The 57,671-nt window shown below is 44.3% G+C and carries 63 protein-coding genes (2 of these 63 cut by a window edge); 27 read left to right on the top strand and 36 right to left on the bottom strand.

The window, feature by feature from the left end; genetic code table 11:
• Positions 1 to 736 carry the 3' portion of a hypothetical protein gene (locus H6550_07515; GenBank protein ID MCB9045972.1) on the top strand. It extends 98 nt beyond the left edge of the window, so only the last 736 of its 834 coding nucleotides appear in the window; the start codon falls outside the window, past its left edge; it ends in the stop codon at positions 734 to 736.
• Between the two features lie 158 nt (positions 737 to 894).
• Here the strand turns inward: H6550_07515 and H6550_07510 are convergent, their stop codons facing one another.
• The 3 genes from H6550_07510 to H6550_07500 all read right to left on the bottom strand — a co-directional run bounded on the left by H6550_07510 (position 895) and on the right by H6550_07500 (position 2,959).
• Positions 895 to 1,395 (bottom strand): DinB family protein, encoded by a 501-nt coding sequence (locus tag H6550_07510; protein ID MCB9045971.1) that lies wholly within the window; start codon positions 1,393 to 1,395, stop codon positions 895 to 897.
• Between the two features lie 84 nt (positions 1,396 to 1,479).
• Complete coding sequence (locus H6550_07505; GenBank protein ID MCB9045970.1) at positions 1,480 to 2,169, bottom strand: YafY family transcriptional regulator; 690 nt, start codon at positions 2,167 to 2,169, stop codon at positions 1,480 to 1,482.
• Between the two features lie 334 nt (positions 2,170 to 2,503).
• A complete protein-coding gene (locus H6550_07500; GenBank protein MCB9045969.1) occupies positions 2,504 to 2,959 on the bottom strand; it encodes a hypothetical protein in 456 nt (151 codons plus the stop codon).
• Positions 2,960 to 3,150: 191 nt separating this feature from the next.
• Between H6550_07500 and H6550_07495 the strand changes: the two genes are divergently transcribed.
• Positions 3,151 to 3,363: a hypothetical protein gene (locus tag H6550_07495; GenBank protein ID MCB9045968.1), complete on the top strand. Its 213-nt coding sequence runs from the start codon at positions 3,151 to 3,153 to the stop codon at positions 3,361 to 3,363.
• An 11-nt stretch (positions 3,364 to 3,374) separates the two neighbouring features.
• On the opposite strand, the gene H6550_07490 is transcribed toward H6550_07495, so the two are convergent.
• Positions 3,375 to 4,451: a DNA replication/repair protein RecF gene (locus H6550_07490; protein ID MCB9045967.1), complete on the bottom strand. Its 1,077-nt coding sequence runs from the start codon at positions 4,449 to 4,451 to the stop codon at positions 3,375 to 3,377.
• 101 nt (positions 4,452 to 4,552) lie between these two features.
• On the opposite strand from H6550_07490, the gene pdhA reads away from it, so the two are divergent.
• The 4 genes from pdhA (at position 4,553) to H6550_07470 (ending at position 7,499) form a co-directional block, all read left to right on the top strand.
• Positions 4,553 to 5,497: a pyruvate dehydrogenase (acetyl-transferring) E1 component subunit alpha gene (pdhA, locus tag H6550_07485; protein MCB9045966.1), complete on the top strand. Its 945-nt coding sequence runs from the start codon at positions 4,553 to 4,555 to the stop codon at positions 5,495 to 5,497.
• 48 nt (positions 5,498 to 5,545) lie between these two features.
• Positions 5,546 to 6,202 (top strand): tetratricopeptide repeat protein, encoded by a 657-nt coding sequence (locus tag H6550_07480; GenBank protein ID MCB9045965.1) that lies wholly within the window; start codon positions 5,546 to 5,548, stop codon positions 6,200 to 6,202.
• A 69-nt stretch (positions 6,203 to 6,271) separates the two neighbouring features.
• Positions 6,272 to 6,760 (top strand): 6,7-dimethyl-8-ribityllumazine synthase, encoded by a 489-nt coding sequence (locus tag H6550_07475; GenBank protein MCB9045964.1) that lies wholly within the window; start codon positions 6,272 to 6,274, stop codon positions 6,758 to 6,760.
• Positions 6,761 to 6,767: 7 nt separating this feature from the next.
• Positions 6,768 to 7,499: a (Fe-S)-binding protein gene (locus H6550_07470; GenBank protein MCB9045963.1), complete on the top strand. Its 732-nt coding sequence runs from the start codon at positions 6,768 to 6,770 to the stop codon at positions 7,497 to 7,499.
• A gap of 3 nt (positions 7,500 to 7,502) precedes the next feature.
• On the opposite strand, the gene H6550_07465 is transcribed toward H6550_07470, so the two are convergent.
• Both H6550_07465 and H6550_07460 read right to left on the bottom strand, forming a co-directional pair.
• Positions 7,503 to 8,795, bottom strand: a complete 1,293-nt coding sequence (locus H6550_07465) for a hypothetical protein (protein ID MCB9045962.1) — start codon at positions 8,793 to 8,795, stop codon at positions 7,503 to 7,505.
• 10 nt (positions 8,796 to 8,805) lie between these two features.
• Complete coding sequence (locus tag H6550_07460) at positions 8,806 to 10,068, bottom strand: hypothetical protein (GenBank protein ID MCB9045961.1); 1,263 nt, start codon at positions 10,066 to 10,068, stop codon at positions 8,806 to 8,808.
• Positions 10,069 to 10,243: 175 nt separating this feature from the next.
• Here H6550_07460 and H6550_07455 point away from each other — a divergent pair, with 175 nt between their 5' ends.
• The 4 genes from H6550_07455 to phbB all read left to right on the top strand — a co-directional run bounded on the left by H6550_07455 (position 10,244) and on the right by phbB (position 13,350).
• Positions 10,244 to 11,191 carry a ribose-phosphate pyrophosphokinase gene (locus H6550_07455; protein ID MCB9045960.1) on the top strand — a complete coding sequence of 316 codons (948 nt, stop codon included), beginning with the start codon at positions 10,244 to 10,246 and terminating at the stop codon, positions 11,189 to 11,191.
• A gap of 163 nt (positions 11,192 to 11,354) precedes the next feature.
• Positions 11,355 to 11,951: a 50S ribosomal protein L25 gene (locus tag H6550_07450; protein ID MCB9045959.1), complete on the top strand. Its 597-nt coding sequence runs from the start codon at positions 11,355 to 11,357 to the stop codon at positions 11,949 to 11,951.
• An 83-nt stretch (positions 11,952 to 12,034) separates the two neighbouring features.
• A complete protein-coding gene (locus tag H6550_07445; protein MCB9045958.1) occupies positions 12,035 to 12,514 on the top strand; it encodes a 2-C-methyl-D-erythritol 2,4-cyclodiphosphate synthase in 480 nt (159 codons plus the stop codon).
• Between the two features lie 89 nt (positions 12,515 to 12,603).
• The gene (gene phbB, locus H6550_07440) at positions 12,604 to 13,350 is read left to right on the top strand and encodes an acetoacetyl-CoA reductase (protein ID MCB9045957.1); all 747 of its coding nucleotides are present in this window, start codon (positions 12,604 to 12,606) and stop codon (positions 13,348 to 13,350) included.
• 53 nt (positions 13,351 to 13,403) lie between these two features.
• On the opposite strand, the gene H6550_07435 is transcribed toward phbB, so the two are convergent.
• Positions 13,404 to 14,069, bottom strand: coding sequence for a hypothetical protein (locus H6550_07435; protein MCB9045956.1), 666 nt, complete (start codon positions 14,067 to 14,069; stop codon positions 13,404 to 13,406).
• A gap of 116 nt (positions 14,070 to 14,185) precedes the next feature.
• Between H6550_07435 and lepA the strand changes: the two genes are divergently transcribed.
• Together lepA and H6550_07425 are read left to right on the top strand one after the other, a co-directional pair.
• Positions 14,186 to 15,982: an elongation factor 4 gene (lepA, locus tag H6550_07430; GenBank protein ID MCB9045955.1), complete on the top strand. Its 1,797-nt coding sequence runs from the start codon at positions 14,186 to 14,188 to the stop codon at positions 15,980 to 15,982.
• Positions 15,983 to 15,990: 8 nt separating this feature from the next.
• Positions 15,991 to 16,179 (top strand): hypothetical protein, encoded by a 189-nt coding sequence (locus H6550_07425; GenBank protein ID MCB9045954.1) that lies wholly within the window; start codon positions 15,991 to 15,993, stop codon positions 16,177 to 16,179.
• 82 nt (positions 16,180 to 16,261) lie between these two features.
• Here the strand turns inward: H6550_07425 and H6550_07420 are convergent, their stop codons facing one another.
• From H6550_07420 to H6550_07405, 4 genes are all read right to left on the bottom strand, one after another.
• On the bottom strand, positions 16,262 to 17,380 hold the full coding sequence (locus tag H6550_07420) for a hypothetical protein (protein ID MCB9045953.1): 1,119 nt from the start codon (positions 17,378 to 17,380) through the stop codon (positions 16,262 to 16,264).
• Positions 17,381 to 17,472: 92 nt separating this feature from the next.
• Positions 17,473 to 17,709 (bottom strand): helix-turn-helix transcriptional regulator, encoded by a 237-nt coding sequence (locus tag H6550_07415; GenBank protein MCB9045952.1) that lies wholly within the window; start codon positions 17,707 to 17,709, stop codon positions 17,473 to 17,475.
• 629 nt (positions 17,710 to 18,338) lie between these two features.
• Entirely contained in the window at positions 18,339 to 19,082 is a 744-nt protein-coding gene (locus H6550_07410; protein ID MCB9045951.1) for a Bax inhibitor-1/YccA family protein, read from the bottom strand.
• A gap of 58 nt (positions 19,083 to 19,140) precedes the next feature.
• The gene (locus H6550_07405) at positions 19,141 to 19,770 is read right to left on the bottom strand and encodes an outer membrane beta-barrel protein (protein MCB9045950.1); all 630 of its coding nucleotides are present in this window, start codon (positions 19,768 to 19,770) and stop codon (positions 19,141 to 19,143) included.
• A 123-nt stretch (positions 19,771 to 19,893) separates the two neighbouring features.
• Here H6550_07405 and H6550_07400 point away from each other — a divergent pair, with 123 nt between their 5' ends.
• Positions 19,894 to 20,868 carry a hypothetical protein gene (locus H6550_07400; protein MCB9045949.1) on the top strand — a complete coding sequence of 325 codons (975 nt, stop codon included), beginning with the start codon at positions 19,894 to 19,896 and terminating at the stop codon, positions 20,866 to 20,868.
• 40 nt (positions 20,869 to 20,908) lie between these two features.
• Here the strand turns inward: H6550_07400 and H6550_07395 are convergent, their stop codons facing one another.
• From H6550_07395 to H6550_07370, 6 genes are all read right to left on the bottom strand, one after another.
• Positions 20,909 to 21,556, bottom strand: a complete 648-nt coding sequence (locus H6550_07395) for an SCO family protein (protein ID MCB9045948.1) — start codon at positions 21,554 to 21,556, stop codon at positions 20,909 to 20,911.
• On the bottom strand, positions 21,474 to 21,986 hold the full coding sequence (locus H6550_07390; GenBank protein ID MCB9045947.1) for a hypothetical protein: 513 nt from the start codon (positions 21,984 to 21,986) through the stop codon (positions 21,474 to 21,476). The genes H6550_07395 and H6550_07390 overlap by 83 nt, the downstream gene beginning before the upstream one ends.
• 4 nt (positions 21,987 to 21,990) lie before the next feature.
• Positions 21,991 to 22,800, bottom strand: coding sequence for a YHYH protein (locus H6550_07385; GenBank protein ID MCB9045946.1), 810 nt, complete (start codon positions 22,798 to 22,800; stop codon positions 21,991 to 21,993).
• A gap of 121 nt (positions 22,801 to 22,921) precedes the next feature.
• Positions 22,922 to 23,413, bottom strand: a complete 492-nt coding sequence (locus H6550_07380) for a periplasmic heavy metal sensor (protein ID MCB9045945.1) — start codon at positions 23,411 to 23,413, stop codon at positions 22,922 to 22,924.
• A 3-nt stretch (positions 23,414 to 23,416) separates the two neighbouring features.
• Positions 23,417 to 23,722, bottom strand: coding sequence for a hypothetical protein (locus H6550_07375; protein MCB9045944.1), 306 nt, complete (start codon positions 23,720 to 23,722; stop codon positions 23,417 to 23,419).
• Between the two features lie 27 nt (positions 23,723 to 23,749).
• On the bottom strand, positions 23,750 to 24,331 hold the full coding sequence (locus H6550_07370) for an RNA polymerase sigma factor (protein ID MCB9045943.1): 582 nt from the start codon (positions 24,329 to 24,331) through the stop codon (positions 23,750 to 23,752).
• Positions 24,332 to 24,479: 148 nt separating this feature from the next.
• Here H6550_07370 and H6550_07365 point away from each other — a divergent pair, with 148 nt between their 5' ends.
• Positions 24,480 to 25,478, top strand: coding sequence for a hypothetical protein (locus tag H6550_07365; GenBank protein ID MCB9045942.1), 999 nt, complete (start codon positions 24,480 to 24,482; stop codon positions 25,476 to 25,478).
• 92 nt (positions 25,479 to 25,570) lie between these two features.
• A complete protein-coding gene (locus H6550_07360; GenBank protein MCB9045941.1) occupies positions 25,571 to 26,236 on the top strand; it encodes a DUF2461 domain-containing protein in 666 nt (221 codons plus the stop codon).
• Here the strand turns inward: H6550_07360 and H6550_07355 are convergent.
• Positions 26,233 to 27,858, bottom strand: coding sequence for a M28 family peptidase (locus tag H6550_07355; protein MCB9045940.1), 1,626 nt, complete (start codon positions 27,856 to 27,858; stop codon positions 26,233 to 26,235). The two genes, H6550_07360 and H6550_07355, sit on opposite strands and share 4 nt — an antisense overlap.
• A gap of 91 nt (positions 27,859 to 27,949) precedes the next feature.
• Here H6550_07355 and H6550_07350 point away from each other — a divergent pair, with 91 nt between their 5' ends.
• Positions 27,950 to 28,435, top strand: coding sequence for a DUF4255 domain-containing protein (locus H6550_07350; GenBank protein ID MCB9045939.1), 486 nt, complete (start codon positions 27,950 to 27,952; stop codon positions 28,433 to 28,435).
• Positions 28,436 to 28,535: 100 nt separating this feature from the next.
• On the opposite strand, the gene lpdA is transcribed toward H6550_07350, so the two are convergent.
• Both lpdA and H6550_07340 read right to left on the bottom strand, forming a co-directional pair.
• Positions 28,536 to 29,942 carry a dihydrolipoyl dehydrogenase gene (lpdA, locus tag H6550_07345; protein MCB9045938.1) on the bottom strand — a complete coding sequence of 469 codons (1,407 nt, stop codon included), beginning with the start codon at positions 29,940 to 29,942 and terminating at the stop codon, positions 28,536 to 28,538.
• Positions 29,943 to 30,119: 177 nt separating this feature from the next.
• The gene (locus H6550_07340) at positions 30,120 to 31,784 is read right to left on the bottom strand and encodes an amino acid permease (protein ID MCB9045937.1); all 1,665 of its coding nucleotides are present in this window, start codon (positions 31,782 to 31,784) and stop codon (positions 30,120 to 30,122) included.
• 143 nt (positions 31,785 to 31,927) lie between these two features.
• Between H6550_07340 and H6550_07335 the strand changes: the two genes are divergently transcribed.
• Positions 31,928 to 32,836 (top strand): hypothetical protein, encoded by a 909-nt coding sequence (locus tag H6550_07335; GenBank protein MCB9045936.1) that lies wholly within the window; start codon positions 31,928 to 31,930, stop codon positions 32,834 to 32,836.
• Here H6550_07335 and H6550_07330 read toward each other — a convergent pair.
• A complete protein-coding gene (locus H6550_07330) occupies positions 32,833 to 33,462 on the bottom strand; it encodes a hypothetical protein (protein MCB9045935.1) in 630 nt (209 codons plus the stop codon). The two genes, H6550_07335 and H6550_07330, sit on opposite strands and share 4 nt — an antisense overlap.
• A gap of 36 nt (positions 33,463 to 33,498) precedes the next feature.
• Positions 33,499 to 34,224 (bottom strand): lipoyl(octanoyl) transferase LipB, encoded by a 726-nt coding sequence (gene lipB, locus H6550_07325; protein ID MCB9045934.1) that lies wholly within the window; start codon positions 34,222 to 34,224, stop codon positions 33,499 to 33,501.
• A 139-nt stretch (positions 34,225 to 34,363) separates the two neighbouring features.
• Between lipB and H6550_07320 the strand changes: the two genes are divergently transcribed.
• From H6550_07320 to H6550_07310, 3 genes are all read left to right on the top strand, one after another.
• Complete coding sequence (locus H6550_07320) at positions 34,364 to 36,520, top strand: carboxy terminal-processing peptidase (GenBank protein MCB9045933.1); 2,157 nt, start codon at positions 34,364 to 34,366, stop codon at positions 36,518 to 36,520.
• A 105-nt stretch (positions 36,521 to 36,625) separates the two neighbouring features.
• Complete coding sequence (locus H6550_07315; protein MCB9045932.1) at positions 36,626 to 37,267, top strand: hypothetical protein; 642 nt, start codon at positions 36,626 to 36,628, stop codon at positions 37,265 to 37,267.
• 58 nt (positions 37,268 to 37,325) lie between these two features.
• Positions 37,326 to 38,003 carry a protein-L-isoaspartate(D-aspartate) O-methyltransferase gene (locus H6550_07310; GenBank protein ID MCB9045931.1) on the top strand — a complete coding sequence of 226 codons (678 nt, stop codon included), beginning with the start codon at positions 37,326 to 37,328 and terminating at the stop codon, positions 38,001 to 38,003.
• 2 nt (positions 38,004 to 38,005) lie between these two features.
• On the opposite strand, the gene H6550_07305 is transcribed toward H6550_07310, so the two are convergent.
• On the bottom strand, positions 38,006 to 38,509 hold the full coding sequence (locus tag H6550_07305; protein ID MCB9045930.1) for a metallophosphoesterase family protein: 504 nt from the start codon (positions 38,507 to 38,509) through the stop codon (positions 38,006 to 38,008).
• Between the two features lie 128 nt (positions 38,510 to 38,637).
• Between H6550_07305 and H6550_07300 the strand changes: the two genes are divergently transcribed.
• The gene (locus H6550_07300) at positions 38,638 to 39,225 is read left to right on the top strand and encodes a hypothetical protein (protein ID MCB9045929.1); all 588 of its coding nucleotides are present in this window, start codon (positions 38,638 to 38,640) and stop codon (positions 39,223 to 39,225) included.
• Here the strand turns inward: H6550_07300 and H6550_07295 are convergent.
• Entirely contained in the window at positions 39,222 to 40,358 is a 1,137-nt protein-coding gene (locus H6550_07295) for a hypothetical protein (protein MCB9045928.1), read from the bottom strand. The two genes, H6550_07300 and H6550_07295, sit on opposite strands and share 4 nt — an antisense overlap.
• Before the next feature lie 170 nt (positions 40,359 to 40,528).
• On the opposite strand from H6550_07295, the gene H6550_07290 reads away from it, so the two are divergent.
• Both H6550_07290 and H6550_07285 read left to right on the top strand, forming a co-directional pair.
• Positions 40,529 to 41,392 carry an SPFH domain-containing protein gene (locus H6550_07290; GenBank protein MCB9045927.1) on the top strand — a complete coding sequence of 288 codons (864 nt, stop codon included), beginning with the start codon at positions 40,529 to 40,531 and terminating at the stop codon, positions 41,390 to 41,392.
• A 21-nt stretch (positions 41,393 to 41,413) separates the two neighbouring features.
• Positions 41,414 to 41,596, top strand: a complete 183-nt coding sequence (locus H6550_07285; GenBank protein ID MCB9045926.1) for an Arc family DNA binding domain-containing protein — start codon at positions 41,414 to 41,416, stop codon at positions 41,594 to 41,596.
• A gap of 1 nt (position 41,597) precedes the next feature.
• Here the strand turns inward: H6550_07285 and H6550_07280 are convergent, their stop codons facing one another.
• From H6550_07280 to H6550_07265, 4 genes are read right to left on the bottom strand one after another with little or no spacing between them, the layout of a single operon-like run.
• The gene (locus H6550_07280; GenBank protein ID MCB9045925.1) at positions 41,598 to 42,716 is read right to left on the bottom strand and encodes a DNA alkylation repair protein; all 1,119 of its coding nucleotides are present in this window, start codon (positions 42,714 to 42,716) and stop codon (positions 41,598 to 41,600) included.
• 3 nt (positions 42,717 to 42,719) lie between these two features.
• On the bottom strand, positions 42,720 to 43,217 hold the full coding sequence (locus H6550_07275) for an acyl-CoA thioesterase (GenBank protein MCB9045924.1): 498 nt from the start codon (positions 43,215 to 43,217) through the stop codon (positions 42,720 to 42,722).
• A 38-nt stretch (positions 43,218 to 43,255) separates the two neighbouring features.
• On the bottom strand, positions 43,256 to 44,701 hold the full coding sequence (locus H6550_07270) for an adenosine deaminase (GenBank protein MCB9045923.1): 1,446 nt from the start codon (positions 44,699 to 44,701) through the stop codon (positions 43,256 to 43,258).
• Between the two features lie 9 nt (positions 44,702 to 44,710).
• Positions 44,711 to 45,214, bottom strand: a complete 504-nt coding sequence (locus H6550_07265) for a YbhB/YbcL family Raf kinase inhibitor-like protein (protein ID MCB9045922.1) — start codon at positions 45,212 to 45,214, stop codon at positions 44,711 to 44,713.
• A 100-nt stretch (positions 45,215 to 45,314) separates the two neighbouring features.
• Between H6550_07265 and H6550_07260 the strand changes: the two genes are divergently transcribed.
• Entirely contained in the window at positions 45,315 to 46,163 is an 849-nt protein-coding gene (locus H6550_07260; protein ID MCB9045921.1) for an alpha/beta fold hydrolase, read from the top strand.
• Here the strand turns inward: H6550_07260 and H6550_07255 are convergent.
• From H6550_07255 to H6550_07245, 3 genes are all read right to left on the bottom strand, one after another.
• On the bottom strand, positions 46,156 to 46,713 hold the full coding sequence (locus H6550_07255; GenBank protein MCB9045920.1) for a hypothetical protein: 558 nt from the start codon (positions 46,711 to 46,713) through the stop codon (positions 46,156 to 46,158). The genes H6550_07260 and H6550_07255 overlap by 8 nt on opposite strands.
• 118 nt (positions 46,714 to 46,831) lie before the next feature.
• Positions 46,832 to 48,799 (bottom strand): T9SS type A sorting domain-containing protein, encoded by a 1,968-nt coding sequence (locus H6550_07250; GenBank protein MCB9045919.1) that lies wholly within the window; start codon positions 48,797 to 48,799, stop codon positions 46,832 to 46,834.
• A gap of 140 nt (positions 48,800 to 48,939) precedes the next feature.
• Positions 48,940 to 50,904: a T9SS type A sorting domain-containing protein gene (locus tag H6550_07245; protein MCB9045918.1), complete on the bottom strand. Its 1,965-nt coding sequence runs from the start codon at positions 50,902 to 50,904 to the stop codon at positions 48,940 to 48,942.
• Between the two features lie 550 nt (positions 50,905 to 51,454).
• Here H6550_07245 and icd point away from each other — a divergent pair.
• Genes icd through H6550_07230 form a run of 3 tightly spaced genes read left to right on the top strand, consistent with a single transcriptional unit; the run spans position 51,455 to position 54,434 of the window.
• On the top strand, positions 51,455 to 52,726 hold the full coding sequence (icd, locus tag H6550_07240) for an NADP-dependent isocitrate dehydrogenase (protein MCB9045917.1): 1,272 nt from the start codon (positions 51,455 to 51,457) through the stop codon (positions 52,724 to 52,726).
• A 60-nt stretch (positions 52,727 to 52,786) separates the two neighbouring features.
• Positions 52,787 to 53,257, top strand: a complete 471-nt coding sequence (locus H6550_07235) for an SPOR domain-containing protein (protein ID MCB9045916.1) — start codon at positions 52,787 to 52,789, stop codon at positions 53,255 to 53,257.
• On the top strand, positions 53,250 to 54,434 hold the full coding sequence (locus H6550_07230) for an amidohydrolase (protein ID MCB9045915.1): 1,185 nt from the start codon (positions 53,250 to 53,252) through the stop codon (positions 54,432 to 54,434). Before H6550_07235 ends, H6550_07230 begins: the two co-directional genes overlap by 8 nt.
• Here the strand turns inward: H6550_07230 and H6550_07225 are convergent.
• The 5 genes in view from H6550_07225 to H6550_07205 are tightly spaced (at most 47 nt apart) and all read right to left on the bottom strand, a layout consistent with a single transcriptional unit that may run on beyond the window.
• Positions 54,431 to 55,570 (bottom strand): beta-ketoacyl synthase, encoded by a 1,140-nt coding sequence (locus H6550_07225; GenBank protein ID MCB9045914.1) that lies wholly within the window; start codon positions 55,568 to 55,570, stop codon positions 54,431 to 54,433. The two genes, H6550_07230 and H6550_07225, sit on opposite strands and share 4 nt — an antisense overlap.
• Positions 55,555 to 55,977: an acyl-CoA thioesterase gene (locus H6550_07220; GenBank protein ID MCB9045913.1), complete on the bottom strand. Its 423-nt coding sequence runs from the start codon at positions 55,975 to 55,977 to the stop codon at positions 55,555 to 55,557. Before H6550_07220 ends, H6550_07225 begins: the two co-directional genes overlap by 16 nt.
• 14 nt (positions 55,978 to 55,991) lie before the next feature.
• Positions 55,992 to 56,630, bottom strand: coding sequence for a hypothetical protein (locus H6550_07215; protein MCB9045912.1), 639 nt, complete (start codon positions 56,628 to 56,630; stop codon positions 55,992 to 55,994).
• Positions 56,631 to 56,639: 9 nt separating this feature from the next.
• A complete protein-coding gene (locus H6550_07210) occupies positions 56,640 to 57,005 on the bottom strand; it encodes a 3-hydroxyacyl-ACP dehydratase (protein MCB9045911.1) in 366 nt (121 codons plus the stop codon).
• Between the two features lie 47 nt (positions 57,006 to 57,052).
• Positions 57,053 to 57,671: the 3' portion of a lipid A biosynthesis acyltransferase gene (locus H6550_07205; GenBank protein MCB9045910.1), read on the bottom strand. The gene runs 269 nt beyond the window's last position; the window shows 619 of its 888 coding nt (coding positions 270-888); its start codon lies beyond the right edge, outside the window; it ends in the stop codon at positions 57,053 to 57,055.

Below are 57,671 nucleotides of genomic sequence, written 5' to 3'. Positions count from 1 at the left end.
CAACACACCTAATGGATATGGCTTTGAACTATCGAATGACACAGCTTATACACTTACAACACCGGATAGCATTTTTATTCCGATTGATATACAACAAACACTTAACGAACCGTTGCAGATCAATATGTCGGTTTCAGGTGTACCGGCTGGCGTATCCAGCAAAATCACAAAAACCTACAGCACAGCCCCATTCAAAACAACCTTAATACTTTTTTCCAGAGCAGCTATACCTGGTAATTACAAGATAACGGTACAGGCTAAAACACAGTGGGGTACACAAAAGACGTCATTTATTAATTTAACAGTGATAAGCCCTTTCAATTGCAATTGTAAATTTGCCTCAAGTGTTGACTATAAACCATATCCTGTATTTTTATGTTCTTCACCCGGAACATTATATCCAGTCTTATGGTCTACCAGCAACCTGAACTCGACATTTTATAACGACCTTTTTTTAGAGAGCATACTATTAAAAACAGATAGCATAGATCAATATGCAAACATGAGTAATGCAGGAAATAGTCCAATCTCACTTAATGCCAATTGCGATAACAATACGTTATCCATACCGGTACAGACAGTTACAGGCTGGAGTATTAACACAAAAGACAGTGCATCGTTTGTTGTATATGGAGATGGCGACTTCAACTATACAACCAAGAAAATACACATTAATTATACTTCTATCCTCAATAACGACACCAGCAACTTCACATTGCGTGCAAATATGAAATAACTTCAGTGATGAGGCGTCCTCGTTACAAACAAGGACCAGTTTGAGAAACGAAGCAATCTCAAGAAACACAAAGCATGCATTACGTGAGATTGCCACGTTCATAACGCCACAAGCGTTATTCCCTCGCAATGACGGGAGAAAAATGAGTAATGTGCATACTAACCAAAATTACTCTCATCGGCGCTGGGACCATAGCTGCCGGGGATGGGTATATCCAGCAGGCGCAGGTACACGCCCAGTTGCGCACGGTGGTGTATGGTCTGGCTGATGGACATGCATATCACATCGGCCTTGGAGCGGGTGCTGTACACCTGGTCGCCATCGCGCAGGGTCCACATCTCTTCCATTTGTGCGTCTATGGCTTTGCTTAGTTGTGCCTCTGCTTCTGCCTGGTTCTTTTCAAAATAGCTCAGCAATTCTGCATTGTTGGCAATCGGTTCGGGGGTGTAAGGGTTGGCAGCAAAGTCCAGCTCGCTGGTGTTCAGCGTCATAGTAACCCACGACGGCAGTTCGGCCACGTGCGTAGCCAGCCTTATCATGGTCATGCTTTTGGGATGAGGCTGCCAGTCGTACTTATCGTCGGGTACGCGTTGCAGCATTTTGCGTGTTGTTTCTGCTTCTTCTCTTAGTTTTTGCAGGAAAAATTCGATCATTGACATAGTTAATTTGTTTTAGTACTACAAAGAGAACTATGCCGGGTGACAACCCTATGTCAGTCTGAAAAGCGTGGTGAAAAATATTTTTTACCAGTCTACGGGCAACTGTTTCATATAGTCGGCAAGGGGTATATGCTCCTGTATGGTAAAGGGTTGTTGTGCATCATTGATACTTACAATACGCGACACTTTAAAGTCACGGTAATCCTGCCTTATGTGGCACCAGCCTATCAGGTGCCAGTCGAAGGCGTAGAATATCAGGCCGATGGGCTCTACCCTTCTGCGACTGTCTTCTTCTTTGGCATTGCGATAGCTTATGTCCAGTATGTGCCTGGCAGATATGGCCGTTTGTATCTGCGACAGGTAGTTGTAGTCTTTAACAAAACGGGCGGGCATCTGCACATGCGTCTGCTGCTTTAGTTGCTCCAGTTGCTCTTTCTGCTGGCTGCGCAATACGTTCTTTATCTTATCAAGGGCTGATGAGTAATGTTGTTGTATCGACCTGTCGGCCATGGTAGACACCAGCCCTTCCATCAGCAATATAGCATTGGCCTCGTCGGGATTAAAAGAAACCGGTGGCAGAAAGTATCCCTGCACAATGAAATAACCACGGTTCTGCTCGAAGCTAACGGGTACGCCCTGCTCGTTGAGTGCTTTAATATCGCGGTACACGGTGCGTGCGCCTATGTCGAACTTTTGGCAGATGTATTCGGCCGTTACATACTTTTTTGATTGTAACAATACCAATATACCAAAAAGCCTGTCTATGCGGTTCATGGGGTAAATTTAGTGTTATAGTACAACCCCTGCAACTACCCGGAAGGGGAGATATAATAAACCCGTAGCCAACACTTCCGCTATTATTAACAGAATGCACACTATTACAAATTTTCAAAAACGCTACATTCCCAATGGGTTTCAACATAAAATACTTAACAGAGGCATAGCATTGGTCACGGGCTATACCAGGATGTAGGTGTATTGTATAAATTGCGCTGTGGGAAATACGTTTCCGATAAGGGATATAGTTATCCCTCATCTCAATTTCTTTGATAGATAAACTACCTGCAAAACTGCTTTTTTATTTATAGCACCATACATTAACGTGAATCTAAATCCATTCTTCTAAACTCCAATCCTTTTCTAGGTTCTCAATAAGCAATGGGATACTCCATATACCCCATGGAGATAATTTTCTTTGTTTAGAAGATAATTTTGGTACCAACTTACGCATCCAGGTATCTGTGTTAATTATATGCCAACCCAGAAACTCATTTCGTACCAGATGCTTAGACCGCATGTATTCAGGCTTTGAGTACCCAGAAACAGGATGGCTCCCTACAAGACTAACAATTTTTTTTTTGTACGCAAGATTGAGTGGAAAATACAACACATACCTTTCCGGCATTTGCACAATCTCTTGTATATTTTCAGGCATATCCGAATATAATCCCGGCAGTATCCGAATCAACTCACCTAAGTTTTCATCCATATATATATAATGCAAATACGCTCGCCCCCTAGCAGTATTTATTTCAAAAACATCTCCTGGTTTTATCTTATTCATTTTGTATAATTAATACAAAACTTACATTTTTTTGATATTGTTCAGTATATATCTGAATCTCCAGTGATATACGCCCAAGCCTGTCTATGCGATTGATGGAGTAAAATTAGTGTTATAGTACAACCCCTGCAAACTCTACCAGTAAGGATAGAATCGTTATATTTAGGTAGTAAACAACTTAAATCAACATTATGAAACACCCCACCCTTCCTGTAACGGCTGTCATTCTGCTGTTGGTCACACAGTCCTCATGCATAAAAGAATATACCTGTGAATGTTACACGACACCCGGCAAAACCAACTACAATGAATACAAAATAAGATCAAGTTCAAAAAGCCGGGCAGCAGATAATTGTCACCCCGGAGATCTGCCACCGCCTGACAGGTATTGCGGGTTAAAATAACAGCAAGAAATCTACACCTCTATATACGTCACGCCCTCCCCTTCTCCAAAGGCTTCTGCTACACGAGCTTTGTCTGTATCGGTAAGGAATACCTGCCCGAAACCTTCGGACCTGATGATGTTGAGCAGTGAGCGTATGCGGTTGGCGTCCAGTTTTTCGAATATATCATCCAGCAGCAGCATGGGCATGTTGCCCTGCTCGGCCTCCAGGTAGGAGTACTGCGCCAGCTTGAGGGCAAACAGGAAACTCTTTTTCTGCCCCTGCGAGGCGAATTGCTTTAACGGCAGGCTATCTAACGTAAAATCCCAGTCGTCGCGATGAATGCCTTTCAGGGTGCGCTGCATCTGCAGGTCGTTGGGCAGGCTTTTCTTCAGCAGTTGTGTCATGGGTGCCGAGTGCAGGTGCGTTTTATACTCCGCCCCAAGCTCTTCCTTTCCGTGCGAGAGCTCGTGGTAATATTTATTGAGCAGCGGCAACAGTTTTTGCAGGAACTCCTCACGCCGCTTATATATATAATCGCCATCGGCAGCCAGTTTAGCATCGTAAAACTCCAGTTCGGTAAAGTTATTACGGGGTTTGGCGTTCTCCTGTTTCAGCCAGGCATTGCGCTGCATCAGCACCCGCTGATACTGCACCAAAGCCTCCATATAGTCTTTATCTGTCTGAAAAAGGATGCTGTCCACCCACTTGCGGCGTTGTTCGCTACTGCCATTCAGCAGTTCCAGGTCGTCGGGGGCTATCATCACGGCGGCATATTTGCCAATATGGTCGGTCACTTTCTCGTATTCCACGTTGTTGGCCGATACCTCTTTTTTGCCCTGTTGCCACTTGCAGGCTATGGTCTCCGGCGCGTCAGCATGCTCAAACTCTCCCCTGACGCTGAAACCATCTGTACCGCTCTGTGCCGTATTTTGCTGATAAGCAGAGAAATAGCTTTTCGTATAACATAAATAATATATAGCATCCAACAGATTGGTCTTACCACTACCATTAGGACCTGTAATGCAGGTAATACGGGCAGAAAATGCGTAACTTGCAGCAGAATAGTTGCGGAATTGAGCTAATGTTATTTTCTTTAGGCTTTTCAAACAGAAACGAGCGAATTATTTTATAATTTCGCACAAATTTAAACATTCAAGTGCAGAAGAATCCATTCGGTAAAGAGACATATTTATACTGGTATGAGATCATGCTACTGATGCGCCGCTTTGAAGAGAAGACGGGACAGTTGTACGGCATGCAGAAGATACGTGGTTTCTGCCACCTGTATATAGGACAAGAGGCGGTAGCCGCCGGTACTATGACGGCTATACGCGACGACGATAATATCATCACCGCCTACCGCGACCACGGCCTGGCCATTGCCAAAGGCATACCGGCCAAGGAGTGTATGGCTGAGCTATATGGTAAAGCTACAGGCTGTACCAAGGGTAAGGGAGGCAGTATGCACTTCTTCAGCAAAGAAAAAAGATTCTTTGGCGGTCATGGTATCGTAGGCGGACAGATAGGTTTGGGCGCAGGTATCGCCATGGCAGACCAGTACCTGGGCAACGACCGCGTTACGATCTGCTTCTTCGGCGATGGTGCTGCAAGGCAAGGTATATTGCACGAGGCTTTTAATATGGCGATGTTATGGTCGCTGCCGGTGGTGTTTATTTGCGAGAACAACAAATACGCGATGGGTACATCGGTAGAGCGCACCAGCAAGACACTGGAGATAGCCCGACTGGCTGACGGATATGACATGCCCGGTGATGCTGTGGACGGCATGAGCTGTGAAGAAGTGCACAAAGCAATAGAGCGTGCCGTGAAGCGTGCCCGCGAAAAAGGCGGCCCTACCCTGCTGGATATTCATACATACCGCTATCGTGGACACTCTATGAGCGACCCCGCTAAGTACCGTACCAAAGAAGAGGTAGAAGAATACAAGGATAAAGACCCGATAAACGTGGTACTGAAAACCATTACGGATAATGGCTGGGCAACCGAGGACGAAATAGAGCAGATCAACGAGAAGGTAAAAATGGAAGTAGAGGAATGTGTTGAATTTGCAGAAGAAAGTCCATGGCCGGATGACAGCGAAGTATTTACTGACATATACGCAGAAGACGATTACCCCTTTATTACAGATTAATAATTTATTCCACACAAAAAAACGATACAAAACCTGTAAGTAAAACTTATGGCAACAACGCAAGAACAGAACCCGTTAGATAAACTGGTAGAGAAATACGAAGCGAACAAGAAGCGTATCAATACTATAGCTACTGTAATACTGGTGGTAGTGGTAGGAGGATTTGCATACTTAAAATTATACCAGGCCCCACGTGTTGAAAAGGCTGCTACTACCGTTGCCTGGGCACAACGCATGCTGGAGGTTGATTCTTTCAACCTGGCACTTAACGGCAACGAACAGCACCCGGGTTTCCTGAAGATACAGAAGAAATTCAGCGGTACGCCTACTGCCAACCTGTGCGACCACTATATAGGTGTTTGCTACCTGCATATGGGCGACTTTGATAATGCTATTAAATACCTGAAAGATTTTGATGGCAAAGGTTCACTGCTTAGCTATTCTTCATGGGGCGCGCTGGGCGATGCCTATATGGAAAAAGGTGATGTTAGCAAAGGTATCGAGTATTATAAGAAAGCATCGGGCAACAAAGACGATGATGCTATAACGCCGATATTCCTGTTCCGCCTGGGTATGGCATATGAGCTGAACAACCAGCCCGACAAAGCAAAAGAGGCATACGAAACTATTAAGAATGAGTACCCACGTACACAGGTTGGGCAGGATATAGAACGCCACCTGGCACGCGTAGGGGTATTAGATTAAACAATTATTACTTTATATAATTCACCTCCCCTTTTTACCTTTACGGGCTGAAAGGGGATTTTTTTATTCATGGCACAGTCGCAACACAGCATATCATTATTAGACACGTCATCGCTGGCAGGGCTTACCCACGCAAAGGTGGCCATTGTATATACCGAGTGGAATGATAAGATAGTAGCCGAGCAGATGGCCGGCGCAGCACGCGTATTGCAACAGCACAATGCAACTACCGTTTATTCAGCCTCTGTGCCGGGGAGTTTTGAACTGCCCTTTGCATGCAAACAGGTGGCGGAACATACAGACGCTGAAGCGATCATTGCTTTTGGCGCTGTGATACGTGGCGGCACGCCGCATTTTGAATATGTGTGCAAAGCCGTAACAGAAGGCATTACCCAACTGAATGTCACACTGAATGTACCCGTGATCTTCGGAGTACTGACGCTGGACACAGAGGAGCAGGCATGGGAAAGACTGGGCGGGGCACATGGACATAAAGGAGAAGAGGCCGCGCTGACCGCACTGAAAATGATACAATTTAACCGCAATCTGAATAAGTAACAGACCGATGAGTGAAAAGATACAAGTACAACTGTTCATACCCTGCTTTGTAGACCAGCTATATCCTGAAACCGGGATGAATATGGTAAAGGTGCTGGAGAAACTGGGATGCGAGGTAAGCTATAACGCGAAACAAACCTGTTGTGGCCAACCCGCATTCAATGCCGGTTACTGGGACGAATCAAGGTCTGTAGCCAAAAAGTTTGTGAATGACTTTGAAGGGAATGGATATGTAGTAGGGCCCAGCGGCTCGTGCACTGGTTTTGTGCGTAATTATTACGACCGCCTGCTGGAGAACAGCAGTGCGCATGTGAACAGTCACCAGCTAAGCAACAGGATGTTTGAATTTACAGAATTCCTGACCAACATACTGAAAGTAGAAGATATAGGTGCCACACTAAACGGCAAGGCTACTTATCATGATGCCTGCGGAGCCCTGCGTGAGTGCGGTATAAAAGAAGGACCGAGGAAATTGCTGCAAAACGTGAAAGGCCTTGAAATGGTAGAAATGAAAGAATGCGAGACCTGCTGCGGTTTCGGGGGTACCTTCTCAGTAAAGTACGAACCTATCTCTATAGGCATGGCGCAAACCAAAGTACAAAGCGCGTTAGATACCGGTGCAGAGTATATGATCACTACGGACGTATCGTGCATGATGCATGTACAGGGTTACATAGATAACAACAAGCTGCCTATACGCACGATGCATATAGCCGACGTGCTGGCCAGCGGATGGTAGCTGCTACCCCGGATAGATCATTTCCAAATACCACTGGAACATAAATACCTGTACTACAAAGTTGATAGCTGCAAGCGCCATTGGCATCCATTGTATGCGTTTTGTTGCCAGGCTCATGTACATCATCATCAGTATTCCCGCACAATTAAAATACAGCAGATACTCCCTGTGGATATAAGAGGCAAAGGCCAGCCAGAACAGGTTGCTTAGTACCAGCACTGCAACATAGTGGTACCATTTATAAACGGCAGTAACAGAATACCTGTGCAACAATACCCAGAAGAAAGGCGAAACAAGGGCATAACGATGGATATCATACACATTGGTTGTAGATGTGCCCCAAATGGGGTTGAACAGGATGGTGACTAACGAGATGCCGGTAAAGTACAGGCAGGAAACCACGAACAGTTTATCCTCATTCTTGTTTTTGAATAACCAGAGCAGTCCCAGCCTGACCAATGTAAGCAACGATACCAATCCCAGGAAAAGAGCAACTGCATTCAGCCATAACAGCCTGAGGCCATACATGCTGTTAAGCGGAAAGATCGTCCATGCGAATTTATGTCCCCAGTTCTCTTCCTGTTTAAAGAAAGCGAACCATACACCTGTTGCATAATATTCGTACCATATAAAAAACGCCAATCCACCAAAAAGCGGCAAAGCATAATCGACAAAAAAGGTTTTCAATGCCGGCAGCCAATTCTTGTTGCTGCCTGTTATCAGTTCGGTAATAAGTAGTGCCGGTGCCAGTATCATTGTAGTTGGCCGTGTAAGCGAAACACAAAACAAGCCCAACCAGATAAGCCACCTCTTTTGTTTCACCCAACCCAGAAAGAACAAGGATATAAACATGACGAACATGGCCTCAGTATAGGGTATCCATACAAAATAGAAAGATGGAATTGTGAGCCAAAGAAAACGTGTGCGGGCATCCAGATCATATATTGCATTGATGCAGGCAAAACCCACAGAAAAGAACACCAGGTTGGCAAAAGAAATACCCCATACCCCGACATGCAGTACTTTCCAGACCCATGGCATAAGCGGGAAAAATGCTGAATTAGATGCGACACCTTCCGTATAATGATACCCCTCTTTCATGATCTGGTAATACCATCCGGCATCCCAGTTTAAGAGATTGTTACTATCGGGTATTTCAACAAGCATGCCTATTCTCAGGAGGAAAGGCATTAATATATATACAGCAACACCATATCCTAATGCCAGGAAAAAGGAGTTGAGTACATGCACAGGTATTTTTCCACCTATGCCGGATATTTTTTTCAGTCCGTTCATTTTTTGATGGTCAACCTGTTTTTATATTCATCATATACCTTTGGATCATATATACCTGCAAAATAAAATTGACGACCACTATTGCTGTCTGCATCCATTGTATCCGCTTATTGGTCTGCAACATATACATAATGATCAGCACTGAGGCAAAATTGAAATACAGCACATAACGAATATGCTGATAGTGTTCGAACAGCAGCCAGAAGATATTGGTCAATAGTAATACTTTAAAATAATCGGAGACCTTGTAATTACCGGTATATGTAAACCTGTACAACAACACCCAGAAGAATGGCGTAGCCAATGCCAGTTGATATGCGCCTGTCACGTTTGTCGTATTTACCTCCCATGTCGGGTTGAAGAACAGTATAAACAACATAGCACCTACCAGGTAACAACAAGAAAGGATGAATAACCTGTCTGCAGCAACAGCATGCTTTCTGAACCCGGCGACCACAATACGGACGATCCATACCAATGCAATAAAACAAAGAAACAAAGCAGCGGCATCCAACCATAGTTCGCCGGGGCCAAACCTGCTGTTGAGTGGAAAAGTTGGCCACCTGAAATAGTAGCCATACAATTTCCTTTGCCTGATAAAATCAAACCATATACCCACACTCCTGTACTGGTATACCGCAAAAAGCAATAAACCCAGGAGCGCCGGTATGAGATGATCTGCCAGGAATACCTTCAGCGCAGAAAAAATATGCTTCTTGCCGGAAGTAAGCAACTCCATGAGCAAAAGTGCCGGAAGTAATATCAACACAGCCGGTTTTGTGAGTGCAACACCCAACATTGCCAACCTGACCAGCCAATGGTTACGTTTATGAATACCCGCCAGAACAAGTGAGGTGAACATAATAAACAACGCATCAGCCCCCGGTATCCATGCTAAATAGAACAGAGGGATGGTCAACCAGAGCAAACGAGTCGGGGCATCTATCTTGTAAACAGTATTGAACGCCGCAAAACCTATAGAAAAGAATATAATATTGAGCAGAGAAATACACAATGTGCCCAATCCTGTTATGTTCCATATCAATGGGAACAAAGGCCAGAAAGCGGTATTAGTGCCCTCACCATCTGTATGTATATAACCCAGTTCAGCAACAGAATGATAAGAGAGCGCATCCCAACGCATCAGGCTGTCATACCGGGCAAAATCGTGGGTAATTTGTATCCTGTAAAAAAAATACTGTATAAAATGGAATACAATACCATAACCAAGGGCCAGTAAAAAAGAGTTCAGAACATGCTTTTGTATCCTCATGTTGCGTCAGGTACGTCAAGCCACTAAGGTAAAGTATTCAACCTTAGCGTGCAATATTGACAATTAACGTTGTCAAAGTGATGCATAGGTTGAAAAAAAGCCCAAAGAAATAACAATCTTATTTTGATTAAGGTAACGATTAAGTAACTTTGCCGTTCATTTTTCATTATCTGTCATGCAGTCTACAGTAAAAGTATTTTCAGGCACAGGGTCTACCTACCTGGCCGAAAAAATAGCCAAGGCTTTCGGCAAAAAGCTGGGTAAACTAACCGTAAACAAATTCAGTGATGGTGAATTCCAGCCCGTATTCATGGAATCCATACGTGGAGACTATGTTTTCCTGGTACAATCCACCTTTGCCCCGTCTGACAACCTGATGGAGCTGCTGATGATGATAGACGCTGCCAGGCGTGCTTCCGCCGGTTATATCACGGCGGTTATCCCCTACTATGGCTACGCCCGCCAGGACAGGAAGGACAAACCAAGGGTATCTATCGCATCGAAGCTGGTAGCCAACCTGCTGGCCAAAGCAGGCGCTAACAGGATCATGACCATGGACCTGCACGCACCCCAGATACAGGGCTTCTTCGACATCCCTGTGGACCACCTGGACGGCTCTGCTATTTTTATCCCTTATATTGAAAATCTTAACATAGAAAACCTTATCTTTGCGGCCCCAGACGTGGGTAGTACCAAAAGGGTACTTGAAGTGGCCAAATATTTCGAGGTGGATATGGTGATATGCGACAAGCAACGCAAGCGCGCCAACGAGATAGCAGCCATGACGGTGATAGGTGATGTAAGTGGGAAAAACGTAGTACTTATAGACGACCTGTGTGATACGGCTGGTACCCTGAGCAAGGCCGCTGAGATGCTGATGGAGAGAGGTGCTTTGTCGGTACGTGCATTTTGTACGCACCCCGTGTTGAGCGGAAAGGCTTACGAAAACATTGAAAAATCTGCTTTGACAGAACTGGTTGTGTGTGACACGATACCGTTAAAAAAAGAAAGTGACAAAATAAAAGTATTAACCACCAGCGACCTGTTTGCGGTAGCCATCAGGAATACTTTTGAGAATAAATCGATCAGCTCTTTATTTATTCATAGCAACCTGAAGAAATAAAGCGCCGAAAAACATTAATAAAACGACTGTTTATACAACAAAACCTGGCCAGACTACTTAGTAGCTGCCTTTAACAAGAATTAAATTTTAAAAAAACGACGTTTCAGCGTCCGGATGTTCGCCAGGTGTTACGACCGGAGTTGAAGTAAGTAAAAAAGTAGTAATGAAAACTATTAAAGTAGAAGGACAAATCAGAAGCGATTTCGGTAAAGGAGCAACGCGCCGTCTTCGTTCTGAAGGACAAGTACCTGTCGTAATTTACGGCGGTGATGAGATCATCCATTGCAGTGTAGCACCGCTTGCCGTACGCGGACTGGTGTACACTCCTGAATTCCAGGTGGTAGAAGTGAACCTGGAAGGTAAGGCTTACCGTTGTATCCTGAAAGACCTGCAGTTTGACGTGGTGACAGACGCACTGACACACATTGACCTGCTGGAACTGGTAGATGGCAAGAAAGTGATAGCTAACCTGCCGCTGAACTTTGTAGGACAGCCTAAAGGTGTAAAAGAAGGTGGTCGCCTGGTGATCAAACTGAAGAACGTAAAAGTTCGTACTTACCCAAGGTTCCTGAAAGAGCACCTGGAAGTAAACATCGAAGAACTGGAACTGAATGGCAACGTTCGTGTTGAAGATATCCCATCTGAGAATATCGAGATCATGAACTCTCCACGTATTCCGATAGCATCTGTAGTGATGACCCGTGCCCTGCGCCAGGCAGGTGCCGATGCTGCTGCAGAAGAGAAAGCCGGCAAGAAGTAATAAAGTTTCTGAATATGGAAAAGCCCCGCAGTTGCGGGGCTTTTTTGTTGGCAAACGAGCTGACTATTACCTACATTTGCGACATGTCTTACAGAATAGGCCAGGGAATAGATTTTCATCAGATGGCAGAAGGCCGCGAGCTATGGCTGGGCGGTGTATTGATACCACATAGCAAAGGCGCTGTTGGCTATAGCGATGCTGACGTACTGCTGCATGCTATTTGCGATGCCATGCTGGGCGCACTGGCGCTGGGAGACATAGGTGTCCATTTTCCTGATACAGACCCAAAGTACAAGGGCGTTGACAGCAAAATATTACTGGCAGAATGTTACAGGTTGATAACCGAAAAGGGTTACAGCGTGGTAAATGTTGACAGCACCCTGCTGCTGCAGGCACCGAAAATAAAACCCTATGTGCCGCAGATGCAGGCTACCATAGCTGAGATCCTGAAACTGACCATACACGATGTTTCAGTAAAAGCAACCACTACCGAGCACCTGAGCTTCATAGGCCGGGAAGAGGGTGTGGTGGCTACTGCCAATGTGTTGCTACAGAAATATTAATGTTAGCTTATTGCCAATACATTGTATTTGTGGGACATGTATCTTATATTGTATAAAGCAATATTTGACAACCCCTAACAAATACATTTATGGATACAAATAAAAAGTATGTAGCCTTAGTGACCGGTGGTACAGGAGGTCTTGGCACAGCCATTTGCAAGCGTCTTGCCAAAGACGGTTTTCATGTAGTAGCCAACTACAACAATAAGGAAAAGGCAGAGAAGTGGCAGGCACAAATGCAGGCCGAGGGTTTTAAAATGGATATGTACCAGGCCAATGTATGCGACTACGACGCTGTGGCCGATATGGTGCAGCATATAGAAAGTGAAATAGGCCAGATAGACGTACTTGTAAATAATGCCGGAATAACCAGGGATGGCCAATTCAGAAAAATGAGCCGTGAGCATTGGGACGAGGTGTTGCAAACCAATCTGTATAGTGTTTTCAACTGCACCCGCAATGTCATCAACCAGATGATAGACCGCAACTACGGGCGCATTATCAACATATCTTCAGTGAACGGGCAGAGGGGACAATTCGGCCAGGCAAACTATAGCGCTGCTAAAGCGGGTATGCATGGCTTTACAAAAACACTGGCTATGGAAGTGGCTAAAAAAGGCATTACAGTTAACACCATCTCGCCGGGATATATTGCCACTGACATGGTAATGGCTGTTCCGCAGGAACACAGGGACAAGATAGTGGCCGAAATTCCATTGGGCCGGTTGGGTGGAACTGAAGAGATAGCGCACCTGGTTTCATTCCTTTCATCTAAAGAAACCAGTTTTATTACCGGGGCTAATTATGCCATAAACGGCGGGCAACACGTTTATTAAAAAATGACAGTCAAGAAATAAAAAGCCCTTGCTGTATGGCAGGGGCTTTTAGTTTATTGTTTGATAGTAACATCATTCTTTTCTTTGATTCTCCTCACCCTGATCCTGAACAAAAGGTCGATGCTTAAAGTATGTTCGTATTTGAATACCCGAGAATCCGATAAAGAAATGAATTGCGGCTGGTATATTACCCCAATATTAAAACTACGTGAGCTATTAAAATAAGCAGCAAAGCAACCACCTAACGCCAAATTAGTATGCAATTTTGAAGTATCGAGGCCGGTATAGTCATTTACATCGTATGCGAAGTACCTCAGCTTACTCAGTGAAAGACCGTAGCCAAAATCAAATTTCCGGACCGAATAGTTATTACGTACATTGATGAAGAATGAAACTGCGCTGTTATCATGATACCATCCGTCTTCACCAGGAATTACAACTTCGCCGGGAGGCCGTGCGTTTGCAACACCCAGCTGAACGGATACATATTTCCTATTTGTGTAACAGTAGTCGCCGCCGATGGTCAGCCCGAGTGGCCCTACCTCCTCCTGGTTGTCGCGAATGGCAAAAGGCGTGATATGATTGACCAGTGGAAATGAAATGTTCAAATGTGCATTGCCTTCCTGCATGGTTGAAGGGTGTGACGGCTTTTCTTCCTGCGCATGTGCAGACAGACGAAGCATGGTAATGATCAGCAGAAATAACGCAGTTGTTCTCATTATAGGTATTGCTTGAACAGTAAACCAACTTCAACAATAATGCCAGTTTAAAGTATTTAACCATATTTACTGAGATTCAGGTGAAACACCGTACCTTTGCACACTTTGATTTGAGTATGCAAAACATTAGGAATTTCTGTATCATAGCCCACATTGACCACGGTAAAAGTACCCTGGCCGACCGCCTGCTGGAATTTACCAAAACCATCACCGACCGCGAAATGCAGGCACAGGTACTGGACGATATGGACCTGGAACGTGAAAAAGGTATCACCATCAAGAGTCACGCCATACAAATGGACTATGAACTGAATGGTGAGCAATATACACTGAACCTGATAGACACCCCGGGACACGTTGACTTCTCATACGAGGTATCACGCGCCCTGGCAGCCTGCGAGGGTGCGCTGCTATTGGTAGATGCATCGCAAGGTATACAGGCACAAACTATATCAAATCTTTACTTAGCTTTAGATAACGACCTGGAGATCATACCTGTTATCAATAAGATAGACATGGAAGGCGCTATGATAGAAGTAGTGACCGACCAGATAGTAGACCTGATAGGCTGCAAACCGGAAGAGATCATCCATGCAAGTGGTAAATCAGGTATAGGTATCGAGGAGATACTTGCGGCAGTGATAGACCGCATACCAGCCCCAAAAGGCGACCCGGATGCACCGCTGCAGGCTTTGATATTCGACAGCGTTTTCAACTCATTCAGGGGTGTTATCGCTTACTACAGGATCATCAACGGCAGCATACACAAAGGAGAAAAGATACGTTTCTATCATACAGACGAAGAATATTTTGCCGATGAGGTAGGTATCCTGAAGCTGGGACTTACCCCCAAACAGGAGGTTAAGACAGGCGATGTGGGCTACGTGATAACCGGCATTAAGAACGCTAAGGAAATAAAGGTGGGTGATACCATCACTACGGTTGCCAACCCGCACAAAGCGGCGGTAAAAGGTTTTGAAGAAGTGAAGCCGATGGTATTCGCGGGTATCTTCCCGGTAGTGACCGAGGATTTTGAAGAACTTCGCGACTGCATGGACAAGCTGCAGTTGAACGACGCATCACTGACCTTCGAACCAGAAACATCACAGGCGTTAGGTTTCGGTTTCCGTTGCGGATTCCTGGGCATGCTGCACATGGAGATCATCCAGGAGCGACTGGAACGCGAGTTCAACCAGACGGTCATCACTACTGTACCGAACGTAAGTTTTAAAGCCTACCTGACCAAAGACAAGGACAAAGCGATAATAGTAAACAACCCGGCAGAGATGCCTGACCCGAGCAGGCTGGACAGGATAGAAGAGCCGTTTATCAGGGCGCAGATCATTACCCTACCCGATTATATAGGCAATATTATGAGCCTGTGCTTAGGTAAGCGTGGTATACTGGTAAACCAACACTACCTGACACCTACCCGTGTTGAGCTGATATTTGAACTACCGCTTACGGAGATCGTTTTTGACTTCTACGACAAGCTGAAATCATCTACCCGTGGCTATGCTTCGTTCGACTATCAACCCATGGACTACCGCGAGAGTGACATCGTGAAAATGGACATATTGCTGAACAGTGACAAGGTGGATGCCTTGAGCGCGCTGATACACCGCAGCCGCACGCAGGACTTTGGCCGTAAGCTCTGCGCCAAGCTAAAAGAACTGTTGCCGCGTCAGCAATTCATGATAGCAATACAGGCAGCAGTAGGCGCCAAAATAGTAGCCCGCGAAACCATATCGGCTATGCGTAAAGACGTTACCGCCAAATGTTATGGTGGTGACATCAGCCGTAAGCGTAAACTACTGGAAAAACAGAAAGAAGGTAAAAAACGTATGCGCCAGATAGGTAATGTTGAGATACCACAGGAAGCATTCCTGGCCGTACTGAAACTGGACGAATAATACGCAACATGATGAAAAACCTGTTATTCATATTGACCATTGTATTGTTAGCCGCATGTGGCGGTAGTGCAACGGAACAACACTCTGAAGCTGCTACTACTGATACAGTAAGCCATACAGACAGCACGAAAAAGAGCGAAGAAGATGAAATGGCCGAGGAGGTCATCCAGGGTTCTTTTGATGCACTGAACAGGTAAAATATAACAGCATTCATAAAAAAGTTAGCGGCCATTGATATCGTATCAATGGCCGCTTGTGTATCATACAGGGGTATATGAACTATAATGGCGCCAGTGCCCATGTGGCACCTGCGTAGGCAATCTTAAGCTTGTTACAATCGCTTGTCAATTCGCTTTTGTACAGTATTGATTTAAATGTGGTGGTATACGGTCCGCTTACACCATTTCCACCCAGTACAATACTCACGTTGTAGTAATCGCCGCTGATAGTAGGTGTATTGATATAACTGCCGCTCGTGCAATCAGGCAGCGGTAACGTTGCTGAATATTGTCTCGGGTTACATTTTACACCTTCAATAGTTACACTCATCACGGTATAGCTCTGCATATCGTCATTGTTGTACCCTACTACGATCTTTTTTACAGAGTTTTCCAGTGCGCCGCAGGTATTTGTCCATGTTCCTTTCTTATACCTTCCTGCATCGTCCTCTGCCCCAACTGTGAACCATAACCTCATAACACCATCCCTTTCATAGAATTTAGCGTTAGGCAGGCCATGCACGGCATCCCAGGTAATGGTCTCGCCGCTGATATATCCTTTGTAGAGGCCTGCTGTAGGAGATCCCGGATGCTCGCACATATATACCCTATTCTCAGGCTCACCTTTTATGCCCCCGATGGCCAGGTCGGTGTTATAACCATTGGGAGAATTAAACCTCTGCCATACACCGCTCGTTCCGCCGTTATTGTTGCCACCATTATTGTTTCCGCCTGTTGTTTCAGCATCAGCACCATTTACCAGAATCTTCCAGTCAGACCCGCTGCGCGCGATCTCCAGTGTATTTACTTTTCCTTTATTAAAAGCAGACTCTTTTAAAGTACCGGTATAGCTTTTGTTACTGCTACTCAATACCCCGCCTGAAGGATTAGGTACCACTTCCTTTACTTCAAAAGAATAGGTTACATCACCACTTCCATAAAAAGTTACTTTTTCAGCATTTGCCTCCGTATGGTCAGCATCATATGGAAAATCATCCAATTCTAATGCCCTGATCCGGAGATAGTCCCAAACGCCATTATCATGAGATTCATTACAAAAAGCAATAAGTTCCGTCACCGGATCCGGAGTATCTGATGTTGAGGAGTTTTTGCTGCACCCGGCAAATACGGTTAATACGAGTGCAAACAGCGCAAACTGCAAAAGATTAAGGGGCTTCATATTAATTAAATTTTATACCCTCAAAAATAGATTGCCATGGCATGTTCAGCAATACTCACTTGTGGGTAATTCCAATACTGTAGCAACAGAAGCTAAACAAGATCGAAAGTTTGTGCGAAACGCAACAGGTCGTACTGGTTTTTTATGGCCAGCTTACGTTTGATGTTTCGCCTGTGGGTCTTTACTGTATCTTCTGCTATTGACAGTTCATCTGCTATCTGCTTACTGGTCAGATCTTTCGCCATCAGGGTCAGTATCTGTCTTTCCCTATTGCCCAATGCGGCAAAAAGGTGAGCGTTCTTTACAGAGTATTCCTTTTCCTCCACCATTCGGTCCAGCCTGGTCTGGAAATAATGTTTGGGGTCAACAGGTATAGCAACTGAAATATTGAGTAAAGGAGCTCCTTCTGCATCCTGCATAAATATCCGGGTGCTGCATGCATACCACTCCCAGGACTCATCTGCATGAGCCCTTACCTGTTGAAAGAAAGAAACGGACTCTTCATCATTATTACGGGCGAGCATAGCCATTATCTCCGGGGCGTATTCCCTTGCTTCTATTTCATTAAAATACCGGCTGAAATATTCATTTCCCATTTCGATGAGTTCCTGCAGCGTGACCCCAAGCCTGCGCAAGCCTGCAGTATTCATATACACCACGGCAGATGTACGAAGATTATGTACGATAACCACACCAGGCATAGCCTCGAGAAATGGTGCGGACACTGTAATTTTATGCTCAATACTATCGATAAGGGCTTTATCTGTATGGGTCATATTTACGAGGAAAGGAATAACAAAATAAACGATGACAGCAATGATAAAAACAAGATTAAAAGATATTTTTTTGCCATATAAAATATTATTACATAACACAGATATGTTAAGTAGTTGGCTACACCTCATAGACAAAAAAAGCCACCTCAATAAGGTGGCTTTTTCCCCATAGAAGGAATTTCCTAATCTCTCCTGCCACCAAACAGGCGCAGCAGGTAGAGGAATATCAAAATAAAATCAAGGTACAGATTGAGTGCTCCGAAAATAGCAGCCTTCTTAACGCTTACAGCTGGCAAGCCTTCCTGCTCTACTCCCATACCTATGTGTTTCAGTTTTTGTACATCGTATGCGGTAAGGCCGGTAAATACAGCCACGCCTATGATACTAATGATATAACTCATACGCTCGCTACCCATGAACCAGTTAATAACTGTTGCTATGATGATACCTATGAGGCCCATCATCATGAGGCGGCCAAAGTTTGTCAGGTCCTGGTTGGTAGTATAACCCAATACCGCCATGATACCGAACATAGCTGACGCTGCCGCAAAACAGCCTATGATAGAACTTGCCGTATATGTAAGCAGTATAAAACTGAACGAGATACCGTTAACAGCCGCATATAACAGGAATACGCCTGTCATAGCAGGTGCCGAAAGTCTGTTGTAGCCTAAAGACATCAGGAACACGAACGCCAGCGGCGCGAACATTACTATATAACCAAGACCTGTGAGCCCGGTCTCTCCTCTTAAATAACCCAACAGTATCGGGCTGGATGCGAATGCATATGCCATAAATGCAGACAACGCCAGTGCGGCAAACATCCACATAAATACATTGGCCATAAATGATTTAGCTATTGTACCCTTACGCGTATCACCACTCAGTACGGTATAATCACTGTAGGGTTTGCTATGATCTTCCATAATTGAAAATTTACTTTTTTGCTAATTTATGCAAAGTTACGATTTGCTGTGTTAACCATTATCTAATAATATACCCCAGGCCTAAACGTAGCCCTACCCTGTGATTGCCTATATCCTGAGCGACCTGGTAATACATAGATTGTTCCAGCAGCAATTTATTATTCAACCTGTAAGTAATACCCTCTGTAGCCTGCATCATTACTCCTGTAGTAACCGTATTACGTCCGTCAATTTCGGGCCAGTTGGTATAGCCTCCATATGAGGTCATAGAAGCATACCCGATACCTAACCCAACATATGGCCTTAGGTCACTACCCCTTTTCCCCATGTGGTATTGCAGATTCATAGGAATATCAAGCGAACTCATCCTGTAAGAATAAGTATGTGTGGGGTAAGGATCCGGACTGAACGACTCCACAAAGGTCTTTTCCGAAACAGCTTTACAAATATCTATTTCTATAGCAAGGTGTTCCCCGATATACTTCCTGGCAAATAATATGCCTCCACCCGCCAGCAGGTTCAAACTATTTTCACCGGTATAGGCATATGTAACAGCAATATGCACATCTGCCTGCACACCTGCAACAAAAGAGAGAGACATGGCAACATCCGATGACTTTATCATGTCCTGCGCATTAAGACATAAGGGAAAACTCAAAATACTTATCAATACAGATATACGTTTCATAGGTATGATATTTTATTAAAAATAGGCAGAATAGCATTACAATACGTTAAAAAGCCTGTCATAATTGAGTTACTAAGCTGCATTTCATTATATTAGGCTGGCCCTCACCACAATCCGATGTATATGTTGAAACGTGTATTAAGTTTATTTCCGGTACTTTTTTATACAATTACTTTACCTGCACAAGATGCCGGGGAATTACCGGTTATCAAAGCAGTAAAGGACTATGATGTAGCAGGCCCCGTAAAAAGCCTGTACGAGATAACTTATGCCGTAAGTTTTCAAAACAGGACACTGCTGGATTCAACCGTATACCTGGATACTATCCTTTCGCGGAATAAAGAGACGAATGTCGCTTTCGATACGCTGGGTCGACTGCTGAGCGACAAAGTTGATTCATTTGACGCGGACGGTAAGACCATACTCAGCCGCGAAGTAGTGTATCATTACAACGCAGATAAACTGGCAGGCATACTCCATTATACAAACGGGGATCTGCTTGACTCTACCTACATAGAATATAACAGAAAAGAAGAAGTGGAAAAGCTGATATCATACGACCATAAAGGCCGGCTGACGAAAACGATACAGTATTTCTACCGCAACGGCAATATCTTCAACATAAAAATAAGGAATGACGAAAACCTGTTGGTGAATTTCATCCGTTACAAGTATGACCTTACCGGCAAACTGACCGAGCAGGAAATAAACGGTAGTACCATGCAGTATATACATAGTTATAAATACAAGTATGACACCCTGAAAGACGGCACAACGCAAATGAACAAGTATGACTACATAGGCAGGTACAAGTACCGCAGCCTGGTACAACACCTGTATGATACCAAAGGGCAGTTGATACAAATGATAGTCACGGACTCTAACAGGAGGGTGACGGAAAACCATACTATGAAATATACACCTACGGGGCTGCTCAGGTCAGAGTTGGTATTTACCCGTTTCAAGAATGAATACACCTACCATTATGAATATGACGATGCCGGCAACTGGAAAACAAAATACCTTTCTGTAAACGATAAATACGCACGCAAAACACACCGGGTAAAAGAGCTATATAAAAAGCAGGACGAAGAATGACCTCTGCCCTGCCTGATCTTGAAACATACACTCTGACACTCTATTCTTTCAGTAATAATTTAATATCGTCTGTCAGCCGTTCCATCTCTAATGTTACGGTGCCGTTATACACACCGCGTATGTGCTTGTCTTTATCTACCAGTACAAACCTTTCAGTGTGCAGGAAATCAGTACTGTCATAGCTCAGCCCGACAGCATCCTCTACAAAATATGAGGTACGTGCAATATCATAGATAGTCGACTTGTTGCCTGTAACCAGGTGCCATTGCTTACTATCTATATGATGAGCATCTGCATATTCTTTCAATTGCTGCACTGTATCAATATCCGGTGTTACACTATGCGACAGGAACATCACCCTGTCATTGTCTTTAAAAGCATCTGCTACTAATTGCATATTCGCATTCATCTTAGGGCATATACCGGGACAAGTAGTAAAAAAGAAGTTGGCCACATATATCTTACCATCATACACATCATTGGTCACTGTCTTTCCGTCCTGGTCTGTAAAACTGAAGTCTGCGATGGTATGCTTACCGGCTCCCTGTTGCCATGCAGGGGTCAGGTCGGGCGTGTTATAATAAGGCACTTTGGTTTCTACAGCCTTATTGCACGCCTGCAGCAGCAGTACCACCAGCAGGTATATCGCCAATTGGCGAAGTGCAGTTCTTAATGCCTGTAAATCCATATTTCCTCCCGTTTTTAGCTTCATAATTTGCTCTTAATACGCCTGAGTCCCAATACATGGTCTGTAGTCCTGACTCCTGTCCATTTTTATAATTAAAACTCCTGTACAGCTTACCATTAGGGAACCACTCTTTCACACTACCGTCATACACATCATTGTTATAAGTATACAGGAATTTCTGTTGCCCATCAGCATACCATCCTCGCGAAACTCCGTTCAACCTACCTTTATCATAATGCCGAACGTATTCTGTATCCCCTGTGGAAAATAAACTATACACATATCCTGAAAAGGGTTTACCATCTTTATTTACCACTCCTTTTTCAGAGGTCATACCGCTTACCCCTGCCTGCATCCATGCATGGCGCGCATCATACCTGTTGCAGGACACCAGGCAGGCGATAAGCAATATGTATAATAAACGTCTCATCTTTCTATTGAGTAATAGTACCGGGAGTTCCGAAATAACCATCACCGTTCAGGTAAGGCGCATCGGCTGATAAGTGATAGTGATAGATACCATCAGGATAATCTGCAGTAGCACCGCTATGTCCATGATAGCTATCCAGGTCGCTGCTGGTAAGTGTCTTACCGTTTTCTTCAGGTCCGTATACAGGGAAGCCATCTGCCAGGAAACCCATCAGCGCATCCTTGCCTTTCGCCGCAGTGAGGTATAAAGGCTCTACATGATAGTGATAACCGCCCATCTGCTGCGGGTGTCCATTATACTGGTCAAAACTGTTGATCTCGCCGGTAAGCGGAGAACCACCTGCTGCATACTGATTATAAAACGGCACGCCATTCAAAGACACACCTATCGGCCCCAGGGGAGTTGCAGGTTTATTAGTTGACTCCTTCGGATTCATGGGTATGCGGAAAGTAATTTTTGCCTCGCTGATACGGTTGGGGTTCAGATTGAATTGGGGGTTTGTGCCATTGTACGCTTCATACATAGTACTTTCCCACTGTGTACTTAGGTAATACGGTGATTTATGATCGGGCAGCCCATTCACTTTTATCACTACATAATCACCATCAACATATATATCAGTAGCACCGTATATCTTTTTATAAATATCCGGTACGCCATCGCTCACTACAGGATTGTTAGTACCGGGTGTGCTGGTAGAAGTAGAACTTGTTGTTGGTTCTACAGATGCATCGCTTGCTTTTTTGCAGGCTGTAAAAGAAATACTTGCAGTCGCTATGATAGCCAATGCTAATAATGAGATGTTCCTGTTCATGACAAAATGTTTTTAAAATGATCCTTACCGCTTAAGACGCACACTTATTTCAAAATCCTTCGGGTAATAAAAAAGGAATGCAGCATCGGCATTCCTTTAACAATATTATGACAAATGTACATTAACGGCGAGGAGGTGGTGGCGGCCCCTGCCCCCGCCGGCCCGGCCCGGTTATCCTTCCGCCTATATCTTCTACAAGGTCGTTGAATAATTCTTTTTGTTCAGGACTAAGTATAGAACGTATATCATGAAAATGCTGTATAGTTATTAAATGCTTGGCTGCTTCATTCTGTTCTATCACATTCAACAGGCTATCTCTTGCTACCGTGTCCATCTGGTCTTGTTTCACCAGGGCAAACAAACTACGTTGCGCATCTTTTATATGCCTTTGTACAGAATCGGTACTGCGCCTGTGCATGTGTTTGAATTTCAGGAACTGCTGCTGTTGCTCATCGTCCAGTTTCAGCTCATGTATAATGATATTGTCCGGGCTATCAGGTGGAGGTGGAGGCAAATGCCGCTCTCCCCTGCTCTGCCACAAAAAAGCCAGGGTGCCGATATTCAGCAACAGTAAAACAATAATAACCAGTGTGTAAAAATTCTCCCTTTTCATAGGCTAAAAATTTATCCCGTTATCGTTCAATCCATAGTAATCCACTAATGTTTCTACCTGTGACACCTGATTTTTTTGTTTGCGCTTAGCAGTATTGCGCAGCATATATACATTTAGTACTACCAATAACACAATACTGGCCGCCGCAAGACTGACCGTTCGTAAAGGAACTGTACGTGCATAAGCAACAGTGCCCGACACTTTTTGTTCTATTTTACGGAACAAAGTATCAGGAGGTGTAGCCCGGTTGATGCCTGTCGCACTCTCCATAGCCTCATCTATCCAGATATCTTTCGGTGTTTTTGCCATTTTCGTAAGTTTAGACGTAATATTTTACTATAATCCTTCGTTCTTATCATAAATATCCCCCAATCTCTTCCTCAGATTGGCTTTTGCACGCTGTATCAGCGATTCTATGCCTTTTTCTGACATATCTAATATCTCTGCCACTTCTTTCTGCGACAGTCCCTCTACCTGCTTCAATATAAACGCTGATTGTTGATTTTCAGGCAGTTGCTTTATAGCACCAAACAGTTTTGCGGCTTTCTCCTTGTTCTCGAACAAAACACCGGGATGTTTGAAATCGGGCGGGTCGTGCATCAACTCTCCACTGTCTTTATTAAATATGCTGGTGACAAAAGCAAACCTTTTCTGCCTGCTGTTGTGCCTTATGCGGTCGATGCATTTGTTTACAGCAATACGGTATATCCAGGTAGACACTGCGGCTGTGCCCTTAAAATTAGCAGCATTCTTATGCACCTCTATGAATACATCCTGTGTAGCCTCTTCTGCATCAGATGAGTTCTGAAGGTGTAACAGGCAGGTATTGTACACGCGCGCCTTGAACAGTTCATACAACTGCCTGAAAGCGGCGCTATCGCCATTACTTACCATGAATAACAACTCTTCGGGCTGCATATTTATCGCAAACAAGATATAAAAATGTAACCGATTGAGATAAGTTTAACATTTAACATAAAGGGTAAACAGTCTCTAAATCGTTATATTCACTATAAGAAACGCACTAATGTTAAAATATCTTTTATCGGTTACCCTATGTTTTTTCGTGACACAGTCAGTCACGGCGCAATATGCGGCAGTTATCAGGTTGTCTGACGAACGTACGGAATACACACCCAAAAACTACTACATACAAGATGTAAAAGACTACAGGCAGTCGCAGGATGGCATCGGGCGCATAAATGAAGGCAGTATTGACCTGGAAAGTGGATTGGTAAAGGCCCTGGTTGATTTCTTACCGGCAAAGGCTAATACTAACAATGCCCTGCCTGTCATCATGCGTATCAACAGGTTCCAGGTAACAGAAAAAACGGCCGGGAGTAAAAGGCAGTTTGAACTGGCACTGGGTATTGCTTACTACTCCGGCAACTCGAAACTGGTAGAGTATAATGGCAGCAGTTTTGCACAATCAGGAGGAGAAGCTGACAGCTATATAGCAAAAATGATACGCGAGAACATGACCAATAACCTGAAACAGTTTGACGACTGGATGGCTAAAAACAAACAGACCATTGCCGCACAACCAGAAGTAAATGTGGCCGTACATTTTGCACGAACTTCAGACAATCCCGACCAGATAGCATACAGCAAGAGCAGAAAATTAGTTATACCCGACTTTGAAGGAGCACCGGATAATAACATTGTTGGGGCAGCAGCCACGTTAAGCGGCATTGGTATGAATTATCAATCATCTACCCTACGCAACAAAACCAATGTTAATGTTACACTGTCTGTTTACTTCACTAAAAGCAGATCGTGGATGAAAGACGGTGGAAAGAATACATCCACACTCATTCACGAACAAAGGCATTTTGACATTACAGCCATCAAAGCCTGCCTGCTAAAAAAATGGATAGAGGAAACAACATTCACGCCCGAACATTATAAACAACAACTAAAAGACCTGCTGGACAAAGCCCAGGACGAAGGCGCCGATATGCAGAACACCTATGATGACGAAACGGAACACGGCACAATAACCGGCCAGCAGGAAGCATGGAACAAAAAGATCGACGAACTGCTGAGCCAACAGAACTGCTACTGATATAATTACCCCAGTGATTGACATACTACGATATCTCCCCCCCCACAAACTTGCCAAAATCTCATTATCTTACATTAAAACGCAGCAATAATATGGCAGGCATCAGCAAAGACACGATGAAGTTTTTAAAAGACCTGAAAGCGAATAACAACCGCGAATGGTTTACAGAAAACAAAGGCAGGTACGAAGCTGCCAAAGCCGACTTCGAGGTTTTCATCACAGACCTGGTAAAGAACATCGCAAAATTCGATCCTTCTGTGGCAGATGTCAACCCTAAAAAAGCCATATTCAGGATATACAGGGATGTGCGTTTCGGTAAAGACAAATCGCCTTATAAGATCAACCTTGGCGCACACCTGTCCGCAAGCCCTACGCAGGTGCACGACCGGGCAGGCTATTATATACAGATACAACCGGGCAACAGCTTTCTTGCGGGTGGTGCCTACTTACCTCCCGGCCCATGGGTAAATAAAATTCGCCAGGAGATAGATTACAACACAAAAGAGTTCAAGAAGATCATCAATGGCGCCGCTTTCAAAAAACATTTCGGAGGCATATCAGGCGAGCAATTAAAAACGGCCCCCAAAGGCTATCCTAAAGACCACCCCGAGTTGGAATTATTGAAGTACAAAAGCTTCCTCGCGGTAAGTAACTGCGACGACAAACTGGTACAGTCAGATGCATTCCTGAAACACAGCACGGATGTATTTAAGGCGCTGAAACCTTTTGATGATTTCCTGAACAGGGCAGCGGATTAATTTTGCTTCTCCCGCTTCGCCTTAAACTCAGAACCGTCTTTCCATTGCGGCCATTCACGGCTGTACGCCAGTCGCTTACCAACATTGAACAGCAGGCGCAGGTCGTCCAGCCCTCCTTCAAAGGTCCATGTACTATCGTATTCATCAGATGGCTGGTGGTAATGTTTTGTTGTGTATTCATCGCGCAGGCGCTTACCTTCTTCTACTCCACCAACTACATCATCCATACCACCGCCTGCATTCAATGCTGGTACACCTTTCAGTGCAAAATTGAAATGATCGGAACGGAAATACCCACCAGCTTCCGGCCTTGATTCCGGTGCAAGATACCTGCCCTGCTCTTTGGCGGCAGCCACAAAATAATCTTCCAGGTCCGACTGGCCCTGCCCTGTTATGCTCACGTCTTTACGTTTACCATATGCATTAATGCCGTCCATGTTAATTTCAGCCACTGTCTTATCCAACGGGTATATAGGATGTTCTGAATAATATTTTGAACCCAGCAAGCCTTGTTCTTCAGCCGTTACTGACAAGAAGATAATACTCCTTTCTGGAGGAGTACCAAGGCTTTTAAACGCACGCGCCATCTCCAGCAATGCAGCACTTCCGCTGGCATTGTCTATCGCTCCGTTATATATAGTATCACCTTCGCTATCCGGCTTACCAACACCTAAATGATCCCAGTGTGCGGTGTACACGATATACTCATCAGGGTATTTAGTACCGGTAATTCTCGCTATGACATTCTTCGAAATATTATACTCTGTAGACACTTTAACTCCCGTCGACATTTTTACACCAAGCGGTACCGCCCTGAATCCGGGCTTATCAGCCTGAGCCAACAGCGTTGTGTCTTTACCCGCAGCAGCCAACAAACGTTTGGCAGCGTCACCTGTCAACCAGCCTATCAGGTCGCAATGTTCCTGTTCGCTGCCTCTCGTATCCAGGTACATGTTCGACTTACCCCATGAGTTCTGCACAACACTGTAAGGATAAGATGCCGCCTCTGTATTGTGTATAATAAAACAGGCCTTTGCTCCCTGCCGTGCTGCCTCTTCATACTTATAGGTCCACCTGCCGTAGTAGGTCATGGTGCGGCCTTTAAAGATAGTAGTATCTCCCGCATTGAAACCGGGGTCGTTCACCAGCACCAGTACTATCTTTCCTTTCACGTCTATACCTTCATAATCGTTCCAATTATGCTCGGGCGCCACTACCCCATAGCCTGCAAATACCACCTCATCATTATCCAGCGATAAGACTGAATCTGTTCGCTCAGTAGCTATCACATAATCCTCTATATTATTCAACACCACATTCCCCTTAGCGCCTGATAGTTTCATAACAGGGTCTGCATCTACGGTTATATCTACCAACGGGACTGCCTGTATATAGCTCTCACCATTCCCCGGCACCGTTCCTATCTTGTCAAACTGCGAACGCATGTACCTGACCGTCTTCTCCTCGCCTTCACTAAAAGGCCTGCGCCCCATGTATTCATCTGATGACAGCACTTCTATATGCTTCTTTAAGCTATCACTATTGAATGTATCTGTAGTTGTATTTTGCTTGCATGAGCACACCCCCAACAAAACCATACCCGGCAGAATGTATTTGAACATAGAATGTTTTTTAGCCTCAAAAGATACAGATATTATCCCTCAATCTTTAAACAGGGCATTACTGCTTCATTTATTATTGCTAAATTGTTGTATGATACACCAGGCATTAACCACGATAGCAAACGCGCTCAATGCTCACCTCAAAAGCAACTTAGGCCATAACGAAGATATTGTGGCCTTATCTGCACTAAAAAGTCCGGACGGTAGCCGTGACAATCATTCTGTCAACAAAGTAGCAATCACACTGGTTAATACAGCATTTGATGCAGCCATGCGCAACCTGGGATATAGAACACAGGGACTGGGGAATACAGTACAATCACCACCAATGGCATTAAACATTTCAATGCTGGTCACATCGTCTTTCAACGATTATCATGAATCACTCAGGTTTCATGATGAGGTAGTAGCATATTTCTATCAGCATCCTGTACACGAACAGGTCTCAGACAAGATAAGTAAATTGACTATTGAGCCTTTGATGCTGAGCTACGAAGATAACAGGAATATATGGCAGGCTTTAGGATGCAGCTATATGCCTTCATCGGTTTATATGGTGCGTATCATTGCAGCATAAATGAGTACTACCATTTGAATAAACGGCCACCCAAAGGGCGGCCGTTTATATAATAATCATTATTACCAATTCACTCCTCCCTTCAGGGAGGCCGGGAGGGTTACAGATGTATCGCCTCACCAAGTGCAACTTCAATAGCATCTTTCACCGCTTCGCTCATGGTCGGGTGCGGGAAGATAGTATCCAGTTGCTCGTGGTATGTAGTTTCCAGTTTGCGGCTGGCTACGGTCTGAGCGATGATCTCAGTTACGTTGGCACCTATCATGTGTGTACCTAACCACTCACCGTATTTAGCATCAAAGATCACTTTTACGAAACCTTCAGGAGCACCGGCAGCACTTGCCTTACCGGATGCTGAGAACGGGAACTTACCTACTTTGATCTCATAGCCTGCATCTTTGGCTTGTTTTTCTGTCATACCTACAGAGGCAATTTCAGGAGAACAATAAGTACAGCCCGGTACGTTGTTATAATCTAATACTTCAGGTACGTGGCCGAACTTACCTTCTTTCTGAGCGATAGCCTCAACGCAAATCACGGCTTCTTTCATAGCCACGTGCGCCAGTGCCTGTCCGGGAACAATATCGCCGATAGCATAGATACCCGCAACGTTTGTATTATAATAACCATCAACGGTTACTTTACCTTTTTCTGTTTTGATACCCAGGTCTTCCAGGCCAATGTTCTCAATATTGGCAGAAACACCAACTGCGCTCAGTACCACATCAGCTTCCAGCACTTCTTCACCTTTAGCGGTCTTAACGGTAGCTTTTACTTTCTTACCGCTGATGTCCACTTTCTCAACAGAAGATTCCAGCATGATCTCCATACCTTTTTTCCTGTATTGCTTGAAGAGTTCTTTAGATACATCTTCATCCTCAACCGGAACGATACGTGGCATGAACTCAACGATGGTCACCTTAGTACCAATGCTGTTGTAGTAATAAGCAAACTCAACACCAATAGCTCCTGAACCTACTACGATCATAGTTTCAGGCTGTGTAGGCAAGCTCATAGCCTCGCGGTAGCCAATTACTTTTTTACCATCTATCGGCAGGTTAGGCAGTTCGCGCGCGCGGCCACCGGTAGCCAGTATAATGTGTTTGGCCTGGTAAGCGGTCATTTTGCCGTCTGTACCGGTCACTTCTACTTCTTTCTTCTTATTCAGCTTGCCCTGTCCCATCAGCACGTCTATCTTGTTCTTCTTCATCAGGAACTGGATACCCTTGCTCATTTTATCAGCAACACCGCGGCTACGTTTGATCATAGCATTGAAATCTGCTTTAGACTCACCTACAGTGATACCATAATCTTGCGCATGGCTGATGTATTCAAATACCTGTGCCGATTTCAATAATGCTTTTGTGGGTATACAACCCCAGTTAAGACAAATTCCACCCAGGCTCTCACGTTCTACTATAGCTGTCTTAAAACCTAATTGTGATGCACGGATAGCCGCCACATATCCACCGGGGCCACTACCTACTACGATTACATCATATGCCATAAACAGGAAATAATTTTATTAAAAAATAATTGTTTGATCAGAGGTCACAAAAGTAGCCAATTTATCGGATAGATTATAGTATAGAAAACAGGCTAATATCTTATATATAAATGGCTATAAAAAAGGGGACTATAGCTATCTATAGTCCCCTTTACTTAATACTATTAAAACAATTGCTTAGTTCCTGGTTATCTTATTTTTCTGCCTGGCCCCTACACTGTATATCACCAAATGCAACAGCGCGAAAAATATTGAGAAATAATACAATGCTTTAGAACTGCCTTCACCGGTAGTACCCTCACTACGGTCGTACAGGAAAGCCACTATCAGCAGTACCACAACCATAGCCATACCTGTGTATGCCACCGTTTTAAAGCTCTTGTTCGAGAAACCTTCCTTATTCATATGGCTGTGCCTCATACCGTAGAACAGGTACAGGTCGAAACCTACCATCATCCATGCCACAAGGCGTATCCACGTATCCAATGGCAGGAATACCATCATGAACAGGCAGGTAAGCACACCCAATATAGGCACCAATGGCACCAGTGGTGTTTTAAACACCCTCGGAGCATCCGGCTGGTTGCGACGCAGTACGATCACTCCGATACATACCAGTATGAATGCGAACAATGTTCCGATACTGGTCATCTCACCCACCACATTGGCAGGTACAAATGCCGCAAAAACACTTACCAGCAACATGAACATAAAGTTGTTCCTGGCAGGCGTCCTGAACTTTTTATGTACTTCTGAGAATACTTTAGGTACCAGGCCGTCTCGGCTCATAGAGAAGAATACACGCGACTGCCCCATCAGCATCACCAGTATCACCGATGCGTAACCGCCAAGAATGGCTATAATAATGGCTTTATTCATCCATGGAAAATCCGGTACTATCGTGCCGTCAGGTCCGGGATGCCCCATATTGTCAATAGCAATAGCTACGGGTGCTATACCATCCACACCGCCGAACAGCTTATAGTTGGCTACACCGGTCATTACGTGTGCAAATAGTATATATAGTATTGTACATATCAGCAGTGACAACAATATGCCTATCGGCATGTCGCGCCCCGGGTTCTTGGCTTCCTGCGCGGCTGTAGATACAGCATCAAAACCGATATAGGCAAAGAACACAATGGCTGCCGAACGGATGATACCACTGAAACCAAATTCGCCGAAATTGCCTGTATTCTCAGGTATGTAAGGAGTCAGGTTGGCGGGGTTGATGTATTGCCAGCCTAATGCGATGAATATCAAAACGATAGACACCTTTATCATAACAATAATTCCGTTCACAAATGAGGACTCTTTAGTACCTCTCATCAGTATCAGTGACATCAGCATCACGATAAAGACCGCCGGGATATTCATGATCCCCCCTTCTGACGGGGAGGTAGTAAATGAATGATCCAGGTGAATACCAAAATCCCCCAACAGCTTCTGCAGGTAGCGCGACCAGCTGATGGATACAGTTGCCGCACCAACAGCATATTCCAACACCAGGTCCCAACCTATGATCCAGGCAATGAATTCGCCCATGGTAGCAAAAGAATAGGTGTAAGCACTACCCGCAATGGGTATCATTGACGAGAACTCCGCATAACACAAGCCCGCAAATGCGCAACCTACTGCTGCAATAACGAAAGAGATAGTGATACTCGGTCCCGCATGGTGTGCCGCGGCTAAACCTGTAATGGAAAAAAGTCCGGCACCTATAATAGCCCCTATACCCAGGGCTACTAATGAGCGTGCGGACAATGTCTTTTTAAGCCCTTTGTCCGAGTCTTCTGCTTCACTGAGCAGCAAACTAAGGGGCTTTGTTTTGAATAAACCCATATATGAGAGATGATATAAGCAACCAAGCTAAAAATAAATTGTGGTTTCTACAAATCAGCCCTTAATTCCTAATAAAATGTTATTGAATTGAAAATCTTCCGGCTGCACTTCAGGGAAAGTAAAAATTGGTGTAGGTTTGGCGAATGTCTCGTACTGTATCATTTATTTTATTATTTATCGGGTTTTCTCTGCTGGGCAATAAAGCCATAGCACAACCCCCGGTGCTGCCTGATATCATTGCTGCGTCAGACAAAGGCGTTAATGTCATCAGTTGGACATGTCAGTACGACGGCATCAAATCGATTGCTGTACAGCGCTCTTCCGATAGTGTATTCAATTATATAACCATTGGTTACGTAAAAGACCTGAAAAAAGGCCAGCAGGCATTTATAGACGGGCACCCTCAGGCAGGCGATAACTGGTACAGGCTATACATCGGTTTCAGCTCCGACTTGACATGGTACAGTAACAATATCAAGGTATTTATTGATAGCGCTACCCTGCTGAACAAAAGTGTTATTCCACCTAACGATTCATTGCAAAAGTATGCCGCTAATGTGCAGATAGCCCCCCAGGACGTTATTGCATCCAGCCTGGAGCCAATGGCTCCTCCGACACCTGTCACAAACAATACCAATAATAACACTGCTAATAATAACGGCTATAATAACACAAGGCCGATGACTGCCAGGAGTAACAACTATAGTAATAATACCAACACAGCTCCTGCACCTAAACCTACCCCGAAACTCAACCTGAACATCCCGAGTAATGATGATGTGGGACAATATACCTATATCAAATCAAGGCATGTTTTTACCAACCCCTTCACCGGGCACGTGACACTGGAACTGCCCGAAGACGACAGGAAGATATATGCAATTCAGTTCTTCAAGCAGGGAGATGAGTCTAACCCTGTGCTGGATATACCCAGGCTGCGCAAAACAAAGGTGATCATCGACAAGCGCAATTTCCAGAGCAAGGGCGTTTATAAATTCATTTTAAAAGAGGGATCGGACAAGCTGGAAGAAGGCTACATTTCCATTTTCTAAATATCCCCGGTTTCATGTTCCTGCACCATACGGGCCCACTCCGGTCCCAATTGCAGTTTTTTGCCCACGTATAGTTGCATCATATTCACTATCTCCTCGGCATTCCAGGAGTAAACCCCTTTGCCAAAACGTACAGGGAAACCTCCATAATTGAAATACATATTTCCCTCGGTATGCAATTTGTGTATCAGCTTCTCCTGTGTTTCAAACCCAAAATAATCGTAACACTTACCTATCAGCGGATGATCGGTCTTCTGCTCCTGCCCTACATAGTGCAACGGCCCCATATACTCCCACTCAAAACTGCGGGCTTTATAAGAGAAGGGTGTACGGGTGATTATCTCCAGCATATCAGGCCTCAGTAGAAGCTTCTCGGTAAAGAACAGTCTTGAAAAAAGCCGGTACGATGCCAGCAGGTACAACAACGAAGCCCCGAGTGCTTCTAAAACATTCACAAGCTCGCCGGACAAAGGGAACGCCCTTAATAAGAATATAGTCGCCCAACCGGCTGTAAGAAAAAACTCCGCCCAAAACAAAACCTGTATCCTTGTCTCTGTTCTGTTACCAAGAGAGATGAGCAGGCTGTTATCGCCCCAGTGATATGATATTTTGTTCCTTTCAGGCACGTTGAAACATATAACGGGACAATAAATTTAAGTTATTTATGCAAATGAAAGCGCTGTTTCATTGATTATTTCAGATTCAAATACCATAGCAAACTCTTTTTTCAACAACTCTTTAACTTCCTGTTCATCTATTTCCCGGCCCAGCTCTTTCTGTATAGATGTTACCCCCTTATCGTCAATACCACAGGCAACAATATTCTCAAAATAGCTCATATTGCTGTTCACATTCAAGGCAAAGCCATGTATGGTCACCCACCTGCTGGCACGTACACCCATGGCGCATATTTTACGTACTTGTGGCGTTCCCACATCTATCCACACACCCGTTGAGCCATCCAGCCGCTCTCCATTTATACCGTAATGAGCTACTGTATTGATAATTACCTGCTCCAGGCTGCGCATATACAGGCCCAGGTCTGTAAAAAACTGCTCCAGGTCCAGCACAGGATAGCCTACTATCTGCCCCGGACCATGGTATGTAATATCCCCGCCACGATTGGTCTTGTAGAATACCGCCCCCATTTCCTCCAGTTGAGCGTCGTTCACCAGCAGGTTCTCCATATGTCCGCTCTTACCCAATGTATACACATGCGGATGCTCACAAAACAGCAGGTAATTGTCTATCTGCACTTCCGGTGTGCCGGGCTCTGTAATACGCCTCGATTTTTCAGCAACCGCCACTTTCAGCATCTGCTCCTGCAAGTCCCAGGCTTTACCGTATTCTATATTGCCCAGGTCATGGAAATGTATCTTTCGCATAATATTTATTAACTCTGTGCAAAATTACGGAATATCCCCCTAAGCCTAACGCTATACGCCACAAGCGATTAGCGTTTTTTTAACAGCAAATACTTTACATTTGTTTCAATAGTAAATTAATCATTAGATTATGTTGAGATTCATGAGGAACAAGATTCTGATACCAACGTTGATCGTGGCCGTACTTGCAGCTTTTTTTTCGTTCAAGTACAGCTCGAAAGACACTGATGCCGAGAAGAAGAGTAAACTGATAGTAGAAACCGTATATAAAGCACTACAGGACGGTCACTACTCACCCAAAGAAGTAGACGATTCGTTCTCCAGTATGGCCTACCACAAGCTGCTGGAAAGAATGGATTATGATAAAAGGTTCTTTACACAAAAGGACATCGACGTACTTTCAAAATACGAATTCAAAATAGACGACGAAATAAAGTCAGGCTCCATAGAATTCTTTAATAAGTTCACAGACCTCTACGATAAGAGTATCCGCGAAACTGAAAAATACTATCCTGAGTTGCTGGAAAAGCCTTTTGATTTTACAAAAGAGGAAACCTATGTAAGTGCTGAAGACGATGCGCCGTACCCTGCCAATGACAAAGCTCGTAAAGAGCGTTGGCGCCTGTTTCTGAAGTACAGGGCACTGGCACAATATGTCGACCTGAAAAAAGCCCAGGACAAACGCGTTGAAGATAAGGACACTACCCTCAAAGAAGTAAAAACAGACGCCGCACTGGAAGCTGAGGCCAGGGACAAAGTGCAGAAAAGCATGGAATACTATTTTAAACGTGTCAACAAACTGGACGACAACCAACGTTTTGCCATTTATATGAACACGATCACCAATACCTACGACCCGCATACTGATTACTTTCCACCTGATGACAAAAAGAAGTTTGACGAAATGATGTCAGGCTCATTCTTTGGTATTGGCGCCAGGCTACAGGACAAAGAAGGCAAGATCACGGTTACATCAATAATAGCAGGCAGCCCATGCTGGAAACAGGGCGACCTGGATGCCGGTGACGAGATAATGAAAGTAGCACAAGGCAGCGAGGAGCCGGTAGACATTCAGGGCTATGAGATAGATGATGCTGTAAAATTGATACGCGGCCCTAAAGGCACCGAAGTACAGCTGACCGTTAAAAAAGTGAACGGCGCAACGATGGTCATACCTATCATACGTGGCGAGGTACAGATAGAAGAAACCTTTGCACGTTCTGCAGTTATTGAATCGGGCAAAGGAAAAATAGGCTATATATACCTGCCCGAGTTTTATGCCGATTTCAATGGTACCAGCGGAAGACGCTGCTCCGAAGATGTTGCGCTGGAGGTAATGAAACTGAAAAATGCCAAAGTAGACGGTATTATACTTGACCTTCGCTACAACGGTGGTGGCTCGCTCAACGACGTGGTGAACATGGGAGGGCTTTTCATTGACGAAGGCCCTATCGTCCAGGTAAGAAGCAGCCATTCCTCACCGGCCATGCTCGAAGACAGGCAGCCGGGTACTTTGTATGATGGGCCTATGGCGATCATGATCAACCAGGGTAGTGCTTCAGCTTCCGAAATTATGGCGGCTGCCATGCAGGATTATAAACGTGCTGTGATAGTGGGCTCACGCAGCTTTGGTAAGGGTACAGTGCAGAAAGTCATTTCTCTGGACGAATATCTGAAGTTCAGCGATAAGATAGCCGCACGCTCAAGTGATGAACCGCTGGGAGCATTGAAACTGACCATTCAGAAATTCTACCGCATCAATGGTGGCTCTACTCAGTTGAAAGGCGTTACACCGGATATAGAATTGCCGGACCCTTATACCCACCTGGATGTAGGTGAACGTAAGGATGAAGCTGCACTGAAATGGGATGAGATACCTGCAGCGAAATACAACACAGTATCAGACCCTGTAAATGTCAGCAAACTGGCCGCACTCAGCAAAGAACGTGTCAGCCACAACGAGACATTTGCATTGATCGAACAGAATGCAGAACGCATCAAGAAACAGGAAAATGATAAAACATATTCGCTGAATGAGAAAAAGTTCAGGGAAGAAATGAAAGAAGCGAATGAGACAGCCGAAAGAATGAAAGAACTTGAGGAAAAAGCTACTAAACTCACAGTGGTTAATCCGAAAGAAGACATGGCTAAGGTAAATATGGACAGTAGTACTATAGCCAAAAATGAAGAATGGTTGAAAACACTGCAAAAAGACGTTTACATAGCTGAAACAGTAAATATCATTAACGACATGGCGCACATGGATATGAATGTAAACATGGGCATGAGCGCTAAATAACAGAATTATTAATATTCTTATGAGCACGTCCTGCGAATAGAGCAGGACGTTTTTTTATAGGTCTGGCCTAATAAATCCATGCTTTAGTATAAATTTGCGCCATATTTGAAACAACTGCTTTATATATCGTTTTTGCTGGTTTTGTGCCCCGCCGTCGCTAAAGCTCAGAAATTCACTCCTGTTGACAGCCTGCGCTCAACACCTGCTGATATGGACACGAGCACCGCCATCAAACAGGATGCAATTACCGTGCGTAGTGATACAGTCATAAAAGTGGCAGCTGATACCGTAAAAAAGAAAAAAGTATTCGAGCCCAATGCAAAGAAAGCAGGTATGTACTCTGCTATATTACCCGGACTCGGGCAAGCTTATAACAGGCAATACTGGAAGGTACCGCTGGTATATGCCATACTGGGCGGAGCGGGCTACTTTATCGGTTATAACTATACTAAATACAGGGACTACAGGCAGGCTTACATATATTCTATAGACGGAGACCCGGGTACCTACAACGACCTGACGCAGTTTTATGATGCTACACAATTACAACGCCTGCAAAACAATTATAAAAAAGACCTGGACATTATTGTATTGCTCACATCAGTTGGCTATGCACTACAGATAATGGATGCAGTAGCTTCTGCCCACCTGAAGAATTTCGATATATCCAGGGATATTTCCATGAAGGTGAAACCCGTATTACAACAGAACTATGTAGGTATGGGACTGGTGATGAACTTTAAGTAGTTCCCTCAATATTTATCCCCATACTTTTTTTTACGTGATCACGGATTAATTTTGCAGCATGCACCAGAGTTATCAGAGCAGGCCGAAAGATGACAATTATCTGCACAAGGGATTAAGAAAACAACTACTGACTACGCTCAGGGAGAAAGGGATAAAAGATGAGAAAGTGCTTGCTGCTATAGATGCTATTCCACGTCACTTCTTCCTCGACCAGGCTTTTGAACGTATAGCATATGAGGACCGGGCATTCCCTATCTCTGCAAATCAAACCATTTCTCAACCCTATACAGTAGCCTACCAGACAGAACTGTTGCAGATAAAAAAATTTGATAAGGTACTGGAGATCGGAACCGGCAGCGCTTACCAGGCTTGTGTACTCGCAGAACTGGGCGCCATGGTGTACAGCATAGAAAGACAGAAAGAACTATACGACTTCGTTGCTAAATTTTTCTTCATAAAGAAATACCCCAACCTGAAACGCTTTTATGGTGATGGCTACGAAGGCCTGCCCAGTTATGCACCTTTCGATAAAATAATTATTACGGCCGCTGCGCCTTACATCCCTGAAAAACTGCTGGAACAACTGAAACCGGGTGGCAGAATGGTAGCCCCGGTAGGTGACGACAATGGCCAGAAAATGCTGTTGATACTCAAAGATAAAGATGGCAACATCACACAGCAGGAAATGGGAGACTTCTCATTTGTCCCCATGTTGCAGGGTAAGAACAATAAGTAAGGTTAACCGCTACCTCTTTTACCCAGTTCTATAACTTCACAGTTACTCATCCTGTCTCCGTCTATGGCCAGGCGAACTATGGTGCGTACTTTATGCCAGCCATGATTACCCGCAGCACCGGGATTTATGTGCAGGCATTTCAGTTGAGCGTCATTCATAACTTTGAGTATATGCGAATGACCGGATATAAATAGTTTTGGCGGGTTTGTCTTCATCTCTTCCCTGACAGAAGGCGCATATTTCCCGGGATAACCTCCTATATGTATCATTAACACTTCCACCCCTTCGCAATACCAACGCAGCTTCTCGGGAAATTCAGCCCTTATCATATGACCATCAATATTGCCATACACTCCTTTCAGTGGCTTAAATGCCTGCAACTGCCCTATCACTTCAGTATTGCCAAAATCACCTGCATGCCATATCTCATCACAGTCTTTGAAATATTTGAATACAGCCTCATCTAAATATCCATGCGTATCTGATATGATACCTATCCTTGTCATACACACTAAAACTACTAAGATAATATGACAGGTCTCATTGTTTCATATCAATAAGCTATTTATTCTTGTTGCATTGTGCAGACTTAACTAACATGCTTACATTTGCCCACAGGGAAGTTATCGGATACATGAAACGATTTACTATAGTCATATTATCATTACTGCTGCTAACCGCCTGCGACGAAGACAATAACGATCGCAGCCAACAGGCTGTGCTCAACAGGATGGAAGACGACTACCTGAAACAGATAGAGCAATTGGGCATTACAGACCTGTATACAGAAACAAAATGGCGGCTATATTGCAACCATTGCGATGTGCCCGTAAAGAATTGCAGTGGTGTGGAAATGAAAGGACTCACTTATGGTATGCTCGACCTGAAAGTTTTCTTCCTGAAATATGAGGATGGGGTGGGTAAACTGGCTTATACCTTCTTGTTTCACGATTCACTCCAGTGTTCGCTGGCCGATGTACAGGGAAATAAGATACATGGTATTGGTTTTGAGAAAAACGGAACAGAACCACTGTTTTACATCAGTTCAGGAGAAACGGAACAGATCAGTGCCCATTGTGACACTATGGAAGATCTGTCTGACTGCCCTACAAGAATGATCAACCCGGACCAGCCTGTGGTACGGAAATTCCTCGAAGCTAACCGTCCTAAACTTAATCCATGGTTCCACATGGAAGCGGTAAAACGCGGGTTCCTTGATTAAAGAACAGGTATAGGCCTGTTGGTAATAATATACACCATCTTGACAGATAACACATGTAGCTGTGTTTTACTGTGGGCATTTCGCTCTATATAATAGATAGTATCCGTTATCTCTTTTACCATACTGTTGATGGTCTCATAAGACACTTTCATTGCTGCTATCTTTCGCACAAAATCGGCTTCTGCAGGCGGTAATGCAGGTGGCTGCCCCGGCAAATACCTGACTCTGATAGCCTGCTCCAGTAGTTGTATGATATAATGCAGAAAATTTTTCTGTTGTTCACGCCCGGCCTTGCTCCACTGCTCTGCAAACTTTGTAATTGCGACCCCGTTGTTGGTGAACAATGCATTGAACCAGTTGCGCACTTCGGGGAACAAGTCATTCTCTGCATGTTGCAACAATCTCAATGCTTCAGCATAACTGCCATTAGCCATATGCCCTATCTGCAACGCACGGGCTTCATCTGCAAGGTTTCTGCGCTGTAATACCGTAGCAATATCAGCAGCGGAAACAGGTGCTAGTCTCACTACCTGTGTACGTGACAGTATAGTTCCCAGTATATCTTCCATGTTTTCCGCCACCAGTACCAGGTAAGTATCAGCAGGTGGTTCTTCTATCAGTTTCAGCAGGATGTTACCTTCTTTACCTAAATACTCAGGCCGCCAGATGATCTGCACTTTTGCCCCACCCTCGTATGAACGTAGGTTGAGCGTATCAATGATCTCGCGGCATTCTTCTGCCGTAATATTACCTTGTTTATTCTCTGCACTGATGAATTGCAGCCAATCATATGTACTGCTGAAAGGTGTCTGTTTCACAAACTCCCTGAAGTCAGCCATATAGTATTTACTCATGGCCTTAGTACCCGGCTTGGGCGATACCGTTGGGAAAGCCATATGCAGGTCAGCATGTTCCAACCTTTGTACCTTACTGCAAGAGCTGCACTCGCCGCAGGCGTCATTTTCCTGTTTGTTCTCGCAAAAAATATACCTGGCCAGAGCCAAAGCCATTGGCAGCCCGCCGGTTCCTTCATTGCCGGTAAGCAACAAAGCATGAGGAAAATGGTTGTTACGCCACATACCTGTCAATCCGTCTTTTGCCGCCTTCTGCCCGGGAATATCTGAAAATAACATAGCTCTCTGCAAATGTAAAAAATGACGGCTGATATAGCCACTCGCCCGGGAATTATCTTTCCGTACATCCACTACCACATCCAACGGATTTTTTTGGCGGATATTTTTTTATTTCATACATTTGATATCATATTGATATCACATTAAAATAATCAATTAAAACAATATATATGGAAAAAGTAATTAAGCCGCTGAATGGTTATTTAGTTTTGTTAGTGTCGTTAGCTCTTATGGCACTGTCAATTTTCGGGTTCATGAGTATGTTCATAAACCCTATGTATGCATGGATCGCATTCCCAGCCCTCATCGTAACATTCCTGTTATGGAAAGGCCTCATCATCGTGCAGCCCAACCACTTGCGTGTACTCAACCTGTTTGGTAAATACATTGGTACGGTAAAGGCAAACGGAATGTTCTTTATCAACCCCTTCTACACCACTGTTAAGCTCACTCAACGTGCGCAGAACTTTGCCACACCAACTATTAAGGTGAATGACAAAATGGGTAACCCCATAGAAATAGGCGCGGTTGTGGTTTGGCAAATAACAGACTCATACAAAGCTGCGTATGATGTAACTGACTATATGAGCTACGTAAAAACGCAAAGTGAAGCTGCTATACGTATCCTGGCAGGTGCATACTCCTACGATAACATCGAAGATGAGAATGCGAAAATAACCCTGCGCGATGGTGGGGAGCAGGTAAATATGATGCTGGAAAAGGAACTGACAGACCGCCTGGCAACAGCCGGCATCACGATCCGTGAAGCGCGTATCAGCCACCTGGCCTATGCACAGGAAATAGCAGGCGCAATGCTGCAACGCCAACAGGCAACAGCTATAGTGGCGGCACGATACAAAATAGTAGAAGGTGCAGTAGGCATGGTAGAAATGGCGTTGGAAGAGCTGGGCAAAAAAGACATTGTAGCACTGGATGATGAGAAGAAAGCAGCCATGGTGAGCAATCTTATGGTAGTTTTGTGTGGCGAAAAGAATGCACAACCCGTGCTGAATACAGGAACACTTTATCAATAGAACACAAAAATGTAGCTGGTTTTGAGTGCTAAGAAAAGCTTTGTTTTAAGAATAGACGAGGAAACTTACAAGGCCCTGGAAAAGTGGTCAGCAGATGAGTTTCGCAGCGTGAACGGACAAATTGAGTGGCTGATAGATAAAGCCCTTAAGGAGGCCGGACGCAAAAAGAACTCATCTGCCAAACCTGCTAAACCCAAAGATTAAATCACTGCTGCAAAACAAACTCCACCACTCCTGCTTCGTGTCCGTTCACTATCACAGATACTTTATGCAGGCCCGGGTAATATACCCTTGTAGTAATAGGTTTAAAGCTCTGCTTTCGTGTTACAACCTGTTCTGCTCCCGGCTGGTACTCTCGTTCACTTATCTTGAATACTTTTTTTGAATGGGTACCATTGGCACGCAGATAGTGCATACCATATTCCAGCCTGATGAGTTTGGGCTCTTTACTTTTATTAGTTACTGCAAATGAAAAAACAAGCTCTTTACCCATTTTCACCTTTGGGGTCTCAACAGTTATATCTTTTACTACCACCTGCTTATCCTTCTTAAAGCCGAACAGGGCCATAACTTCAGGGTTACCCGCTTTCAGCAATGTCCTGGCCGCATGTTTCACTATCCAGTCAGTATGCTTGTTCTTTCTCAACCACTTTTCGAAAATACTGATAGCAAGCTCAGGGTGGTCTTTACTGATGTCATTCAGGTTATTGGCTACAGTTTTCTTCACCCACACATCGCTATCCTCTTTCAGGTTCTCAAGTATGGGTAATATCGGAGACGGATCTTTTTTGAACTCGGGTAATGCCATGGCCCATGGCAGGCGTGGTCTGCAACCCTCACTTGACAACCTGCGTACCCTGGCATCTTTATGCTTCGACCATGCAAGCATCTGCTTCATCATCCTGTCACCGTACTTCACAATAAACGGACGCACGGCAAACTCGCAACTCATAAACACTGTGACCTTCTCCATAGCCCGTACCGACTCCTTATAATGCCCCAGCCCATACACCTCTATATATTCCGGCAGACTGATATACCCAAAGCTGACCGACTTTATTTTTTGTGTCTGCAGGTGGCTTACAGTGCGTTCTATCACTTGCACAGCATCGGGAAAGTGTTTGGGTAACAATTGATGCAACACAAGCACAATATGCCGCGTACGTTGTTTCAACTCTTTACCATGCCAGTCTTTGTCGAACACTTTACGTTCAAAGGCCTTCTTATCAAAACCGGGCATACTTTCACTCAATGCATCTGCAAACTCGTGTATAAATGCAGGTTTAAAGAACACATCTTTGAACGCGGTACTCTCTTCAGTCATTCTTTAGTTCTTAACGGGTTTATTATGTTCTCTCATCTGCGTTACGCGTTGCTCAAAATCCACTTTCTCAGCCAAAGGGTTTACCAGCGGACCGAAATAATCCATAAGCTCTTTTGAATGCTCATCTCGCTTCTGGGTAGCAAGATTAAAATGCACGAACCGAGACCATAGTAGCGATTTCAATTGTGTTTTCTTCTTATCCCACATGGTCATCTCAACTAGTATGTCTGTACTACTCAGTTCCAGTATCGTCGACTGTATCACTACCTGCTCCATGAGCATGGCAGGCTTCAGGTAGGCTATCTGGTTCTGCCCTACCACCCAGCTTTTGCCATGCTGTCTACCATATGCATAAATATTCAATTGGTAATGCTCCCATAAGTGGTCCTCACGTGCATTGATGAAATAATCGATGTAACGCGAATTGTTTAAGTGATTGAACGGATCGCAATCGGGGAAACGGATGAGTACGGTACTTTCCGGCACTTTTACTAATTCCATAGCATAATATTTTTAAGACAGTCAAATATAGGCAATAGTTACCTCCCGGCTTCGGCCTGTTCCGCTACGGTCTGCTCAAATTGCTGAAACTTATTATCCAGGTCTTTGGTTAGTCTTTTCTTCACCTCTGGCTCTTCTATAAAACTATATTCAATACTGTTATACACATACTGCTTTATCTCTGCGTAGCTGATGTCCGGGTATCGCTCTGCCAATAACACAAACTGGTGAACGAGGTTGCTCCTCAGCACACCTGCATCATCCGTACATATCACTATCGGTACGCCGTATTGCCTGTACAGGCTTATAGGATGCGCGCTGCCTTTTACGCCCAGGATAAACTCGTTGCTGTACAGGCTGATCTCTATGGCTATCTTCTGCCTGCTCATTTCTTTCAGCAGGTCGTAGCTGTTTTGTTCATAGGCAATGTCTACACCATGGCCTATCCTGTCTGCTCCCGCTATCCGTACTGCATTATTAATGTGCCAGGTCAGTTCTTCAGGCTGCACCAACCCCAGCCTCAGCTCTCCTGCATGCATGGCATAACGCACATTCGGGTATTTCTCATGGCAATACCTGTACATCATCATATGCAACCAATAGTCGCGCATAGACACTTCATTATGCTCCGGTGCCACAATATTCACACCTACTATCAACGGGCTATTATCTGCCGATTCAAATGCTGCCAACAGGTCGCGGAACACTGTTACCGGGTCAAATATCCTCAATACATAGTTCTGGTACCTGAGTGTAAAGTCATCATCATCCATTTTCAACCTGTTATGTCTCTTAGTAACACTGTCTATATTAAAGGCAGTAGCACAGGCTGTGATATTCTTTGCTGTAAATATCCGGTCCAGTTGCTTCAGTAGCTTTTCTGTCCATGCTACGTCTCCTTTCTTTTGCACATTCAGCAATTGGTTGTTATAAGCCTGCACGTCGCTCATATCTACACCACAGGGTATCATCAGGAACATGGTCTCTATATAATTCAGGTTTTCCCGTTTGGCGCGTTGTTTCAATTCCAGCAGCCCCTCATCAGTACACTGTGCGGCCACCGGTGCAAAACCACCAAAGGTCTCGAAGAACTGTTCGTATGATGGCTTACTCACTCCGTTATACCCTTCTACCGACCACTTACGCATGAGTGCATTTTTATAGTCAGACAGTTTACCTTGTTGTTGCAGTTCAGCGCAACGGATCCAGTCGCTACCACCCTGCGGTGCGGCGGATACTTCAAGCGTGTTCCTGTTGATATAATAATCTTCGCTGACCACTTTATTGATGTAGGTCTCTGTATATATCGACCCTACAAAGTGATTGTGCAGGTCGCCACCTTTGGGCATAGCGCTGAAAAAAGCGGTCAGTGCCGCTTCATTATCCCTGATGCTTTCCAGGTAGCCCGCAGTTTTGCCTGTAACGTTTTGTGCATGGGCAATACTACCCGCAGTGCACAAAAGCGCCAGTATCAAATATCTCATCGATAGCTGTTATTTTCCTTGTTTTTTATATAGTCCGGTGATCATTCCTTCTGCAAGTATATGGCCTTTCATCGCTTTTTCAAGGTCTGCCTTACCTGCATTGGCTTTCAGTTTCAGTTTGGCATCCAGCGCATACACCCTGATATTGTAATGATGGGTACCTGACGGCGGGCACATGCCGATGTATCCTTTTTTCTGCGCACCGTTCAATCCCTGTTCTGCATCTTCAAAATCGCCGGGTATATAACTCTTGGTACTCATATTCCACACCACCCAGTGTGTAAAACCACCCGTTATCGGTGCGTCCGGGTCATGCATGATCACGGCAAGCGTTCGGGCTTTGTGAGGAATGCCGTGCACCTCAAGCGAAGGACTGGTATTATTCCCCTCGCAGGAATACTTCATCGGCATAAGTTCGTTGTCCTGGAAATCCTTGCTGGTCACTTCCAGCTTGTCCTGCGCTATCATCTGTAGTGATAATGCGCACATCATTGTAATGAGTAGAGAACGCATAAGCCCCCGGTTTTGTACTATAAATTTAAACAAAAACATCCTGCGATGCACCCTTTTTCATGGCAATATTTTTTGATACTAAGGTTGTATTTTCGTTATCATGCATAAGATGAAAAACATATTACTGGTCGGCAAACACGGTAAACCTATACTTACAGATATATTTTATAAGGCCGACGGGGTAAAAAAGCCTGCCGTCATTTATGCGCATGGCATCAATGGTTTTAAAGACTGGGGCAACTTCGACCTGATAGCAGAACAATTTGCTGACGCAGGTTTTGTGTTCATCAAGTTCAACTTCTCGCACAACGGCACAACGCCTGAATACCCGGAAGACTTTGTTGACCTGGAAGCTTATGGAAATGACAACTACACCCTGCAGCTCGACGACCTCAAAACGGTCATCGACTGGACAGTGAATAATGAACACGCTGACAATATTGATTACGATAAGATATACCTTATAGGGCACAGCAAAGGCGGTGGTATGGTTTTGTTGAAAGCAGCTGAAGATATTCGTATCAAAGCCGTGGCTACATGGGCGGCAGTGAGCCAATGCAAAACACCCTGGGCCAGGTGGGATGAAGAAAAAATACAGGAATGGGCGGCAAAGGGCGTGCAATACCTCACCAACGGTCGCACCAAACAGGAAATGCCACTCTACTACCAGTTATACGAGAATTATATCAACAATAAGTCACGGCTGGATATTGAAGGAGCCATTAAATCACTGAAAATACCTGTACTTATCTGCCATGGCACGGAAGACCCCGCTGTACCTGTGGAACAAGCCTATCAGCTACACCAATGGCAACCGGCAGCAGAACTGTTCACCTTACCTACCGACCATGTATTTGGCCGCAAACACCCATGGACAGGAAACTATCTGCCCGAGCCTATGCAGCAGGTGGTGGATAGAACCATACATTTTTTCAGCAAAATTACCTGACCAATGCCACGGTCTCTGAATGTGTAAAAACAGTGTCGCCATTCTGCAGAAAAAGTAATACCTCAAAAACATGCGTACTGCTGCTGTCGGGTACCCCTTTAGAGAATATATCAATATCCGTTTTGTCAGAGTTGTAGTTTGGTTTATTTAATTCAGGTATACGGAACATCTCATTCAATTCTGCACCCGACGGGTATTGGCTGCCCCAATTACTTTTACTCTTTATCGAGATAAAACGGACAGAGTCCCGTATATCTTCAGGCATGGCACAATCAAACGTCGCATATGCGGTGCTCATTAATGAGAAAGCCCGTTGACGCGCACACAACTTACGATCCCTGTATATTGCCAGCCTCAACACTAATTCGTCGGCAGGTATCGGCTCATCTATTGATGACACGGTGACACCGTCACGGGCTCTCATAGCAGTAAGGCCTGCGGTGGTGATCTTGTCACAGTACACCGGCTCATCGGGGCAGCAGCCGGGCAGTAGTTGCAAAGTGAAACTCAGGCCAAACAGGAAGATCAGGGCATATAGGGACTTACGCATACATAATAGGTTTATTAAACACAGGCAAAAACAATACCATTTTTTTCAGTTCAACTTACTCCCGCCGGCCTGCGACCGGTGGGTATAATAAGTTCTGTTTTCAACTGAACTGCTCACGTTATTGTTTCACCATCCTCTTTGTAGTTTTCTTTCCAGATTTGTCTGTCAGCTGTATGATGTATGTGCCTGCAAGGAAATTGTTGATGTGGATGCTTTCTTTTGTTGTTGTTGAAACGCCCTGGTAAAGTTTTTTCCCGATCACATCATACAGAGTTATTGTAGTACCCGGAGTATGGCCGCTGATATATAGGATGTCGTTTGCCGGGTTAGGATACACATGAATATTATCCGATGAGGTCACATCGTTTATGCCAACAGGCCATGTGTCGAGTATTTGGCAGTATGTGTTATCTCCACAACTGTTTGTTACTTTCACGCAAACGGTATACACTCCGTCTTTTGCATATACATGGCTGGGAGATGCCTGGTTAGAAGTTGTTCCATCATCAAAATCCCATTCAATAGTGGAATAAGTGCTACCTGTATAGCTGAAATTAAGGTTGTTGAGAGAAGGTTTATTGTAGGTAAAACTTGGTTCTGGGATATTGGTACAGTTGCAATTGTTATGTCCGTACTTGGCAATCGCCCAATCATTTCTGCCGCCAACATTGTACATATCGTTACCGTTTACCGTTAATTTCCCAGCTAACTCACCACCAATATATATATTGTTTCTTCCGTCTGCTATTATTTCATCCGCATAGGCATTCTGTTTGTCGGTTTCCAGTTTATCCACGCCAAGTATTTTACCCGTCTGGGTGTTAAACCTTGTGATAAACGGGTGATAACCTGAATTAGGCGGATAGTACAGTGTATCTTTAGTATAATTAGGCCAGGCTAACAGTCCGGGAAAACTTCCTCCTAATATTATCTCTCCACTATTTCGAATACTTATTCCTCCAACTAATGTTACGCCATTTATAATGGCATATGTAGCCCACATATTCTTTTTGTTAGAATCAATTTTAATTATGAATGGTGCTCCATTGGAAATATTGGGATATGGTTGCGCTACAAATCCATTAAAGTTCGCATTGGGGTAGGATGTAGATGGGGAACGGATTAGCCCAGCAAGATATATATTACCTGATACATCAAAAATTGGGTTACCATAAATTTTTGTATCATAGGATTGAATATCCCATAAGTATTTACAGAATCCACCTTCTTCACTGAAGCATGCTACATATCCGCTATTATGTGCAATAGACGTGTTGCCCATTGGTATTGGGTTGTTTGAATTACCGGCAATATAATAGTGCTTGGTTTTTGAGTCCCTGACCATTCTTGCCCCGTAACATCCTTTTGTATCGAAAGCGAGGCCACCCTGAAAATTCCCATTCCTGTCATATTTTAATATACAGTCCTGATAATCATGTCCTTGAGCTGTAAATGTGGGTGTTGCCACAAAGCTATTTTCATAGATGCCCGGAGGTAGCTGGCAGAGTGCGAAGACGTTTCCGGCGCTGTCCACATCCATGTCAATTGTGCCTGCTTGTTGAGCCGCCGTCACTGTATCTGGCTGGGGCGCGCGTACCCATTTTAAATGACCCGAAGTATCATATTTAATAAAGTATAGTTTTTTTTCATCACTACTATTAATGGTCTTATCACCGTCAATATATATAGGCTTTTTTTGTGGTCCTCTGAACATATGTGCTGCAACATATACCCCATCCAGTTGGTCAGTACACAACGCACCTCCACCATCATCATATTCTGCAGTGCCGAAAAACTTAACCCATCTCAATGTACCATCACACTTAAAACTGGCTAAGACTATATCCTCTCCCCCAAATCCCTTCTTGGGCATACCATTAATATCTATGCCGCTTGTATCCCCGGTATTGGTTAATACGTACAGGTTCCCATTCCGGTCAGTGGCCATATCTTTTACAAACTCGTTATCATCTGTAGAAGAATTGCCCCAGCTACCACCCCGGGCTCCCCATTGCCAACTTTGAGCAACGACAGGATGTGCCATAACCAAACCAACTAACAGTAACAGAAAAACTTTGTATTTCATGTATGCGAAGTTTACTTATAATAAAGATATGTTTATCAAATACAGGCAAAAACAATACCAATTTTGTCAATTCAACCAGCTCCCGCTGGTCTGCGACCGGTGGTAATAAATAACTTCAGTTTTCAATTGAAGATCTGATATTATAGTTTCACCATCCTCTTGTTTATGTTCTGTCCCGATTTGTCTGTCAGCTGAATGATGTATGTGCCTGCCGGGAAATTGTTGATGTGGATGCTTTCTTTTGTTGTTGTTGAAACGCCCTGGTAAAGTTTTTTCCCGATCACATCATACAGAGTTATTGTAGTACCCGCAGTATGGCCACTAACATATATGATGTCGTTTGCAGGGTTAGGATAGACATGGATATTATCCGATGAGGTCACATCGTTTATGCCAACAGGCCATGTGTCCAGTATTTGGCAGTATGTGTTATCTCCGCAACTGTTTGTCACTTTCACGCATACGGTATACACTCCGTCTTTTGCATATACATGGCTGGGAGATGCCTGGTTAGAAGTTGTTCCATCATCAAAATCCCATTCAATGGTGGAGTAAGTGCTACCTGTATAGCTGAAATTAAGGTTGTTGAGAGAAGGTTTATTGTAGGTAAAACTTGGTTCTGGGATATTGGTACAGTTGCAATTATTATGTCCGTACTTGGCAACAGCCCAATCATTTCTGCCACCAACATTGTACATGTCTTTGCCGTTTACAGTTAGTTTTCCGGCTAACTCACCACCAATATATATATTGTTTCTTCCGTCTGCTATTATTTCATCCGAATAGGCATTCTGTTTGTCGGTTTCCAGTTTATCTACACCAAGTATTTTACCAGTCTGGGTGTTAAACCTTGTGATAAACGGGTGATAACCTGAATTGGCAGGATAGTACAGTGTATCTTTAGTAAAATTAGGCCAGGCTAACAGTCCGGGGAATGTGCCTGTTAATACGATTTCTCCGCTATTTCTAAGACCTACCCCCCCTACTAATGTTACTGCATTTACGACAGCATACGTTGCCCAGATATTTTTTTTATTTGAGTCAATTTTAATAATGAATGGCGCTCCATTAGGAATATTGGGATAAGGCTGCGCTACAAAACCATTGAAATTAGCATTGGGGTTTGACGAAGAAGGTGAACGGATTAACCCAGAAAGATATATATTGCCAAACGCATCAAAAATTGGGTTACCGTCTATTTGTGCGGCATCCGAATGAATATCCCACAAATAACCTCCTTCTTCGCTAAAGCATGCCAGGTATCCGCTGTATTTGGGTATAACAATATTACCCATAGGTATTGTACTCGTAAATGATGTTGAACCCGATAAATAATAGCGCTTGGTTTTTGAGTCCCTGACCATTCTTGCTCCATAACATCCTTTTGTATCGAAAGCGAGGCCACCCTGAAAATTCCCATTCCTGTCATATTTTATTATACAGTCCTGGTAATCATATCCTTGGTACTGATATATTGATGTAGCAATGAAATTATTCTCATAAATGCCGGGAGGTAACTGGCAAAATGCATAAAGATTGCCTGCACTATCTACATCCATGTCAATTGTAGTTGCTTGAAAGGCAAAGGATGCTGTGTCTGCCTGCGGGGCTCGTACCCATTTTAAATGTCCTGAAGTGTCATATTTGATGAAATAAAACTCTTTCTCATCATTGCTGTTAATGGTTTTGTCACTGTCAATATATATGGGCTTTTTTTGTGGCCCTCTCGTCATGCGAGCAGAAACATATACTCCATCCAATCGGTCAACACTTAGTGCAAATCCACCATCATCATATTCTGCAGTACCGAAAAGCTTAACCCATCTCAAAGTGCCATCGCATTTGAAACTTGCTAACACGATGTCCTGCCTCCCAAATCCCTTCTTGGGTATGCCATTAATATCTATGCCGCTTGTATCCCCGGTATTGGTTAATATGTACAGGTTGCCGTTCCGGTCGGTGGCCATATCTTTTACAAACTCATTTGCTCCTGTAGAAGAATTGCCCCAGCTGCCCCCTCTGGCTCCCCATTGCCAGCTTTGTGCAACAACAGGATGTACCATCCCCAAACCAATCAATAGTAACAGAAAAACTTTGTATTTCATGTATGCGAAGTTTACTTGATAATAAAGATAGGAATTGCCGGAGGTAAATACACCACCCATCAAAGCCGGTTACTGTGGCAAATAAATTCAGCGTCCGCTGAAATAAATACACCAATAATAAAATATTTAACGTATATTTGCTACAATAAGACACAAACCACACACACCATAAAAATGCAGATATGAAACAAAAGCAAACCCGACAACACTCAATACATAATATCCGTCCCGCACATGCGGGACTTTTTTATGAATTGTTAAGTACGAACGACTTATCGTTTTACTTAACAATACTTAACAATTCACACTACAACACACTGATTAATAAACACTTGCAAGACACGCATCGCTGCGTCCGGGTTAACAAAACAGCCTGTATACTTAACAAAATGCATGTATTATCAGCCACCGGGCCACACATTACCTCTTTTAACCAATTAACCCTTTACCTGGTCACCCCAAACCTACATGATATAAACACAATAGATATGTTTTCAGATTACAATAATCTTCAAGTATTTTTGCGCGCGTAATTCAAATAAACAACAACATGACTCCACAAAAGATAACAATAGACAGCAACCACAAACTCAATGTCCCTGACAACCCCATCATACCCTTTATCGAAGGTGACGGTATTGGCCCCGATGTATGGCGTGCCAGCAAAAGAGTGATTGACGCTGCCGTGGAGCATTGTTATCATGGCAAACGCAAAATAGAATGGAAAGAGATACTGGCCGGTGAAAAGGCCTTCAACCAGACTGGCGAATGGCTGCCGGCCGAAACGCTGGATATGGCGCGTGAATACCTGGTATCAATAAAAGGCCCTTTAACAACGCCTATCGGCGGCGGTATACGTTCACTCAACGTGGCCCTGCGCCAGGAGCTGGACCTGTATGTCTGCCTGCGCCCTATTCATTGGTTCGTAGGTGTACCTTCTCCGGTTCACTACCCTGACAGGGTGGATATGGTCGTTTTCCGCGAGAATACGGAAGATATATATGCGGGTATTGAGTGCCCGGAAGGCAGTGAAGAAGCTAAAAAGCTCATGGAGTTCATCCGTACCGAACTGAATGCGGGCGATAAAGTTCGTTTCCCTGAAACAACAGCCTTCGGTATCAAGCCGGTATCTAAAGAAGGTACGGAGCGCCTGGTAAGATCAGCTATTCAATATGCACTGGACAACAAACGTACATCGGTAACGCTGGTACACAAGGGCAATATCATGAAGTTCACCGAGGGTGGCTTTAAGAAATGGGGCTACGACCTGGCAGTACGCGAGTTTGGCGATAAAATATACACATGGAACCAGTGGGAAGCTACCAAGAAAGAAAAAGGTGAAGAAGCGGCTATTGAAGAAATGGAAAAAGCGCAGCACGATGGCAAACTGGTGATAAAAGATGTAATAGCTGATAACTTCCTGCAGCAGATACTGCTCGCTCCGCAGGATTATTCAGTGATCGCCACCCTGAACCTGAACGGCGACTATATATCAGACGCACTGGCTGCGGCTGTAGGTGGTATAGGTATCGCTCCGGGCGCCAACATCAACTACAAAACAGGCCACGCAATATTCGAGGCTACGCACGGTACGGCGCCTCGTTTTGCGGATACGGATACCATGAACCCGTCGTCACTGATACTGAGTGGTGTAATGATGCTGGAATACATGGGCTGGGATGATGCTGCCAAAGTGATCAAGAACGGTCTGCAGACCAGTATCATGCACAAACGTGTGACTGTTGACTTTTATAAACTGATGACAGATGCAACACAGGTGAAAACCAGCGAGTTTGCAGAGGAGATCATCAAGAACTTTTAATGAACAGGGCGTAAGCCCTGTTTTAACTTTAACATAAACTACCGTAGCTTAGCATAACAAATGAATAAGCTGTATTACATATCGCTCCTGGTGCTGGCCTTAACAGGCCCGGCAATAAGCGGTCATGCCCAGATCGTGGTAACGGAAAACATATCGGCAGATACAGCTTATAAAAGACCGGTTACTAACAATAATATCACCATCAATGCAGACCCGCGACTGGCCATACTGGTAGAAAGGCACAAAAACCTGCAATATGGCGGTATACGCCATATGCGCGGTTACAGGGTACAGATATATTACGGTAACGACCGCGCAGAGGCTATCCGCAAAAAAGTAGACTTCATGCGCCGCTACCCACGGATACAGACCTACATGGTGTACACGCAACCGCAATACCGTGTCAAGGTAGGCGACTTTGCCACCCGTGAGGATGCGCTGGAATTGTACAGGGAAACACTGGCTATATACGGTGCATGTATTATTGTACCGGACAATGTAACCATCAATACGGCTGAATATTATGATTGATATAATACGCAAAAAAGCAGAGGAATACTTTCCTGAAGTACAGGCGATACGCCATCATATACACGCCAACCCCGAACTATCTTTCGAGGAGTATAAGACAGCTGAGTTCATTTCAGGAAAATTGACCGAATGGGGCATCAGTCATGAAACAGGCGTGGCAGGCACGGGAGTGATAGGACTGATAAAAGGAAAGAACCCGGATAAAAAATGCATTGCCCTGCGTGCTGATATGGACGCACTGCCAATACAGGAAGCCAATGATGTATCGTACAGGTCGAAAAATGATGGTGTGATGCACGCCTGCGGGCACGATGTACACTCCAGTTGCTTGCTGGGTATAGCCCGTATCCTCAACGACCTGAAAGACGAATGGGAAGGCACCGTAAAACTCATATTCCAGCAAGGAGAAGAGAAACTACCGGGCGGCGCCAGCCTGCTGATAGAAGCCGGTGTATTAGAAAATCCTAAGCCGGAAGCCATTTTCGCGCTGCACGTTTATCCTCACCTGCCCAGCGGCACAGTAGGCTTCAAAGCGGGACAGTACATGGCCAGTACCGATGAGATATATATTACCATAGAAGGTAAAAGCGGGCACGCCGCACTTCCCCACCAGACCGTTGACCCGATAGCTATTTCAGCACTGGTAATTACGGGTTTGCAACAGGTTATATCACGCAAATGCAATCCCATCATACCATCAGTACTTACATTCGGTAAAATAGAAGCGGGCTTTGCTACTAACGTAATACCGGACAAGCTGGAACTCTGGGGTACCTTCCGCACCATGAACGAGGAATGGCGTGCGCAGGCGCATGAATACATCAAGGATTTTACTACAAAAACATGTGAGGCCTACGGCGCGAAAGCTACGGTACACATACCTAAAGGCCATGCTTCTCTTTATAACGATCCGGTAGTAACAGCCAACGCCGAAAGCTGGGCCAAAGCTTACCTGGGAGATGAGAACGTGAAAGAGTTGAACATACGTATGGCAGGCGAAGACTTCAGCTTCTATACGCAGCACATGCCGGGGTGTTTCTTCAGGATAGGTACCAACAAAGACAATAAAGAGTTTACGGCTTCCGTGCACAATGCACACTTTGATATCGACGAAGAAGCATTAAAAACAGGTGTCGGCACCATGACGTGGATAGCGCTCAACGCGCTGCAAAGCTAAATACGGCCCCAGACAATAGCGGCATTGCTGCCACCAAAACCGGAAGCTGTCTTTAGTACATATTGTATATCTGCGGGCTGCATTTGGGTAGTAACATTCACAGGAACAGGTACTCCATGCTTTTCGTAACCGGCAGATGGTATCAATTGCTGATGTTTGATCGCTTCAAGTATCATAGCGCTTTCTAACACGCCCGCAGCTCCTAAAGTATGTCCTGTATAGCTCTTCATACTATGCAGCGGCACTTCAGACAAGCCGGAAAGATGAATGGCTTTGGCTTCCATCTCATCATTATAAGCAGTAGCCGTTCCGTGTGCAGATATCATATTGATATCCGAAGACTGCACTCCTGCTTCCTGCATCGCCCTGTTTATCGCATCAGATAGTTCTTCTCCTGTTCGCGAAGGGCCCGATATGTGATTAGCATCGTTAGAAGTGGCTCCGCCATATAAACAAGCTATTGCATCTGTACCAGTTGATGACAATATGATCGTAGCCGCCGCTTCTCCAAGGTTGATACCTGTACGATCAGCATCGAAAGGGCGACACGGACCATCAGCAATTGCCTGGAAGGATTGGAACCCATTTAATACAAAAGGAGTGAACCGGTCACAGCCCACAATTATTGCTTTCTTATATCGACCTCCGGTAATCAGCCTGTGTGCATACAATAACGCGACAGAACCCGATATACAAGCATGAGAAACGACAATTGGCTTGGCTTTAATTCCTAATACTGAATTTATAGCATTGGCACTGTTCTGTAGAGCAATAGTAGAATCCGGAGCCTCGTCCAACAACTCAATATTGCCTTTGGTTGTTGAAAGGATCAGTACAGTTTCTTCAAGATCAACCGTGGTATTACTGAGTGCTTGTTTTGCTGAAAACAAACATAGCCTTTCAAAAGTTGACAACTCCTTATCGGTATCAATAGCCATATTAATGAGCTGCCATTGCGCCTCATCCAACATAGAACCGTAAAAAGGAGTATTGCTGAATGCCTTATCATCATATTGCTGAATACCCTGGGTACCTGCACTAATGGCATCCCAATGCTCCGCGGCACCCAGCCCCATTACTGAGGTTATGTCTGATGCTATTGCATATACCTTTCCAGGTGTTATTTGTTCAGCCATTTTGTTTTCCAGTCTAACATAAATTGTGGCAGGTATAACATCAGCTCCAGGCTTTCCTTGTGCATGAACACTTGTACCGAGCTTCCAGTTGCCACGAGTTCATTGGTATTAGCATCATATGCTTTATAGTCAAACAGCAGCTTAGCTGCCGCAGTGTCTTTATAGGTTGTTTCGAGTCTCAGCCTATGGCCATATCTTAATATGCGTTTGTAGTCGCATTGAATATTTACTATTGGAACCACAATATCATTACGGTAAAAGTCAAGATACTTCAGACCAAACTCATCACCGAAGGCTTCCCTGCCGTCCTCGAAATAACGTATATAATGACCATGCCATACAATGCCCAGCGGATCAGCCTCGCTGAACTTTACCTCGAATTCTGTTGTATGATGTAATTTTTGCAAAGACTATATTCTTGTTATTTACCTTTTTTCCACCTGTCAAAATTATCCCCCACTTCCTTCAGTCCGTTGAGAAAAGCCTTGGCCCAGTAATTCCTGAACCCGAAACCTCCTGCCACGCCCTCAACTTGTCTTGCCAGCAACATTTTCTTACTACCCATATCTACAAACACCACCCACATAGATGCTTTCTTAGCTTCTTTGTACATCCCCTCTACTACAAACATCATACCTATTCCCTTCTTGCCTTTGTAATCATACTTGCTTAGCATAGCAGCAACGTCATCATTTTCAAGATGGCGGAAGGCTCCCGGGTCATTTACAAAATAGTCCTTTTCAGAATTGGCATTGATGGTTGCTGTTACATCAACAGCATACTTTACAAGTATCCTGTTGGTTGCTTTGGCCACATCATATTTGGCTTTCTCGTCGACGAATAACTCATTCCATGATACAAAGTATTTATCTCTCAGTTCAGTGCTTGTAATAGCACCAACATCCTGCCATTGTGCAGCATCGCCAATAAAATGCACTTCTGAAAAATCCAGACCTAACCACGTAATTTCTGTTTCAGGGTCAAAAATATCAGACCTGGACTGTGCGAAGGCGGTTACCTGAAAAATGATAACATATAGAAGTATAAGTACTTTTTTCATAACAAACATTTATGATGACTGTTCATATATCTTCATTTCACAACTGGCAATCTTCTGCTCACCAAGATATACTACAGCTTCTACCACATGAACATTCATTACTGTATGCGCAACGATATTTTCAGTATGCAACAGGTCGCCGGTTTTAGGAAGTGCATATATCCTAAGATTTTTGATAGAAGCTATAAATCCAACCGGCACATGCTCACCCTGTTGTTGATACCTGTAGCCTGTACCTGCAGCAGCAGTTTGTGCCATATTCTCTACTAACCCCGGTTCTGTAAAAATGCCTTCTTTCACAAATATATTATCATCCCTGATAAGGAAAGAGGTCTTAGATGCTTTAGGGTCGGCCAGCAAAACTTCATCCACCATAACAAATGGTGGGCGTTGGGGAATGTATGCCGTTATCTCTGCCTGTTTCATTGTTTCCAAAAGTCAAAATAATTAAACCACTGTGCCGGATATTCTTTTATCTTCTGTTCTACGACCTGAACATATTCGTCCAGCATTATGTTCATCCCAGTTGTACCCCTGCCTTCATACACCTTTGGAGGGTAAGCGTAAAAGTGATAATGAAAATTAGTCTGTTTGAAGGCAAAAACAAAACAAACCGGCGCTTTTAATTTAGACGCAAGTATGAATGGCCCTGCTGGAAAGTTTGCCTTCTCGCCCAGAAATTCATGCTCCATTGTCCTGTTGCCCGGACGAAAACGATCACCATGAAGACATATCAATTCATTCCTTGCCAGTGCAGCCGACATCTCATATATGTGCGAAATATCGTCCTTGATAAATATGATATTGAATGAACGGTTCGATTCAAACTGCTCCATGTATTGCTTTACCTGCTCTGCTTCGCCGTCATACATCACGATATTGATAACCGTATTTACACGTTTCAATAAATGACCTGCTACCTCCCAATTGCCCAGGTGGGCACTTAGTAATATACCACCTTTTCCATCTTTTACCAGTTGTTCTATGTTTTCTACCCCTTCATGTGTAAAAGTCAGCTTATCCGCCACACCTGACAACACA

It is taken from the genome of Chitinophagales bacterium (assembly GCA_020636495.1).
Classification (GTDB): Bacteria; Bacteroidota; Bacteroidia; order Chitinophagales; family Chitinophagaceae; genus UBA5543.
The sequence above is the reverse complement of the archived record's forward strand: the minus strand, read 5'-3'. Positions and strand labels throughout refer to the sequence as shown.

Coding starts and splice junctions, on each gene's coding strand:
- H6550_07510 (MCB9045971.1), bottom strand. CDS start 1,395: ATGTCAATGATCGAATTTTTCCTGCAAAAACTAAGAGAAGAAGCAGAA.
- H6550_07505 (MCB9045970.1), bottom strand. CDS start 2,169: ATGAACCGCATAGACAGGCTTTTTGGTATATTGGTATTGTTACAATCA.
- H6550_07500 (MCB9045969.1), bottom strand. CDS start 2,959: ATGAATAAGATAAAACCAGGAGATGTTTTTGAAATAAATACTGCTAGG.
- H6550_07495 (MCB9045968.1), top strand. CDS start 3,151: ATGAAACACCCCACCCTTCCTGTAACGGCTGTCATTCTGCTGTTGGTC.
- pdhA (MCB9045966.1), top strand. CDS start 4,553: ATGCTACTGATGCGCCGCTTTGAAGAGAAGACGGGACAGTTGTACGGC.
- H6550_07480 (MCB9045965.1), top strand. CDS start 5,546: ATGGCAACAACGCAAGAACAGAACCCGTTAGATAAACTGGTAGAGAAA.
- H6550_07475 (MCB9045964.1), top strand. CDS start 6,272: ATGGCACAGTCGCAACACAGCATATCATTATTAGACACGTCATCGCTG.
- H6550_07470 (MCB9045963.1), top strand. CDS start 6,768: ATGAGTGAAAAGATACAAGTACAACTGTTCATACCCTGCTTTGTAGAC.
- H6550_07465 (MCB9045962.1), bottom strand. CDS start 8,795: ATGAACGGACTGAAAAAAATATCCGGCATAGGTGGAAAAATACCTGTG.
- H6550_07460 (MCB9045961.1), bottom strand. CDS start 10,068: ATGAGGATACAAAAGCATGTTCTGAACTCTTTTTTACTGGCCCTTGGT.
- H6550_07455 (MCB9045960.1), top strand. CDS start 10,244: ATGCAGTCTACAGTAAAAGTATTTTCAGGCACAGGGTCTACCTACCTG.
- H6550_07450 (MCB9045959.1), top strand. CDS start 11,355: ATGAAAACTATTAAAGTAGAAGGACAAATCAGAAGCGATTTCGGTAAA.
- H6550_07445 (MCB9045958.1), top strand. CDS start 12,035: ATGTCTTACAGAATAGGCCAGGGAATAGATTTTCATCAGATGGCAGAA.
- phbB (MCB9045957.1), top strand. CDS start 12,604: ATGGATACAAATAAAAAGTATGTAGCCTTAGTGACCGGTGGTACAGGA.
- H6550_07435 (MCB9045956.1), bottom strand. CDS start 14,069: ATGAGAACAACTGCGTTATTTCTGCTGATCATTACCATGCTTCGTCTG.
- lepA (MCB9045955.1), top strand. CDS start 14,186: ATGCAAAACATTAGGAATTTCTGTATCATAGCCCACATTGACCACGGT.
- H6550_07425 (MCB9045954.1), top strand. CDS start 15,991: ATGATGAAAAACCTGTTATTCATATTGACCATTGTATTGTTAGCCGCA.
- H6550_07420 (MCB9045953.1), bottom strand. CDS start 17,380: ATGAAGCCCCTTAATCTTTTGCAGTTTGCGCTGTTTGCACTCGTATTA.
- H6550_07415 (MCB9045952.1), bottom strand. CDS start 17,709: ATGGTGGAGGAAAAGGAATACTCTGTAAAGAACGCTCACCTTTTTGCC.
- H6550_07410 (MCB9045951.1), bottom strand. CDS start 19,082: ATGGAAGATCATAGCAAACCCTACAGTGATTATACCGTACTGAGTGGT.
- H6550_07405 (MCB9045950.1), bottom strand. CDS start 19,770: ATGAAACGTATATCTGTATTGATAAGTATTTTGAGTTTTCCCTTATGT.
- H6550_07400 (MCB9045949.1), top strand. CDS start 19,894: ATGTTGAAACGTGTATTAAGTTTATTTCCGGTACTTTTTTATACAATT.
- H6550_07395 (MCB9045948.1), bottom strand. CDS start 21,556: ATGGATTTACAGGCATTAAGAACTGCACTTCGCCAATTGGCGATATAC.
- H6550_07390 (MCB9045947.1), bottom strand. CDS start 21,986: ATGAGACGTTTATTATACATATTGCTTATCGCCTGCCTGGTGTCCTGC.
- H6550_07385 (MCB9045946.1), bottom strand. CDS start 22,800: ATGAACAGGAACATCTCATTATTAGCATTGGCTATCATAGCGACTGCA.
- H6550_07380 (MCB9045945.1), bottom strand. CDS start 23,413: ATGAAAAGGGAGAATTTTTACACACTGGTTATTATTGTTTTACTGTTG.
- H6550_07375 (MCB9045944.1), bottom strand. CDS start 23,722: ATGGCAAAAACACCGAAAGATATCTGGATAGATGAGGCTATGGAGAGT.
- H6550_07370 (MCB9045943.1), bottom strand. CDS start 24,331: ATGCAGCCCGAAGAGTTGTTATTCATGGTAAGTAATGGCGATAGCGCC.
- H6550_07360 (MCB9045941.1), top strand. CDS start 25,571: ATGGCAGGCATCAGCAAAGACACGATGAAGTTTTTAAAAGACCTGAAA.
- H6550_07355 (MCB9045940.1), bottom strand. CDS start 27,858: ATGTTCAAATACATTCTGCCGGGTATGGTTTTGTTGGGGGTGTGCTCA.
- H6550_07350 (MCB9045939.1), top strand. CDS start 27,950: ATGATACACCAGGCATTAACCACGATAGCAAACGCGCTCAATGCTCAC.
- lpdA (MCB9045938.1), bottom strand. CDS start 29,942: ATGGCATATGATGTAATCGTAGTAGGTAGTGGCCCCGGTGGATATGTG.
- H6550_07340 (MCB9045937.1), bottom strand. CDS start 31,784: ATGGGTTTATTCAAAACAAAGCCCCTTAGTTTGCTGCTCAGTGAAGCA.
- H6550_07335 (MCB9045936.1), top strand. CDS start 31,928: ATGTCTCGTACTGTATCATTTATTTTATTATTTATCGGGTTTTCTCTG.
- H6550_07320 (MCB9045933.1), top strand. CDS start 34,364: ATGAGGAACAAGATTCTGATACCAACGTTGATCGTGGCCGTACTTGCA.
- H6550_07310 (MCB9045931.1), top strand. CDS start 37,326: ATGCACCAGAGTTATCAGAGCAGGCCGAAAGATGACAATTATCTGCAC.
- H6550_07305 (MCB9045930.1), bottom strand. CDS start 38,509: ATGACAAGGATAGGTATCATATCAGATACGCATGGATATTTAGATGAG.
- H6550_07300 (MCB9045929.1), top strand. CDS start 38,638: ATGAAACGATTTACTATAGTCATATTATCATTACTGCTGCTAACCGCC.
- H6550_07295 (MCB9045928.1), bottom strand. CDS start 40,358: ATGTTATTTTCAGATATTCCCGGGCAGAAGGCGGCAAAAGACGGATTG.
- H6550_07290 (MCB9045927.1), top strand. CDS start 40,529: ATGGAAAAAGTAATTAAGCCGCTGAATGGTTATTTAGTTTTGTTAGTG.
- H6550_07280 (MCB9045925.1), bottom strand. CDS start 42,716: ATGACTGAAGAGAGTACCGCGTTCAAAGATGTGTTCTTTAAACCTGCA.
- H6550_07275 (MCB9045924.1), bottom strand. CDS start 43,217: ATGGAATTAGTAAAAGTGCCGGAAAGTACCGTACTCATCCGTTTCCCC.
- H6550_07270 (MCB9045923.1), bottom strand. CDS start 44,701: ATGAGATATTTGATACTGGCGCTTTTGTGCACTGCGGGTAGTATTGCC.
- H6550_07265 (MCB9045922.1), bottom strand. CDS start 45,214: ATGCGTTCTCTACTCATTACAATGATGTGCGCATTATCACTACAGATG.
- H6550_07260 (MCB9045921.1), top strand. CDS start 45,315: ATGCATAAGATGAAAAACATATTACTGGTCGGCAAACACGGTAAACCT.
- H6550_07255 (MCB9045920.1), bottom strand. CDS start 46,713: ATGCGTAAGTCCCTATATGCCCTGATCTTCCTGTTTGGCCTGAGTTTC.
- H6550_07250 (MCB9045919.1), bottom strand. CDS start 48,799: ATGAAATACAAAGTTTTTCTGTTACTGTTAGTTGGTTTGGTTATGGCA.
- H6550_07245 (MCB9045918.1), bottom strand. CDS start 50,904: ATGAAATACAAAGTTTTTCTGTTACTATTGATTGGTTTGGGGATGGTA.
- icd (MCB9045917.1), top strand. CDS start 51,455: ATGACTCCACAAAAGATAACAATAGACAGCAACCACAAACTCAATGTC.
- H6550_07235 (MCB9045916.1), top strand. CDS start 52,787: ATGAATAAGCTGTATTACATATCGCTCCTGGTGCTGGCCTTAACAGGC.
- H6550_07230 (MCB9045915.1), top strand. CDS start 53,250: ATGATTGATATAATACGCAAAAAAGCAGAGGAATACTTTCCTGAAGTA.
- H6550_07225 (MCB9045914.1), bottom strand. CDS start 55,570: ATGGCTGAACAAATAACACCTGGAAAGGTATATGCAATAGCATCAGAC.
- H6550_07215 (MCB9045912.1), bottom strand. CDS start 56,630: ATGAAAAAAGTACTTATACTTCTATATGTTATCATTTTTCAGGTAACC.
- H6550_07210 (MCB9045911.1), bottom strand. CDS start 57,005: ATGGTGGATGAAGTTTTGCTGGCCGACCCTAAAGCATCTAAGACCTCT.